This window comes from Moorena sp. SIO3E8 (assembly GCF_010692445.1).
Lineage (GTDB): Bacteria > Cyanobacteriota > Cyanobacteriia > Cyanobacteriales > Coleofasciculaceae > Moorena > Moorena bouillonii.
Genome location: NZ_JAAHHM010000059.1, coordinates 1 through 43,141, shown reverse-complemented (window position 1 = coordinate 43,141; position 43,141 = coordinate 1). Strand labels below are relative to the sequence as shown.

The 43,141-nt window shown below is 42.7% G+C and carries 43 protein-coding genes, 1 tRNA gene and 4 pseudogenes; 28 read left to right on the top strand and 20 right to left on the bottom strand.

All coding sequences use genetic code 11. The annotated features are described in order from the left end of the window. A pseudogene (locus F6K46_RS22615) lies at positions 1-164 on the top strand (IS4 family transposase); the annotation flags it as partial. Between the two features lie 462 nt (positions 165-626). On the opposite strand, the pseudogene F6K46_RS22610 reads toward F6K46_RS22615, so the two are convergent. The 3 genes and pseudogenes from F6K46_RS22610 to F6K46_RS22600 all read right to left on the bottom strand — a co-directional run. Further along, positions 627-1,628: pseudogene (locus tag F6K46_RS22610) on the bottom strand (CHAT domain-containing protein); the annotation flags it as partial. A 330-nt stretch (positions 1,629-1,958) separates the two neighbouring features. Next, on the bottom strand, positions 1,959-2,945 hold the full coding sequence (locus F6K46_RS22605) for a DUF1822 family protein (protein ID WP_293061277.1): 987 nt from the start codon (positions 2,943-2,945) through the stop codon (positions 1,959-1,961). Further along, positions 2,942-3,817, bottom strand: a complete 876-nt coding sequence (locus tag F6K46_RS22600; protein ID WP_081431229.1) for a hypothetical protein — start codon at positions 3,815-3,817, stop codon at positions 2,942-2,944. Before F6K46_RS22600 ends, F6K46_RS22605 begins: the two co-directional genes overlap by 4 nt. Positions 3,818-4,912: 1,095 nt before the next feature. Here F6K46_RS22600 and F6K46_RS22595 point away from each other — a divergent pair. Next, positions 4,913-5,275: a response regulator gene (locus F6K46_RS22595; protein ID WP_075900480.1), complete on the top strand. Its 363-nt coding sequence runs from the start codon at positions 4,913-4,915 to the stop codon at positions 5,273-5,275. A 107-nt stretch (positions 5,276-5,382) separates the two neighbouring features. Here the strand turns inward: F6K46_RS22595 and F6K46_RS22590 are convergent, their stop codons facing one another. After that, complete coding sequence (locus F6K46_RS22590; RefSeq protein WP_293061273.1) at positions 5,383-6,711, bottom strand: response regulator; 1,329 nt, start codon at positions 6,709-6,711, stop codon at positions 5,383-5,385. 139 nt (positions 6,712-6,850) lie between these two features. On the opposite strand from F6K46_RS22590, the gene F6K46_RS22585 reads away from it, so the two are divergent. The 7 genes from F6K46_RS22585 (at position 6,851) to F6K46_RS22555 (ending at position 17,085) form a co-directional block, all read left to right on the top strand. Continuing rightward, the gene (locus tag F6K46_RS22585) at positions 6,851-7,795 is read left to right on the top strand and encodes a chemotaxis protein CheW (RefSeq protein WP_081431228.1); all 945 of its coding nucleotides are present in this window, start codon (positions 6,851-6,853) and stop codon (positions 7,793-7,795) included. A gap of 23 nt (positions 7,796-7,818) precedes the next feature. Beyond that, positions 7,819-10,923, top strand: coding sequence for a GAF domain-containing protein (locus F6K46_RS22580; RefSeq protein ID WP_293061271.1), 3,105 nt, complete (start codon positions 7,819-7,821; stop codon positions 10,921-10,923). Positions 10,924-10,981: 58 nt separating this feature from the next. Further along, positions 10,982-11,122 (top strand): hypothetical protein, encoded by a 141-nt coding sequence (locus F6K46_RS22575; protein WP_293061269.1) that lies wholly within the window; start codon positions 10,982-10,984, stop codon positions 11,120-11,122. A 4-nt stretch (positions 11,123-11,126) separates the two neighbouring features. Continuing rightward, positions 11,127-15,251: a response regulator gene (locus tag F6K46_RS22570; RefSeq protein ID WP_293061267.1), complete on the top strand. Its 4,125-nt coding sequence runs from the start codon at positions 11,127-11,129 to the stop codon at positions 15,249-15,251. Positions 15,252-15,255: 4 nt separating this feature from the next. Beyond that, positions 15,256-15,804 (top strand): hypothetical protein, encoded by a 549-nt coding sequence (locus F6K46_RS22565; RefSeq protein WP_293061265.1) that lies wholly within the window; start codon positions 15,256-15,258, stop codon positions 15,802-15,804. A gap of 266 nt (positions 15,805-16,070) precedes the next feature. Next, positions 16,071-16,247 carry a hypothetical protein gene (locus tag F6K46_RS22560; protein WP_293061263.1) on the top strand — a complete coding sequence of 59 codons (177 nt, stop codon included), beginning with the start codon at positions 16,071-16,073 and terminating at the stop codon, positions 16,245-16,247. Between the two features lie 4 nt (positions 16,248-16,251). Next, the gene (locus F6K46_RS22555; RefSeq protein ID WP_293061285.1) at positions 16,252-17,085 is read left to right on the top strand and encodes an Rpn family recombination-promoting nuclease/putative transposase; all 834 of its coding nucleotides are present in this window, start codon (positions 16,252-16,254) and stop codon (positions 17,083-17,085) included. Positions 17,086-17,298: 213 nt separating this feature from the next. Here the strand turns inward: F6K46_RS22555 and F6K46_RS22550 are convergent, their stop codons facing one another. The 3 genes from F6K46_RS22550 to F6K46_RS22540 all read right to left on the bottom strand — a co-directional run bounded on the left by F6K46_RS22550 (position 17,299) and on the right by F6K46_RS22540 (position 18,505). Further along, positions 17,299-17,556 carry a type II toxin-antitoxin system YafQ family toxin gene (locus F6K46_RS22550; RefSeq protein ID WP_143727647.1) on the bottom strand — a complete coding sequence of 86 codons (258 nt, stop codon included), beginning with the start codon at positions 17,554-17,556 and terminating at the stop codon, positions 17,299-17,301. Positions 17,557-17,673: 117 nt separating this feature from the next. After that, positions 17,674-17,874 (bottom strand): hypothetical protein, encoded by a 201-nt coding sequence (locus F6K46_RS22545; RefSeq protein WP_293061260.1) that lies wholly within the window; start codon positions 17,872-17,874, stop codon positions 17,674-17,676. A gap of 376 nt (positions 17,875-18,250) precedes the next feature. Continuing rightward, on the bottom strand, positions 18,251-18,505 hold the full coding sequence (locus F6K46_RS22540) for a hypothetical protein (RefSeq protein ID WP_293047262.1): 255 nt from the start codon (positions 18,503-18,505) through the stop codon (positions 18,251-18,253). A gap of 269 nt (positions 18,506-18,774) precedes the next feature. On the opposite strand from F6K46_RS22540, the gene F6K46_RS22535 reads away from it, so the two are divergent. The 4 genes from F6K46_RS22535 (at position 18,775) to F6K46_RS22520 (ending at position 22,402) form a co-directional block, all read left to right on the top strand. Next, entirely contained in the window at positions 18,775-19,599 is an 825-nt protein-coding gene (locus F6K46_RS22535) for an alpha/beta fold hydrolase (protein ID WP_229415337.1), read from the top strand. A 101-nt stretch (positions 19,600-19,700) separates the two neighbouring features. After that, positions 19,701-21,278 carry a tetratricopeptide repeat protein gene (locus F6K46_RS22530; RefSeq protein WP_229415338.1) on the top strand — a complete coding sequence of 526 codons (1,578 nt, stop codon included), beginning with the start codon at positions 19,701-19,703 and terminating at the stop codon, positions 21,276-21,278. Positions 21,279-21,432: 154 nt separating this feature from the next. Further along, entirely contained in the window at positions 21,433-21,972 is a 540-nt protein-coding gene (locus F6K46_RS22525; RefSeq protein ID WP_075900430.1) for a cold shock domain-containing protein, read from the top strand. 52 nt (positions 21,973-22,024) lie between these two features. Beyond that, a complete protein-coding gene (locus F6K46_RS22520) occupies positions 22,025-22,402 on the top strand; it encodes a DUF433 domain-containing protein (protein WP_075900432.1) in 378 nt (125 codons plus the stop codon). 360 nt (positions 22,403-22,762) lie between these two features. Here the strand turns inward: F6K46_RS22520 and F6K46_RS22515 are convergent, their stop codons facing one another. Both F6K46_RS22515 and F6K46_RS22510 read right to left on the bottom strand, forming a co-directional pair. After that, complete coding sequence (locus F6K46_RS22515) at positions 22,763-25,171, bottom strand: ATP-binding cassette domain-containing protein (RefSeq protein WP_293061283.1); 2,409 nt, start codon at positions 25,169-25,171, stop codon at positions 22,763-22,765. Between the two features lie 39 nt (positions 25,172-25,210). Next, positions 25,211-25,408: a hypothetical protein gene (locus F6K46_RS22510; RefSeq protein ID WP_293061256.1), complete on the bottom strand. Its 198-nt coding sequence runs from the start codon at positions 25,406-25,408 to the stop codon at positions 25,211-25,213. A 1,182-nt stretch (positions 25,409-26,590) separates the two neighbouring features. Here F6K46_RS22510 and F6K46_RS22505 point away from each other — a divergent pair. The 8 genes and pseudogenes from F6K46_RS22505 to F6K46_RS22480 all read left to right on the top strand — a co-directional run bounded on the left by F6K46_RS22505 (position 26,591) and on the right by F6K46_RS22480 (position 30,674). Beyond that, entirely contained in the window at positions 26,591-27,346 is a 756-nt protein-coding gene (locus F6K46_RS22505; RefSeq protein ID WP_366510747.1) for an AMP-binding protein, read from the top strand. Between the two features lie 582 nt (positions 27,347-27,928). Next, positions 27,929-28,249 carry a transposase gene (locus tag F6K46_RS40225; RefSeq protein ID WP_075900438.1) on the top strand — a complete coding sequence of 107 codons (321 nt, stop codon included), beginning with the start codon at positions 27,929-27,931 and terminating at the stop codon, positions 28,247-28,249. A 115-nt stretch (positions 28,250-28,364) separates the two neighbouring features. After that, entirely contained in the window at positions 28,365-28,586 is a 222-nt protein-coding gene (locus tag F6K46_RS40220; protein ID WP_366510746.1) for a hypothetical protein, read from the top strand. A gap of 238 nt (positions 28,587-28,824) precedes the next feature. Next, positions 28,825-29,013 carry a hypothetical protein gene (locus F6K46_RS22495; RefSeq protein ID WP_293061252.1) on the top strand — a complete coding sequence of 63 codons (189 nt, stop codon included), beginning with the start codon at positions 28,825-28,827 and terminating at the stop codon, positions 29,011-29,013. Positions 29,014-29,036: 23 nt separating this feature from the next. After that, positions 29,037-29,129: pseudogene (locus tag F6K46_RS40215) on the top strand (SWIM zinc finger family protein); the annotation flags it as partial. A gap of 12 nt (positions 29,130-29,141) precedes the next feature. Beyond that, on the top strand, positions 29,142-29,516 hold the full coding sequence (locus F6K46_RS22490) for a hypothetical protein (protein WP_293061250.1): 375 nt from the start codon (positions 29,142-29,144) through the stop codon (positions 29,514-29,516). A gap of 21 nt (positions 29,517-29,537) precedes the next feature. Further along, a complete protein-coding gene (locus F6K46_RS22485; RefSeq protein ID WP_293061248.1) occupies positions 29,538-30,086 on the top strand; it encodes a hypothetical protein in 549 nt (182 codons plus the stop codon). A gap of 345 nt (positions 30,087-30,431) precedes the next feature. Further along, entirely contained in the window at positions 30,432-30,674 is a 243-nt protein-coding gene (locus tag F6K46_RS22480; protein WP_198954079.1) for a hypothetical protein, read from the top strand. Between the two features lie 72 nt (positions 30,675-30,746). Here F6K46_RS22480 and F6K46_RS22475 read toward each other — a convergent pair whose 3' ends face one another. Together F6K46_RS22475 and F6K46_RS22470 are read right to left on the bottom strand one after the other, a co-directional pair. Beyond that, entirely contained in the window at positions 30,747-31,163 is a 417-nt protein-coding gene (locus tag F6K46_RS22475) for an anti-sigma regulatory factor (protein WP_075900440.1), read from the bottom strand. Between the two features lie 3 nt (positions 31,164-31,166). Beyond that, positions 31,167-32,861 (bottom strand): SpoIIE family protein phosphatase, encoded by a 1,695-nt coding sequence (locus F6K46_RS22470; protein ID WP_293061245.1) that lies wholly within the window; start codon positions 32,859-32,861, stop codon positions 31,167-31,169. A gap of 96 nt (positions 32,862-32,957) precedes the next feature. Between F6K46_RS22470 and F6K46_RS22465 the strand changes: the two genes are divergently transcribed. Together F6K46_RS22465 and F6K46_RS22460 are read left to right on the top strand one after the other, a co-directional pair. Further along, positions 32,958-34,550 (top strand): Na+/H+ antiporter, encoded by a 1,593-nt coding sequence (locus tag F6K46_RS22465; RefSeq protein ID WP_293061243.1) that lies wholly within the window; start codon positions 32,958-32,960, stop codon positions 34,548-34,550. A gap of 303 nt (positions 34,551-34,853) precedes the next feature. Further along, positions 34,854-35,147, top strand: a complete 294-nt coding sequence (locus F6K46_RS22460; RefSeq protein ID WP_293061241.1) for a Dabb family protein — start codon at positions 34,854-34,856, stop codon at positions 35,145-35,147. Here F6K46_RS22460 and F6K46_RS22455 read toward each other — a convergent pair. Together F6K46_RS22455 and F6K46_RS22450 are read right to left on the bottom strand one after the other, a co-directional pair. Beyond that, positions 35,122-35,298, bottom strand: coding sequence for a hypothetical protein (locus F6K46_RS22455; RefSeq protein WP_293061239.1), 177 nt, complete (start codon positions 35,296-35,298; stop codon positions 35,122-35,124). The two genes, F6K46_RS22460 and F6K46_RS22455, sit on opposite strands and share 26 nt — an antisense overlap. A 118-nt stretch (positions 35,299-35,416) precedes the next feature. Then, positions 35,417-35,581, bottom strand: coding sequence for a ribbon-helix-helix protein, CopG family (locus F6K46_RS22450; RefSeq protein WP_293061237.1), 165 nt, complete (start codon positions 35,579-35,581; stop codon positions 35,417-35,419). Between the two features lie 421 nt (positions 35,582-36,002). Here F6K46_RS22450 and F6K46_RS22445 point away from each other — a divergent pair. Further along, positions 36,003-36,075: transfer RNA gene (locus F6K46_RS22445), tRNA-Thr, on the top strand. 210 nt (positions 36,076-36,285) lie between these two features. Here F6K46_RS22445 and F6K46_RS22440 read toward each other — a convergent pair. The 3 genes from F6K46_RS22440 to F6K46_RS22430 all read right to left on the bottom strand — a co-directional run bounded on the left by F6K46_RS22440 (position 36,286) and on the right by F6K46_RS22430 (position 38,149). Next, positions 36,286-37,017, bottom strand: coding sequence for a molybdenum cofactor guanylyltransferase (locus F6K46_RS22440; protein WP_366510745.1), 732 nt, complete (start codon positions 37,015-37,017; stop codon positions 36,286-36,288). Then, positions 36,971-37,435, bottom strand: coding sequence for a pentapeptide repeat-containing protein (locus tag F6K46_RS22435; protein WP_293061232.1), 465 nt, complete (start codon positions 37,433-37,435; stop codon positions 36,971-36,973). Before F6K46_RS22435 ends, F6K46_RS22440 begins: the two co-directional genes overlap by 47 nt. A 522-nt stretch (positions 37,436-37,957) precedes the next feature. Continuing rightward, positions 37,958-38,149 carry a hypothetical protein gene (locus tag F6K46_RS22430; RefSeq protein WP_293061230.1) on the bottom strand — a complete coding sequence of 64 codons (192 nt, stop codon included), beginning with the start codon at positions 38,147-38,149 and terminating at the stop codon, positions 37,958-37,960. 175 nt (positions 38,150-38,324) lie between these two features. Here F6K46_RS22430 and F6K46_RS22425 point away from each other — a divergent pair, with 175 nt between their 5' ends. Genes F6K46_RS22425 through F6K46_RS22415 form a run of 3 tightly spaced genes read left to right on the top strand, consistent with a single transcriptional unit; the run spans position 38,325 to position 38,974 of the window. After that, on the top strand, positions 38,325-38,495 hold the full coding sequence (locus F6K46_RS22425) for a hypothetical protein (protein WP_293061227.1): 171 nt from the start codon (positions 38,325-38,327) through the stop codon (positions 38,493-38,495). A 52-nt stretch (positions 38,496-38,547) separates the two neighbouring features. After that, the gene (locus tag F6K46_RS22420) at positions 38,548-38,691 is read left to right on the top strand and encodes a hypothetical protein (RefSeq protein ID WP_293061225.1); all 144 of its coding nucleotides are present in this window, start codon (positions 38,548-38,550) and stop codon (positions 38,689-38,691) included. A 46-nt stretch (positions 38,692-38,737) separates the two neighbouring features. Further along, the gene (locus tag F6K46_RS22415; RefSeq protein WP_293061223.1) at positions 38,738-38,974 is read left to right on the top strand and encodes a hypothetical protein; all 237 of its coding nucleotides are present in this window, start codon (positions 38,738-38,740) and stop codon (positions 38,972-38,974) included. Here the strand turns inward: F6K46_RS22415 and F6K46_RS22410 are convergent. From F6K46_RS22410 to F6K46_RS22395, 4 genes and pseudogenes are all read right to left on the bottom strand, one after another. After that, positions 38,887-40,608, bottom strand: a complete 1,722-nt coding sequence (locus tag F6K46_RS22410; protein WP_293061221.1) for a tetratricopeptide repeat protein — start codon at positions 40,606-40,608, stop codon at positions 38,887-38,889. The genes F6K46_RS22415 and F6K46_RS22410 overlap by 88 nt on opposite strands. Before the next feature lie 123 nt (positions 40,609-40,731). Further along, positions 40,732-41,520 carry a hypothetical protein gene (locus F6K46_RS22405; protein ID WP_293061219.1) on the bottom strand — a complete coding sequence of 263 codons (789 nt, stop codon included), beginning with the start codon at positions 41,518-41,520 and terminating at the stop codon, positions 40,732-40,734. Between the two features lie 457 nt (positions 41,521-41,977). Further along, positions 41,978-42,175 (bottom strand): annotated as a pseudogene (locus tag F6K46_RS22400) (transposase); the annotation flags it as partial. Positions 42,176-42,218: 43 nt separating this feature from the next. Next, on the bottom strand, positions 42,219-42,689 hold the full coding sequence (locus F6K46_RS22395) for a hypothetical protein (protein WP_293117356.1): 471 nt from the start codon (positions 42,687-42,689) through the stop codon (positions 42,219-42,221). 345 nt (positions 42,690-43,034) lie between these two features. On the opposite strand from F6K46_RS22395, the gene F6K46_RS22390 reads away from it, so the two are divergent. Beyond that, positions 43,035-43,141 (top strand): helix-turn-helix domain-containing protein (locus F6K46_RS22390; protein WP_293061279.1); only part of this gene is annotated, 107 nt, incomplete at its 3' end.

The following is a 43,141-nucleotide window of genomic DNA, read 5'->3' as shown; positions in this document are numbered from 1 at the left end:
GGAGACATAGCAGTTTTTACATTGGTTTATATGGTCAAACCTGGGTAAAGTTTAAGGATTGTTGTCTAGAATTAGTAACCGAATTAATGAGACTCAATCCTAATAAACGAAAGTATTATCAACGAGGTATAAGGGCTAGGTTGCTTATAGAATCTGCATTTTAGCTTATTTCGTCGCCCCCTCAGCCTTGGATCTACTTTACGGCGAATCGGCACCCAAGATGTGCTACCACTGTAAACCCATGTTCCTGAAGGAATTTTATCAACATCAACATAAGCAAAACACGGAATAGGTTGGGTTCCATTCTGTTTATGGTTTGAGGCTTGGTCAGGACAAGGCTTTGATTGTGTCGTTAGTATTTCCTTTGATTTTAACCATAACCCAATCCCAAGACAAATTGCTACTATACCTAGTAAGGTTACTACTAACTTAATTGGTAAATTTTTAGGTGAGATAGAAGGTGGCTCAGATTGTGGCTCAGATCGTTGCTCAGATCGTTCCTCAGATGGTGGTTTATAAAGCTTTTGCCAAGTTAGTGGCTGCTCTAATGCGGATTCCCTAATACAAAGGGTTGGCAACCACATAGCACCTGGATACTGTAAATTAAAATGTTCCAGGTGTTTTCGTGCTGTATGAACCGAAGCAAAAAGAGATTTTTGACTGGTAAACTCCTGGAAAAAATACTGTAAGAAAGCGATCGCTACTGGATCGGGGACAGGTTCTCGCATCACAATAGTACGAGGAAGGTTTAACTTCCCTAATTGGTTAGCTAACCCCAAACCATCACAGGAATTAAAAATAGCTAGCTGTAATCCTTTATCTATGGATGCTTTTAGGGAATTTTTGAAATCCTCAATACTTAAACTATCTTGGTCATTCAGCTCAATCCAACCAATTTTGCCATCTTGATCTGAGCCACTGTGACCGGTAAAAATAAAGATATGGTAGCCTTCTGTTTCCCAAAGGGCATCACATAACTCCCTGATACTAGGCTGCATCAGATAGATTACCTCTGCTCCTTTTTCTTCTAATTCCTGGATTACCTTAAGATCAGCATTAGTGTTGATATTGTCACTCCTACCCACAACCAGCAAAATTCTGACTTTGGAGCAGGCTTGAGCAGGAATGATTTTATCCTTAGGGCGACCTCTGACCCTTAAGGCAATTTCCACCGGTGAGAAGTGATCTTCAAATAACTGCCACTCTTGCCAAGGAAAGTAGCCCAATTTAATGTCTTGAGAATCCAATAGTACTCTGGTTTCTTCTTCAGCAAGCTTAAATTGACTTCCTATAGAAATTAAGTTATCCCGGATTTGCTGCCAGTCACTATCGCCAGCATTGAGCCATTCATTCAAGTATAATTTCACATCCTGAGTGGTGTTAGTGGGAGAAGAAACTCTCACACCTTTGGGTTTGATGCGAAACCCAGTTTGGTCAGGATTAATCGGTGAGCGTACTTGTTCCACTTCTCGATAATCTGACCGCCATTTGCTGAAGGAGTTATTTAACTTTGGTGGGAGGGGAGGTAGAAAGCCATTAAAGCTGTCAAATTCCCTAGGAATTGACGTGACTGTGGTATGGAATCCACCTTCGGCACTTCCCACTAGTTGGAGCTTGACTATAATCATTGTTTTGGTGTTGAACTTGGCTTCAGCTGTAAGCATATGCCCTACGCGCACGCGTGCGCGTTCAGCGGTCAGCGGTCAGCGGTCAGTGGTCAGCAGTCAGCTGATGTAACAGAGATTAAGCCAATGCTTACCTGTTTTATTCAAAAGATGTAACTCAGCATTATTCCAATGCTTACCTGTTTTATTTAAAAGCACCATCTGTAGCACCATCTGTAGCGCTAATCGCTGATAGCACCTCAAGTAGCGTGCGCGTAGCGCTAATCGCTGATAGCTGATAGCACCATCTGTAGCACCATCTGTAGCGCTAATCGCTGATAGCTGATAGCTTACCTAAATTATAAATTTTTCCGTGATACTTAGATCTCCCAATTTTAATCTGACACTGAATCGTTCCTGTGGTTGGCAACTGAAATCAATATGGATCTTGTCGTTAGTTTTTCCAGCTTGAGTTTTCATACAAGAATTGCCCGATTCATCAAGTAAATTAACCTGCAAATCTGGTGGTAAATAACTTGCATCCCCCGCAGGATATAGGCGCATAAAAATATCGATATCTTCAGTATCAGGAGGTTGGAAATTCACTTGCAGCAGCAGGACTACTCCTTGACCAGCTAAGTCCATTAGCTTGGCTCGCATCGTTGATCTGTCATTACCCCTTAAAGCCTCTATCCTCGGTTCTTGCATGGAGCGCCGCTTGAGACCTAACTCAGATCCTCTGAAGGCAGTAACCGTTTTGAAACTAGACCTGTACCTATACGGAGGTAAAAGTGATGCTGGTGGTTGCCAATCTGCCTGAAATATTTCTTCAAACCATTGGCTTATCCTCACCGATTTCTTAATCCAATCAATCTTGTCAATTAGTGTATCGAGAGATTCAAGCTGTTCTAGGGGTAAAGGGTCTAGGGATTTAGCGATCGCATGATACGGAGCAAATCCCAATAACTCTACCTGGTCTAATTGCTCACTGAACTGCACTGCCACATAGCCAATCCGGTCTTCGGTCACTTCTAGTGGCACATTCAAGGTTGACTGACCTGGTAGCACTGGACGACATTCCAATTTACCAATGTTGGGCAAAACCAAATCAGCTACATCAAACAATGCTCTCAAACCCGGATTCCAACAATCACTTTGAGCAAGATTACTGGGAATATTGAGCCATTTAAGATAGTTGTTAATAGCATAAACTGCTAAAGTATTTAAATAGACGTGTTTTCCCTTGCGAGGGGTGGTTTGTTCAGCAGCAAACTGTGCTGCATAACTATGAGCGTATGGGCTAAGAGAAACCTTAATGTTAGTTGATTCTGTAATAGTCATGGTTGATGTCCAAACGTTTTACCAATATCTTGCAGTTTCGGCAGGCATTTTTTCTTCCAGTGAGAGTAGAGAGTTTGTTGGTTAGCCTTAAATTCTCTAGCAATGTCAGCAATTCTCTGGGGTGGTTCTTGTACTAGCAACCGGATTGCTAATAGCTGACAATGACATTCGGGATAGTTGCGGGGATGACAACCGATTAGTTTCCCATCTGGATCGTTTTTAATTTCTGCGAGAATCCCTTGACTTAGACGCTGGCGTTCAGCTGTCTGGATTGCTTCAATGTAATCATCCAGTTTACTCAAGCAAGGTTTAGGGTCTGGCAATCGGTCTTCTAGAGTCCTTGAATCCTCCTCACTGTTACCGATCGGTTGATTAGTGCTAATCTTTGGATAGTTACTATCTGAAATATATAAATCTCGGATGCGCCAGCGTAAATATCCGTTGATCCAGGTTACTAAGCTTTTTTCAACGGAGGTTGAACTTGGCTCAAACTGGTACAGATTGCGGATGACCCATTCCCAGGTTCGATTTAACGCCTCTAGATAGTCTACGTGGGAAGATTTGTAAATGCCAGGTAGATTTTGAACAACGATCAGGAAACGATTCAAGGCTTTCTGCCGCTCAGGACTTGGGTCCCGGTAGCGGGATACTTCTTCAATTAGGTTTCTTAGGGTTTCATCCACAGGAGTCTTTTTCCCCAGCTGCCCTGCCTTTGGCTGCCATAGTTGAGCAACACCAATGCAGCGATCGCAAACCAGGATACGAGAGTCTACATGGGTGAATTTTAACTGACTTTTAACTAACCAATTAAACTCCCAGTAGCTGCTATGACTGCTTATCGGCTGGATGCGCCCTGATACATAAACCACCATTGTTAATCCTCTCAATTGCTGACCCGCAGTTGTTCTAGCAAGCCTAGATCAATCAGAGGCTGGCTTTGGCTCATTGACCAGTGGGCAAGTGGGTAATGGTGCTTCACTATCATGACTAGTACTGTTTTTAACTTTCTATGTACTTATCAGCCCTAGCTGATCATTTTATGAATCCGATTTTTGGAACCCGAGCTGGTTGACTAAAAAAACTCTCCTGTGTGTTACTGCTATGTAAACAGCCCAAGAAGGCTTCTTGAATCAGGCTTTTCAAGGTTAGGCTAAGTTTGTGATAATATTGTGAGTTTTATAGTGTGAAGTTTCTATTAATATTTAATAGTCACGCTTCACAGATTATAGTTTTGTAATTATAATTACCTGATTTGAACATAAGCTACTAATCTAAAAAGCATTTTATTTTACTTTGAACAAAGTAAAATAAAAAAAGGTTAATATAATCAATTTTTACATTGTTTTTATTTATATCGATAATATACAATTGCAATATTCAACAGCTTCTCCTCCCATTGCAGCTTATCGTTTCAGGAGTTATTATTTCCAACTATATTATTAGTTGTAATAACATAGGAAAACTTTTATTTAATAAAATACTTTTTTGCTATATCTATACATTTTAGATAAATAGTTTTTTAAGTCTTTAAAATTATTGATTGCTGACCTTTAAAAATCTCTTAATTTACTCCTGTGTTCCCGATTCCTTATTTCCTACTCCGAAGCTCCGAAGCTACCCTGGTAAGCATATGCGCTACAGATGGTGCTGCTTGAGGTGCCGTCAGCCGTCAGCCGTCAGCCTTGAGCTGATAGCACCATCTGTAGCGTGGCACAGGCTTCAAGGCTGGGACGTAGCGCATAGGCTGATACGCGACACGCTGATAGCTTACCTTTGAAGCTCCGAAGCTCCGAAGCTCCGAAGCTCCCCTGCTCTGGTCACCAGGGATATGATCTAATGCCCTTTGTTAGATCAGCTGAGTTGACCCTGATTTCACTAACTATAGCGCCAGGTAAACCCTGATCTGATTCAGTAATTCTACCCTTGCCATTAAGAAACTTTCTGTATAAGGTGCTATTCTATAAGATATGAAAACTGTTTTGGTGGTAGAAGATAGCGTAACAGAAAGACAGTACCTAACTCGCTGTTTGCAACAAGCGGGTTTGGGGGTTACTGGCGTGGCTAGCGTTGAGGAGGCTCGGGAAAAATTATCTCATCATACGCCGGATTTAGTGGTTTTAGATGTAATTTTGCCTGGTCAAAGTGGTTTTGAGTTTTGTAGAGCCCTGAAAGTGAATCCTCACACTAGCGAGATTCCTGTGGTGATTTGCTCCACCAAAGGTACTGAGGTGGACAAAATTTGGGGAAAGATGCTGGGGGCTGATGCCTACTTAGCTAAACCAGTGAATCCAGAAGAACTGCTGTGTACCCTAGAGGATCTTATTCAATAGTTATTGTTTGTGGACGGTTAACCGTTGACTGTTAACCGAAAACCATTGTAAAATCCTTGATTTCCCCCACCTCTAGACTCTTGCTTCACGTCCAGAGTCTCGCCTTTTTAAACTGGATTGGTCTTGGTGGGCGACGTTTTATGATACTTGCGCACCGTTGCCACTACTTTTTGATGGTCGATTGGTTTGCTCAGGAAATCAGTAGCCCCAACGATTCTGGCTCTCACCCGGTCTACAATACCATCTTTAGCCGTCAGAATAATCACTGGTGTATTGGCAAACATTGACACCCGGCGGATCTGGGCGCACATTTCGTAGCCATTAACAATCGGCATCACCAAATCCAAGAATATTAAATCTGGCTTATGTTTGAGTAACAACGGTAGAGCTTTGATAGAGTCTTGGATTCCTAGAAATCGATAACCTGCTGATTGAATCACGTCCTTCATAATTTTACAGGTTTGGGGGTGATCATCAATACAGACTATTAATCCCTGATCAGACTTCTTCTGGGATTTTTGGGTTTGGGATTTTTGGGTTTGGGATTTTTGGGTTTGGGATTTTTGGGTACTAATGCCTGCCTTGGCGGGGATATCCACAAAGTTGGGAGCGCTCAAGTCAGGTAATTCTACTAGTTCAATCAGTTGTTTCTTAATATAAGGGTTTAGCGATCGCGTCAGCAGTAACACATCTCGTTTGAGCAGAGCTGCTATATCTCGCAGGGTGCGCTTACCGTTGATTAGGTTTACCAGATTTTTGTAGGTCGCCACTGAGGTTTGCTGTTCCAAAGCCGACTTTTGCAACAGCACCGGTGCTAAGTCAGGAGAAATATCCTCCAAACCCATTTCTGACCACTGCTGCCAGACCTGTTGAGCTTGCTTGATAGTTGCTTCTACCTCTAACATCCAGGTTTGTGGCAAAATCCCCTGCATAGAGGGACGTACTCCTAACTGGGCATTGAGCAAGAAATTGTCAGGCTTGTTGACCCTAGTTTCCATGGTGTTTGACGACACAGAACCATTACTGGGTTGAATTAGGGTTTGCTCCCGAGAAACTAAGGTTAGGCTCTGGAGGATATCAAATAATATTTCTGCCACAATGCCTTGAATTACAACTACAGTCTGTTGGGGGTTGATCATTCGCTTCCGTGCTAACAGCACCATCAACTGGTAGTCCCAACAGGACCCTGGCTCTATCTTTTTGAGGGCAATCCGATTAGGATTAATCTCAGGACAATGATAGATTATCTGCCGACGCCAACGCCTAGTGGGATGAACACTGCCAGATGCCCATACCAAACGGCCATAACTCAAGTAGAAGCTCCATTGCTGAGCAGTTGACACCTTCAGATCCAGCCGGCCAGTAAATTTTTCCTGACCGTAGCGTACTAGCTTAGCACTCAAGCTATTAGAGGTAGATTCAACCCTGGTTTTCATTGGTCCATAAATTCACGCAATTATAAAAACGTGAGCAGTCACTCTAACCAAAATTAAAAATTATTACAAATAAAGCTATTAAATACCTTGGAATTTATTTATCATAAATGTTTGATCATTTGGATAGTAACTTGTTGTGATGAGCAAAGAGCAGATTTCCAAGATCAGCAAAATTTTACAATTAGCTAAACAGGGAAACCCAAACGTCATCGCCGCCATGCTGAATCACAAACTTCAGCACGAAGGTATTATAGCTAAAGTTAAACTTCACGATAGCTGTTTATTGGTTTTACTCGAAGCAGACCCCGCTCCTAAACCAGGAGCCGTGGTAAGATTTATCTACCACACAATCAGCAAGTTAAAACCAAACTCAATTGATACCGTCAAAATTTTGGGCCGTAGCCTAACCGAGAAACAACCAGCATGGCGTAAACAAATTACACTAGAAAGCATTCCGGTGGTGCTTGACTTATCTACTTGGCTAGAGTCAGGCTCAACGGTAAGAACTAATCAAGTCGATTATTCTGTCTCCTGGCAGAAAAATGAACATAATTTCCAGGGTAATCAAGCTCAATTACCTCTCCCTACCTCCGTTAAGGTCAGTGTTGATGCCCAACTTCCCCCCCAGGAGAAATTTTTGCGCTTCCAAGTAGGGTCTGGTAATGGGGCGTTGTTACAGGTAAACTACATCCAAGCAATTCTGAATGTCTCGGTTGCTGAAATTTTGCCAATCCCCCATACTGCCGATAGTGTGATTGGGATTTACAACTGGCGTGGTGAAATGCTGTGGTTGTTAGATCTAAACTCTCTGCTAGGATTTCCTGGTGTTTGGCAACCCAAGGACATGCCGAGGACAAAAATCATGGTAATCGTACTTCAAGTAAACAGCAAACTGCTGGGACTGGTGGTTTCACAAGTGGAAGAAATAGAACAGCACCATTGGCAAAACTTACAACCCCCCGATCGATTATTGCCCCTCAGATTTGGACAATTTGTCAAAGCCTATCTTCCTGAAGCCAGTAGTATTATCTTAGATGCCCAACGAATTGTTCAAGCAGCACTTGATATAAAGTATGAAGTATAATTAAAATTTACGACTCTAGACAGATGTCAGAATCACAATGGGATGATAATGATTCAGAACTGCTATTAGAAAATCACAATCTCCTCAAGGAGGATACTCCGCAATTCTTTAACTCTGCTCGCCCCAACCTAGAGGGATTTAAGGTTAACCTAGACAGGCTAAAAACTGATCTAGAGCAACGCCGAAGGGTAGATAAATCAGACCTGAAAAAAAATTTGGAGCAATTTGAATCCTTTGGTCAGGAGGTTGAGCAGTTTACGGTAGGGGTGAATCTGGAAATTCAGCAATTGAAGCTTAGCTACGAAGAGGCACTCCAACAACAGTTCCAAGCCCAGCATGAAAAATTGTTAGAGCTTAGCAGATTAATGAGTGAAGCTGGGGACTGGGAAACCTTACTAAATAATACAGTCAATGGGGTTCAACATCTAAGCCAAGCCGAGCGGGTATTAATTTATCGCTTCAATTCTGCTCGCACCGGAATAGTTTTGGCAGAAGCAGTAGAACGGGGTTGGACTCCTGCGGTCGGGGAAACCCTAAATGCTACTGCTTTTGGGGCTGACTTGTCCACAGAGTATTTCCAGCAGTCAAGGGTAATTATCGATCAGGTCAACAATGATTCGGTCACCCCCTACCAACTCCAGCTGCTGGATAAATTTCAAGTTAAATCCAGTCTCAGCTTATGCTTGCCGGTATCGGGGAAAGCTTGGGGTTTGTTGGTCCTGCAGCAATGCCAGGCACAGACAAACCAAGACAGGTCGGTTCCATCCTGGACTCCACAACAGATTAATTCCTTTCATACTATTGCCACAGAACTATCCCTTCACCTAGCTAACCACGAGTTACGCACTCAGTTGCAACAGCAGCAGGCGCGGGAAGTAACTGTGGCGAAAGTCATTAACAAAGTCCGCCGTTCTCTGGATATCAAGACTATTTTCCAGACCACCACTCAAGAAGTGCGACAGCTGCTCAACACTGACCGAACCGTTATCTATCGCTTTAATCCCGATTGGAGTGGTGAATTTTTAGCAGAGTCTGTGGCTGGAGGCTGGATTTCTCTGCTTCAGAGCCAGACTAATAACCCCACCCTCAGGGCTGATATCAGCGAATGCAGCATCCAACAATTGGCTAATCAACCAATTAACCAGGTCGATACTTATCTTCAAGAAACCCAGGGGGGTTCCTATAGTAGGGGGGAAACCTACCGGGTGGTGGAGGATATCTACAATCAGGAGTTCACTCCTTGTTATCTGGAAGTGCTAGAAAGTTATCAAGCAAGAGCTTATGTGATTGTAGCTATTTACCAGAATGAAAAACTCTGGGGATTATTGGCTAGCTATCAAAACTCTGATCTCAGGCAATGGCAGGAGTCAGAGGTTAGCTGGATGCTTGATATTGCAGCTGAGTTAGGAGTAGCATTGCAACACGCTGAGCTACTGGAGGCACAACAGTTAAAGTCTGAGGAAATACGTCAAGCAGCAGAACGGGAACGAGTTCTGACTAAGGTGACGGATAAAATTCAACAATCCCAAGACTTGCGCACTATTTTTAATGTTACTACCAACGAAGTTCGTACACTCTTAGGGGTTGACCGTGTTACCATATATCGCTTCAATTCTGATTGGAGTGGCTCCTTTGTGGCTGAGTCTGTGGCTAGTGGCTGGACATCCTTAATCCAGGAACAGACTAATAATCCCCTGATCAACAAAAATATTAGTGAATGTATCGTTAAAACGGTGGCTGGAAATACCCCTGAGCAGTTTAGCCAGGAAGCTCCAACCATCCGAGATAGCTATCTACAAAGCATCCAAGGCAATCTCTCTAGGGAAGAGAAACCCTTCTGGGTGGTTAGTGATATCTACGAAGGGGATTTTTCAAGTTGTTATATCGAGCAGCTAGAGCGATATCAGGCCAGAGCCTATACTATTGTGCCGATTTTCCAAGGGGATACACTGTGGGGTTTACTGGCTGCTTATCAAAATTCTGAAGCTAGGGATTGGCAAACGGAAGAGATTAATTGGATGCTTCAGATTGCCGCTCAGATGAGTGTACCGTTGCAGCGAGCTGAGTATTTGGAACAATTGCGATCGCAATCCCAAAAACTAGCAGAATTAGCATCACAGGAAAAGGAGGCTAGGGAATTATTCCAACAGCGTGCTATTGATTTGCTCACAGCTGTTCGACCTGCTCTAGACGGTGACTTGACCGTTAGAGCTCCGATTACCAATGATGAACTTGGGACTATTGCAGATGCTTACAACAACACCATTCACAGTTTACGGCAAATTGTGATCGAGGTACTCTCAGCTTCTGTGAAAGTCGCTGAAACTGCTACAGAGAGTGAAGCAGCAATTACTAAACTTTCTGAAGAAGCCCAGCATCAGTGTCAGGAGTTGACCCAAGCCATGGATCAAATCCAGAACATGGTTAACTCTACCCAAGCTGTAACCACTAGCGCCCAATCCATCGACCGAGCTGTGCAAGAGGCAAACCAAAAAGTAGCATCGGGGGAGACAGCTATGAACCGCACGGTGGAGGGAATTCTAGGAATTCGGGACAGTGTGGAGGAAGCCAGCCATCAAATTAGACAGTTAAGTCAATACTCCCAAAATGTTGACCGGGTATTGAATTTGATTAGTGATTTTGCTACCCAAACCCAGCTACTCTCCCTTAATGCTGCTATCGAAGCCACCCGAGCTGGGGAGTATGGTAAAGGTTTTGCGGTGGTAGCTGATGAGGTGCGCTCCTTAGCTCGACAGTCGGCCAAGGCAACTACGGAAATTTCTAATTTAGTTGCTGAAATCCGCACTCAGACTAGAGAGGTGATTAAAGTGACCGAAGTCGCGATCGCTCAGGTTAATACTGGCACAGAATTGGTAGAAGAAAGCAAGGGCAATCTAAATGCGATCGCATCAGCTACTGCTGAGATTAGCCAGTTAGTTGCAGGGATTACCCAGGTAACCCTAGCCCAACTCGAACAATCACAATCGGTTACCCAAACCATGAAAGAAGTTGCGGCCATATCCACCAATACCTCTGAAGACTCTGCCCAGCTTTGGGAGTCCTTCAAGGAATCCCTCACCACCATCGAAAAGCTACAGGCAGCTGTTGAGCAGTTTACTGTTAACTAGTTATAGTGCTACGGGTAGGGAGTGTGGGGCGGGGGCGCGGGGCGTGGGCGCGGGGAGGTTGGGGAGCAACTGGCGCTTTGAGATTGGTTTTAGGGGTTATTATTCGCTTTATTTATATAGCGTTGATTATACTGATCAGGTAAAGTCAAGTTTCTTATCCCTACTCCCTACTCCCTACTCCCTACTCCCTACTCCCTAAAAAAATGTCAACTATTGATCCAGAAACCTATCAATACTTTCTTGGGGAAGCCCAGGACTTGCTGCAAGTTATTGAACAACATTTGCTGGCTTTGACACCGAACAAGCCAAAAAACCAACTTTATGACTTAATGCGAGCCACTCATACCCTGAAAGGCGCAGCTGCTAATGTCCGGCAAGAAACCATAAAAAGTGTAGCACATTATCTCGAAGATGTCTTCCGGGCAATGTTAGCCCCTGAGGCAACCATTGATACAGAACTAGAAACACTACTGTTTGAGGGATATCAGTGCCTCAGGATGGCACTGACTGCTGAAATGACTGGGGAGTTGAGCAAGAATACTGAGATTATCAACCGAGCTGCAGGGGTGTTTGCTAAACTGCAAGCTAAATTAGGAGATTGCTTTGACTATCAAGCCTCTCTACCCACATCAGCAGAACTTGGGTTTGATATTGTCCAATCTATCTTTGAAGTAGGAGTCAAGCAACGAATCGATCACCTAGCTTCGTTGTTACAGGTTGACAGGTTGGATGTTGAAAGTTCTCAAGGGTTACAGGTTGGCAGGTTGGATGTTGAAAGTTCTCAAGGGTTACAGGTTGACAGGTTGAATGTTGAAAGTTTTCCAGACAACCTTCAACCTTCAACCAACACTAACCTTCAACCTTCAACCAACACTAACCTTGAACCTTCAACCAACACTAACCTTGAACCTTCAACCAACACTAACCTTCAACCTGCTAACCTTCAACCTTGGCCTATTGGCCACGCTACGCGAACAACCCCTGATTATGACAAGGCTACGCTGATAGAGATTGCTGAGACCTTGCGAGAACAAGCTGAAATATTTGTAGGGTTAGGGGAATCCTTGAACTTACCAGGGTTTAAAGCAATTGCCGAAAACACCCTCAAAGCCCTTGACGCTAACCCTGAACAGGTGATGGCAATTGCCAAGATTGCCTTAACGAATTTCCAGGAAGCTCATACCGCTGTCTTAGCAGGCGATCGCACTCGTGGAGGAAACCCCAGCCTCGCCCTTCAACAATTAGCTGGGTCAGAAGAAGAGTTACAGGTTGAAGGTTCACAATCGTTGAAGGTTGAAGGTTCACAATCGTTGAAGGTTGAAGGTTCACAATCGTTGAAGGTTGAAGGTTCACAATCGTTGAAGGTTGAAGGTTCACAATCGTTGAAGGTTGAAGGTTGGAACGTTGAAGGTTGTCTGGAAAACCTTGAACCTTGGCCAAAAGGCCACGCTACGCGAACAACCCAAACTAACCTTCAACCTGCTAACCTTCAACCTGCTAACCTTCAACCTGCTAACCTTGAACCTTGGCCAAAAGGCCACGCTACGCGAACAACCCAAACTAACCTTCAACCTTCAACCAACAATAACCTTCAACCTTCAACCAACAATAACCTTCAACCTTCAACCAACAATAACCTTCAACCTTCAACCAACAATAACTTTCAACCTTCAACAAATATTGATGAATTACTTGAGGAAACTTTTGGTAATATTTCTCTTGCACAAGAGCAAGCGAATCAAGTCTTTCCTGAAGAGGAATCTGTTGAGCGAGATAGTATACTTCCAGATAGTATATTTCCAGATACTATATTTCTGGATGAATCTTCAGAAACCGTAGCAACAGACAATCTTAACCAAGCTCAGACTGACCCTCAGCAAGAGTCGGAGTTAGCGGTTAACCCTGAATCAGGAAAAGAAGTCAAGCAAATATCAATGTCTCTTCCCGATCGGGAGTCTGCAGAGGCTGATGTGCCTTCATTAGCAGAGGGCTCGATCAAGACATCAGCCACAGTGCGTGTTGATTTAGACAGTCTTAAACACCTATCTCACCTAGTTGGGGAACTACTGATTAACCAAAACCAGTTAGGATGGCAGGATGAAAACTGTCAAGGGGTAGTTGAAAAACTTTCCAATTGGCTCAAGCAACATCGCCACACCCTTACTCAACTGCGCACTCAGCTCAAGAAGCATTCCTCTAATCAGCAAATTTCTAAGCTGTGGGATGCGGCTTGGGAAGAAACCCTGCAACTGACTCAAGCTACAGAAGACCTGAGCCTATTAGCTACTACCGCTGCTGCTAGTGTGGAACGAGAACAGCGTCTATCAACTCAGCTGAGGGATACTCTTCAATCGGCTCAGACTATACCTCTGGAACATCTGCTTAAGTCCTTTCCTTCCATGGTGCAGCAGTTGTCTAATGTCCATCACAAGTCAGCAGAATTCACCCTCAGTGTGACTAATGTCCTAGTTGATAAAACCATTGCTGATCATCTCTATGATGCTTTACTGCATCTAGTCCGCAATGGTTTCGACCATGGTATTGAATCCTCGGAGGTTCGCCAACAAAGGGGTAAATCCGCCATCGGTAAGATTGAAATTCGTGCTTTCTATCAAGGAAATCGCACCATCATTGAAGTTACAGATGATGGTCAGGGACTGGACTTAGAAAAGATTTATAATCGTGCCGTGGAAACAAACCTGCTCAGTATTGAGCAATTGGAAGCCCTCGGCCAATCACCAGAGCCAAATCAGCTATTAGACTTACTGTGTCAGCCAGGATTTTCCACTGTTTCTCAAATTAACGAGCTTTCTGGACGAGGTATTGGCCTAGATGTGGTGCGCTCCCAACTGCAACGGATTAACGGTAGGGTAAAGGTTCGCTCCCAGCCGGGTCTTGGCACGACCTTTTCTTTGCAGATCCAAGAAGCCCTCAGAAATGCCAGGGTGTTAGTGGTTCAAGCTAATCAGGGGGTCTATGGGTTTGTGGCTAATGACGTTGAACAGATAGTGTTGCCAGCATCTGAGCAAATCCAGATGGTAAGTGATCAAAAAATCCTGAATTGGCATCACAGGGGGAATGAGTATAGCACCCCCATTTACCAACTTTCATCCTTACTGGAAGACTCATCCCAACAGGTATCGACACTACCCGCTTGGAATCCCTTGCTCACTAAACCCCAAGAGATGAATCCTGTCCTATTGATGGGTACCGCTGAAGGATGGGTGGGGCTGGAAGTGGAACAAGTACTCGAAGAGCAAGAACTGGTGATCAAGCAGCTGCCTAATGCGATCGCATATCCTCCCTATGTTTATGGTTGCAGTATTTTGGCCGATGGTCGTTTGACTCTCGTAATTGACGGTACAGGGTTACTTAACTATGTACAGCAGCTCCCTCAATCTCAGCCATCCTTGTCGAAGGTTGAAAGTTCTCCGGAGTTGAAAGTTAACAGGTTGAATGTTGTTCGCGAACCGTGGCCTATTGGCCAAGGTTTTCCAGAGTTGAAGGTTAACAGGTTGAATGTTGAAAGTTCTCCAGACAAGCTTAAAGCTGATCATAGACAACCTGATCATGGACAACCTGCAACCAACAATAACCTTCAACCTGCCAACCTTCAACCTGATCATAGACAACCTGCCAACCTTCAACCTTCAACCAACACTAACCTTGGCCAAAAGGCCACGCTTCGCGAACAACCTGCCAACCTTCAACCTTCAACCAACACTAACCTTGGCCAAAAGGCCACGCTTCGCGAACAACCTGCCAACCTTCAACCTGCCAACCTTCAACCTGCCAACCTTCAACCTGCCAACCTTCAACCTGCCAACCTTCAACCTTCAACCAACACTAACCTTCAACCTGCCAACCTTCAACCAGCTAACCTTCATGGTAACCTTTCTAAAACCTTTTTAGTGGTCGATGATTCCATTACTGAGCGACAAAATTTAAGCCTAATTCTCGAACGGAATGGTAACCAGGTAGTGCAAGCTAAAGATGGTTTAGAGGCGATAGAACTATTGCGCAAAAGTCATGGTGTTGATCTGATCATCTGTGATTTAGAAATGCCACGGTTAAACGGTCTTGAGCTTTTGAGTCTTAGTCATCAAGAGCCAGCTTTAGCTGATATTCCTATTATTATGCTCACCTCCCGTAGTCAAAAAAAATACAAACAACTTGCTACCGAACTTGGGGCTATGGCTTATTTAACTAAACCGTATTTAGATGAAGAGATTTTAGCAACAATTAATAACGTGTTAAGGATGAAGGATGAATTATATATAGCAAAGGGAACAGAGAACAGGGAACAGGGAATCGGGAATCGGGAGTAAGGAGATGAAAAAAGTCCGAGTTATTGTCTTTAAAATCGCTAAATATTGGTTAGCGTTACCAATGACAGTCGTCTTAAACGTTAGGGATTTTCCCACCAACATTAGGGAGAGTAACCGAGATAACAAATTAATTCATCTAGACAATCGAACCTTGACGCTGCTGCCTTTAAAACCAATACTGGTCAAACCTAGTAAAGCTAAGCTAAGCCTAGATCAAAGTTTAGATAAAACCGCTGCTGTCACAAAATATCCTATTGATTTATCCAGTGTTGGCGATTTTTTGATCATCGTTAAAACTCCTAGGGGAGAAGCCTGCGCCATACCGGTTGATAGGCTACCGACTATGATCGATTTACCCTTATCAACGATTCGGAAATTGCCAGACTCTTACAGTCAAAGCTATCTCCTTGGTATGGCAAATTATGTCGCTGTATCGCAATGGCCAAAAGGCCACGCTACGCGAACGGAAGCAGAAAAATTAACGATTTTTTTGCTAGATTTAGAACGAGCATTGAGTGTAGCAATAGGTTATAGAGCAGGAATTAGAGAGTAGGAATTAGAGAGTAGGGAATAGGGAATAGGGAATAGGGAATTGGTAATAAGGAGACAAAATCTCTGTACATCATAGCTATGATAAACACTATAGGTTGGTTTTAATAACTATCAGGTACACAGGATTTTTTTTACTATTCTGTTTTCCGTATTACCTGCTGCCTGCTCCCTGCTCCCTGCTCCCTAAAACCCATAATTTTGTACCTCATGGGTATAATAATTGCTATAATTAGGGGTAGGGTTGGCAAATAATTAAAGAAAGGTAATTTGATCACGAATAATGTCCCTTTTCCCACCCTACTACAAGAGCGATCGCACTGTCTTTATGCAGCGATCCCTATTCCCTATTCCCTATTCCCTGTTCCCTGTTCCCTGTTCCCTGTTCCCTACTCCCTACTCCCTACTCCCTGTTCCCTGTTCCCTGTTCCCTGTTCCCTTTGGTAAAGTAATGACATTTATCAGCCCTAAAACCGACTTTGCCTTCAAAAAAATCTTTGGCTCCCAGGAAAGTAAACCGATTCTGATTAGCTTTCTCAATGCTCTTGTCTACCACAATCAACCTCTGATACAAGATTTGGAAATTATTGACCCTTATCAGTCTTCTCCTCTGCCAATCCTCAAAGACTCTTTTCTCGATGTGAAGGCCAAACTGAGGGATGGTTCTTTGGTGATTATTGAAATGCAGGTTTTGCAGGTAGAATCCTTTGCTAGAAGAGTTTTATACAATGCTACTAAAGCTTACTCTCTACAGTTAGGTAAAGGAGAAGGCTATCGTTATCTCAAGCCAGTGATTGCTCTGACGATTACCGATTTTGTGATGTTTCCTGAGCATAATCAGATAATTTCTAATTTCAAGTTACGAGAAGAAACTACCAACATCAACTACATCGAAAATCACTTGCAGTTAGTGTTTGTGGAGCTACCGAAGTTTGAGAAGCACTTGGAAGAGTTAGAGCAACTGGATGAGTTGTGGATGTATTTTTTAAAAAATGCGCCTTCCTTAGAGACGGTGCCACCGAAAATGGCGCAACTACCAGAGTTTCAACAGGCATTTGGTATCGCTTCTCAGGCAAATTTAACTAGGAAGGAGTTGGAGGAACTAGGAAAAAGAGAGATGTTTATTCATGACCAACAAGGGCTAGCGATTTTTGCTGAGAAACAAGGTAAGAAACAAGCTAAGGAAGAAATAGCACGCCAACTTTTGCCTCTGTTAGATAATGAAACGATTAGCCAGACTACTGGCTTACCTGTAGAGGAAATTGAGAAGCTGCGAGAAGGTTGAGGGTAAGCATTCAGGGGTAGGGTGGGCAAATAATGAAAGTTTGACCAAGTGATCAGTTTTTATGTCAATTTGCCCACCAGACAAGAGCGATCGCACTAAAAATCCTAGTCAGGTAGGGTGGGCAAATTATGAAAGTTTGACCAAAGGATAAGTTATCCTGTGGATTTGCCCACCAGACAATATCAGCGTAAGCACTTCCGGATTCATGATCATTTAGAATAAATCTGCATGGGAACCGGAACGAACCAGAAAAAGATGGGTTCCTGAGATTTTGTAGATTAAAATCCAGTCTGGTTCAATATGACAATCTCGATATCCACTCCAATTTCCTGTTAAGGCATGATCTTTGTATTTGGGTTCTAGTTCTTTTCTCTCTAGTAAGTTATCAATTGAGGTGCGACCCGTGGCGAATTTAATTCGCCAACGGAAAGCGCACCTGAACGGTTTTAAGCTTTTCCATATTTTTGCCACGCTTCTGTAGCCGTTTGACGTCTTTCTTAAAGCGGTTTTCAAAAACCGGTGATAGCATTAAATTCCTAGTTCATTGTAAAGAGATTCTTTATTGGCACAAACGGTCAAGTTTTTTTGTTATTCAATATTTATAATCGCTTGTTGCGTCTCTTCATTGAAGTCGTTAAGTGTATAATTTTCTTCTTCAATGCGTTTCTCTCTTTCAGCTTGCTGCAAAAATTCAGCAAGGTGTTTTTGTAAATAAATGGCTAGGGCGTTTTGTTGTTCTTCCGAAAGCTGTGCGATCTGCTCAAAGGTTTCTTGGATTAATTTAGTCATGGATTGTTTTTGTGAAACCGTATTGATTGAATTGTAGCACTCTCAAGAGTGGGTAAAGAGCGATCGCACTAAAAATCGTAGTCAGGTAGGGTGGGCAAATTATGGAAGTTTGGCAATTTGATCACGAATCATTTCCATTTGCCCACCCTACTGTAGCTACATTCTTAATTCTACATTCTTAATTCTACATTCTTAATTCTACATTCTAACCTTCAACCATCTAACCTTAAACCTGCTAACCAAAAAAAATAGCCGCAGAACTATGTTCCACGGCTAGGAATTGTTACTTATGTCTCAACTTTGTAAACCCATTCGGACGTGATCCGATGTGATTGGCCTTTGGCCAGGGGGGGAAACCCCCCCAAAATTTAAGCCCTTAACCCAGCATTAAGTATTTTGTCATTACCGTGATGAATTCGCCAGGAATTTCAGTTGGTTGAAGGGGGCTCCACTCGTCAACTTGGGCGTAACCTCGTGCATAAAGGGTATGGATGGTGTTGGTTATTGCCCGGCGGGAGCCCTTCAGAATGTGCTTAATCGGGTATTTTTTTTTGGAAGGTTCCTGAGGAGTATTACTAGGAGTAATCTCCTCAGGATTGTTTTCTGGGTTAGGGCGGAAGTTGTCAGACATAGTAAAAAAAACGTTTTAAGGTTTACAACTATAATCATAACGATAATATTTTATTTTATCAAGGAATTTTATATTTTTTTAAGAGGTTTATTGATATAATATGTACGTTTATGGGATAAAGTATTTTTTTTGTAAAAAGGTAATTTTAAATTCTAAATTCTAAATTCTAAATTTCCGACTCCCTGGATTTTTTTTGTTAGACTAAATTGAGATTGGGTTTCATGCATCTACATATGGTTAAAGCTATATAGATAACTGGAGGGTAATCGGTGAGTGATTCAACGGGCTTAATCGAAATCTCAAGCCATCAGGACTTAGTGCCCAGTGCCGATGTGGTGTTTGTTCACGGGCTGGGAGGGGATGCGATAAGCACGTGGCATCCCCAGGGAAAACGGGATAATGATGACTACTGGCTAGGTTGGTTAGGAAAAGATAATTTATGCGTTAACATCTGGTCCTTTGGGTATAGCGCTGAAGCCACAAACTGGAAAAACCACAGCAGTATGCCCCTTTTCGATCAAGCTAGTAATTTATTAGATTGGTTAGATATCCACGAGCTCGGCCAACGTCCATTAATCTTGATTGCTCACAGTATGGGCGGGCTTTTAGTCAAAAAAATGCTCAACAGTGCCTTGACCTTTCAAAAGCAAGCTATTCTTGAGCAGACGAAAGGGATTGTATTTCTGGCTACTCCCCACACTGGGGCTCATCTCGCTAATTTAATTGATAATATTAGCGTTCTGACACAAACCACCGTAAGTGTAAAGGAACTCAAAGCTCATTCCCCTCAGTTACGGGAATTAAATGAATGGTATCGAGAAAATGTCCGGAGTTTAGGCATTGCCACAAAGGTCTACTATGAAACTCAGCCTGTCAAAGGGATTTTGGTGGTAGACCCAGATAGTGCCAACCCCGGCATTGAAAAAGTGAAGCCGGTTGCCATACCAAAGAATCACATTGACCTATGTAAACCAGAGTCTCAAAACAGTCTGCTCTATCTTGGTGTCAAGAGATTTATCAAGGAGTGCCTCAACACTCCTGGTTGGCTGGATAACATTAATAGAATAGAGGTAAAAAAAAATGGGACAAATTAAATTCCCCCACTAACATTACTAATCGTGGTACTCCTAACTTTGTCGGTAGGGACCCTCAACTTGAGCAGCTCCATCGGGAATTTCAACAGACCGATCAATTAGTGATTTGTGCCATTGCCGGAATGGGTGGTGTGGGCAAAACCGAATTAGCTCTACAATATGCTCTGAGATATCAGCATAACTACCCTGGGGGTTTGTGCTGGCTGCCAGTGCGGGGGGCAGATCTCGGAACTCAACTTATTAGTTTTGGGCGTACGGAATTAGGATTAACCATTCCAGATGACCTAGAGTTCAACGAGCAGGTAAGATACTGCTGGGGGCATTGGCCAGAAGGAACAGTATTGATTGTGCTGGATGATGTAGTAGACTATCAAGCCATTCATCCCTATTTGCCTCCAGCCCAATCCCGCTTTAAAGTACTGATCACCAGCCGTCAGCGTCCAGGGAATTCTTACCGACGAATTGACCTGGATGTAATATCCCGAGATTCAGCCTTAGAATTATTGCGTCAGCTTGTTGGCAAAGAGCGCATTGAGCAAGAACTAAACGAAGCAGAAGCCTTATGTGAATGGTTGGGTTATCTACCTTTGGGTTTGCAGTTAGTAGGAGGATATTTAGATCTACATCCGAGGTTAACTATCGCTAAAGTTCAAGAACGTTTAAAGAAGCAAAAATTAGCAGCCCAGGCATTACTTGATCAAAAACAAGGGCAAATCACAGACCAGTTGGGTGTAGTAGCAGCATTTGAGTTATCTTGGAACGATTTGCCACTACAAGCCCAGCAGTTAGGATGTCGTCTGAGTCTGTTTGCTCAAGCTCCTTTTGATTGGTCACTGGTAGAGTCTTGTGTTAGAGAAACTGAAGATGAGGATGACTGGGAAGAAGAACAAGAAGAATTGGAAGAATTACGCGTTCGCGTAGCGTGGCCTACGGCCAATCGCTTTCTGGTCAATCGTAATCTGTTGCAACTCAGTGAACAGCAAACCTATCGGCTCCATCAACTAATTCGAGAATTTTTCCAGACCAAGCTGGCTCAATTACCAGAGGCCGATAGCTACAAGCGAAGCTTTTGTCAGGTAATGGCGGCTGTGGCAGAAGAAATTCCCAAAACACCAACTCGCGATCAGATTGCAGCAGTTACCCCCGCCATCCCTCATTTAGCCGAAGCTGCCACAGTTCTAACTGACTGGCTCAGGGATGAAGATTTAATCTGGCCCTTTGTTGGCTTAGGAAGATTCTATTACGGTCAAGGTACCTATGACCAGGCTGAACCCTTGTATCAGCAATGTTTAGAGATAACTAGAAGCCGCCTGGGTGAGAACCATCCCTATGTAGCCAACAGTCTCAACGACCTGGCAAATGTCTACTCGTATCAGGGGCGCTACGATCAGGCAAAACCCCTTTATCAACAGGCATTGAACCTGTTGAAGCAGCGGCTGGGTGAGGAGCATCCCGATGTGGCCACCAGTCTCAACAACCTAGCAGCACTCTACCATTCTCAGGGGCGGTACGATCTGGCAAAACCCCTCTATGTCCAAGCATTGGTGATTGCCGAACTGAAGTTAGGGTCAAATCATCCTAAAACTTTAACCTACCGTAAGAATCTGGAAAGGTTGCGCTATCCTTGGAGGGTGATACGTAAAGCCTATTTTCGGTTAAAGTCCTGGTTTGCTGACTAGACCTCGGAGCATTAGGAATAGATGTTGCATTGCTGAGGGGCGGGATGAATATCAGTAGAGCGGGCATCCTGCCCGCCCGGAAATCTAAGGAACGGGCAAGTGAATTGAATTTGGGAAAACTAAAATATGATGAACATGCTCATGAGACTGTTGTATGAAACCTGTTCTACATCAAGGAAAACTGATAACCTGGAAAGACGATAGAGGCTTTGGTTTCATCAAGCCGAATGATGGTGGTAAAGACGTTTTCTTACATATCAGTGCTTTGAAAGGAGCAAGTCGTCGCCCAAAGGTTGGAGATAGGATTTTATACGAGCAAGTTACTGAACTCGATGGCAAAATACGCGCTGCCAGAGCATCCATTCAAGGTGTTGCACCTCGACCTTTCCCAACTAAAAGAAAACCGAGGAAAAGAAATTTACTCGAAACCGTTCTTGGTGTCGTAATTCTAGCTGCTATGGCATTGTTTACAATCCAGTTCAGTCGTAGTCGTTCTCCCTCATCAATCACATCAAGTACGAAGCCAGGATGTATGATAAAAGGCAATATTTCTGTCACAACAGGCAAAAAGTTGTATCATCTTCCAGCCATGGAAGATTATGAATCGACAGTTATCGATCTATCCAAGGGAGAAAGGTGGTTTTGCACGGAGTCAGAAGCGATCGCAAATGGTTGGCGTAAAGCACCAAGGTAACCACAGCCGCCCAACACTTAAAATATAGATATCAATTAAGAAAGCGATATATATGGCTCCAGTTTCTAATAGCAAGACAGCTATAATAATCCGCACAGAATGGGGATTAACCATTGCCGGAACACGTATCACTCTCTACGATGTGATGGATTATGTCACGGCTCAGTATCCACCCAAGTGTATTGCGGATGTTCTTAACCTAAGTAAAGAACAAGTAAGCGCTGCTCTATCATATATTGAAGAAAATCGTACCCAAGTCGAAGCAGAGTATCAAACTATTTTGCAAGAGGAACAGGAAAACCGACAGTATTGGGAACAGCGGAATCGAGAACACTTTGCTCGCATTGCAACAATGCCCCCTAAACCCGATCGAGAAGCGTTGTGGGCAAAACTCCAGCAACAGAAAGCAAGACACGCACAGAAAGCATGATTTTCTTGATTGATCACAATCTTGAGAGACATGCAGCCCGAATAATCAATATCAGTAGAGTGGGCAGTGCATCAGACTAATTCAAAAGCTGATAATCCTAAAATTAAGCACTGCCCACCGACAGTAAATTAACTATAAAATTAATCCTCTGGTGGGCAGTGCATCAGACTAATTCAAAAGCTGACAATCGTTAAAGTAAGCACTGCCCACCCTACATCTTTCTACTGCCCACCCTACATCTCTGTGGTGGGCAGTGCATAAAACCAATTGAAAAGCTGACAATCCTAAAAGTAAGCACTGCCCACCCTACATCTCCTACCGATTCCCGATTCCCGATTCCCGATTCCCGATTCCCGACTTCTAGAAAATATCCTTCTGCTTCTGTAATTTAAAAGCGATTATTAAATAAACCGCTATGTGTAAGCACAGTAGTAGCCAATTAAGAATCAAATTTTGCCAGGTGGCATCATAAACTGGTGTTGCTTCAAAGGGAGGAGGAGGAAGCTTTAATCCAAACCTGGAAGACTGTTCTGGTACCATGCTATTCACATTTACCAGGGCACCATAAGCTCCCATTGACCAACGACTTACCATCAGCCAAGATAGTGTACTGGCTAATCCTTTTAGTTTAAAAATAACTCCAGAAAAAATAATCTGGGGTAGCAAAATTAATGGTATAGTATTATTGGCTTCACTTTCATTTTTAACCAATGTCGATACCATCAGACCTAAACTGGTAGCAGCGATAATCGTTAAAAAAGTAGTGATTCCCAAGCCAATTTTCCAATCCAGTAGTTCAGAGGTAGGTGACTTAAACCCATAGAGCACAATAGTAACAATCAAGATAGTTTGTAAAATAGCTAAGCCAGAACGAATCAATACTTTGGAACCTAGATAGGGAAATAACCCTAAATTAACCAGTCGCTCTCTGGCATAAATACTGGACTCTTTCACAATTTCTTGGAGTGAACTAGATAGTCCTACCCAAAGGGCAGCACAGGTAAAAATAAACAGTACCTGTAGCGCTAGAGGTGCTTGGGTGATTTCTGGAGAATTCAGTTGAGCTAAAGGGTCTTGCCCTGACAAGGTCAGAATAATCAAGCTAATCCCAATCGGAGCAGTTAGTAAGGCTAGGGCAAGACTTCGCATATCCCGCACTACTAGTTTTAAATAGCGCTGACTGAGCAACAGCAGTTGCTTGAGTTGCTTGAAAACAGGAATACCAGCACTTTTGCTAGGGATTGACGTCGATAGCAACCTTTGACCAGGACTGAGGTGGGCTGAAATGTAAGTCTTGTAAGCAGGTGAGCTGAGAAACCTGTTATTCCAGTTTTCACTATTCTGCTCAAGTTCCTCCGGTGTTTCCCCTTGCTCTAGCTTCAGGTAAATATCAGGGAAGTATCTTAAGTCTGGAGATGGCATCTTAAAAAAGTCCATCGCTTCTGTGGGAGGACCAAAGTAACACAACCGTCCACCCCGACCCATAAAGGCAATGCGATCGCATACGTCAATATTCGCAGTAGCATGAGTCACTAGCACCACAGTTCGTCCCTGATTCGCTAATTCTCGCAATAGCTGCATCATTTCCTTATCCAGTCCTGGATCTAGACCAGAAGTAGGCTCATCGAGAAAGAACAGTTTTGGATCAGCCAATAATTCCACAGCAATGCTAACTCGTTTCCGTTGTCCCCCACTCAGATTACCCACAACAGTGTTTCTCACAAAATCCAGTTTCACTTGTGACAAGGTTTGCTTCACTACCTGTTTCACATCAGTATCTGGTGGTAATCGTAATTGACAGGCATAGGTTAGTACTTCTTTTACGGTTAAATCCCGATGCACAATATCATCTTGAGGAACATAGCCAATTTGTGACCGGTACTGATTAAAATGCTGTCGTAAATCTTGGCCATTAATAAATACAGTACCATTAGTAATTGGTGCAATTCCTAATAGCGTTTTCAGTAACGTAGATTTCCCAGTGCCACTACCTCCTACCAACGCCACTAACTGACCTGGTTCAATGGGCATAGAAACCTGATTCAGGATAGTGCGTTTTTTGCCTAATTTATTGTTAACCTGGCGCAGCAATTTATCAGCATCAATCCGAATTTGATTCCCTTGGTCAACTAATTCTAAAGTATCCTGCCTCAACAGTAATATAAACGGACCAATCCGAATCGTATCACCATCCTTAAGTAAGACAGGTTTATGGATTAACTTGTCATTAATAAAGGTACCATTTCTGCTATAATTATTAATCTGATAATTGCCTTCGGAAATCTTGATAAGGGTAGCGTGAAGGGTGGAAACCGTCGGTGCATCTAATGGCCAAGAGTCGGAAAGTTCAGGATTAGGAGAACGACCCAATTGCAGTGGCCACTTTTGGACACTTGCCAAAGAAAGCTGCCGTTTATTTGGCGTCACCCTTGCTTGACTATGGTCAGGATTAAAGTAACTGAGGCGAATGTAATCCCGAGGATTTTGTCCAATAGTCAACTCCGCACCATGTTTGAGAAGATACCCATCAGTGATGCGAGTGTGGTTAACAAATAGTCCATTAGTACTGGGATTTGCCCCATCACCATCAAAGATGCGATAATCCTCTCCCTCTTGAAGCAGAAAAGCATGGCGTTGGGAGACAATAGTCCAGCCTTTTTCAGGAATATCGAAATCTGACCAAGTGCGATCGCGTCCTAATCGATAAAATCCTTTCTCAAGAGAAAAACGAAGTACTTGACCTTGATTGTTTAGCTCTAGATAGCTCATTGTCATAGTTAGGAATTTTTTGATAATGTTTCCCTTTTATTATTTTAAATAAAATGATTTTGAGTCTAAATGAGCTAAGTTGGTCTCTAGTTTCAACCTGTTGATGACTAATAATGCAATTTTGATATAGCAATTCTCCCATGATATAGCAAAGGGAACAGGGAATAGCGGATCTGGGAACAGGGAACAGGGAGCAGGGAGCAGGGAGCAGGGAGCAGGGAACAAACATTCTCTCAATTCCTACACGGATTGCTATACTACATATGGCAATACAAAATGTGGGTTTGGTTCAAAAGGGGGTTTCTATCCCCATGACTTATAGCGTTTCTAGGACTCATGAGGTACAGCATTCTTTGACGTTGATTCCCTTTTAGGTGCGCTTGACCTATTAAGAATTAAATTCGCTTGATTGTCGCACCTCTTAATGCAGCGCATCGCTATTCTATATTCTCTATTCCCCTCTTGGGAGGGGTTAGGGGTGGGTTCCTGTTCCCTGTTCCCAGATCCGCTGTTCCCTAAAATCTAGAAATTGTTTACCTCACAAGTCGTAAAATTGCTATATCCATTTAACCTCTATTTTGTCAAGTATTATTTATAACAATAGGGACTATTAACCTGGGTATTATAGAAAATAATTTGATTTAAACGCTTTGCAAAAAAAGACTATGATTTGGTCAGCAGTGCCCATACCAGCAGTTTGCCCTGAGCGCCAAACTTGTCTATGAAGATTTTTGATATAGCAATCGTAAATCAGTTGTAAAATCTTAAAAATCTGAAATCTTTGCAGGGCTTGGGTTAGAGCATAGGTTCGGCTACTATAGCGTTTCTAGGACTCATGAGGTACACAAGATTGTTTCACTCTTGACTCTTGGCTCTTTCCTAATCCCTGCTCCCTGCTCCCTGCTCCCTGCTCCCTAAAACCTAGATATTTGTACCTCACCAGTTATATAATTGCTATATATTTGACAAATCAGATCGGATTTCTATAGAATCGCTTCATGGAATTTACATAAATCCTCGTAATATGGTATTACTAGGGTTGATTAGTATGGCTTGCTCTGAACCTTCCAATAGAAGGTTAACGGTTACCAGATTTTTATAAAATTACTTTAAAATTAGGGATAGTTTTTGACATGAGTACTTAGAAAACACAATTGATCGACATTCGCTTAACCGAACAGCAAGCCTACTGGCAAAAGCGACTAAGTGGCGAACTACCTGTTTTACAATAATTTTTAAGTGAGCCGCAATTGCCAGTTGATACAGTTATCATATCCAGGGAAGCTTTCCAACTAGAGCAACAGCTCTATATAGAGCGAACTAAATTTTGTAGCTGTGAAAATATCACTCTATTTACCGCGATTATAGCTATATTTAAAATTATTTTACTGCGTTAGACGGGGCAGAAAGATATCATTGTTGGTTCTCTATCTACAAATTCTGGGGCATTTCCAGACTTTGCTTGAGGGCGTCGTTGCTAATCCAGACCAGTGTATCTCCACTTTACCACTTTTGAGTGCAGCTCAAGAGCAGCAGCTACTGGTGAAGTGGAATGATACCCAGGTAGAATACCCTCTGGATAAATGTATCCATCAACTATTTGAGGAGCAGGTAGAGAAAACCCCAGAGGTGGTAGCAGCAGTTTTTGAAGGAGAGCAGCTAACCTATTGGGAGCTAAACCAACGAGCTAATCAACTGGCTCACTATCTGGGCTCGCTGGGGGTAGGAGCAGATACGCTAGTGGGTATTTGTGTGGAGCGGTCTCTGGAGATGCTCGTGGGATTGCTGGGTATTCTCAAAGCTGGTGGCGCTTATGTGCCCTTAGATCCAACCTATCCCCAAGAACGTTTAGCTTTCATGTTATCCGATGCTCAAGTGTCGCTGCTGGTAACTCAAGAAAAATTGGTGACTCAATTGCCACAGCATGGGGCAGATGTGGTTAGCTTGGATAGAGATTGGACGGTAATCTCCAGCCAAAGTGAAGAAAATCAAAATCCCGTTAGCGATGCCACAGCCGAAAACTTGGCTTATGCGATCTACACATCCGGTTCCACAGGCAAGCCTAAAGGGGTGCTGGTAACTCATCAAAACCTAGTTCACTCAACTCAGGCTCGTATTGAGTATTACTCCGAACCCCTAACTAGTTATCTGTTGTTGTCTTCCGATACTTTTTAGCTACCAAAATCTACAAAACGAAGAGCTTGGCTCACGCTTTGCAAGCTGGCATTTGCAGCCAGGGGGTATCTCCCAAGGCTAAACCCAGACTACGCCCGGCTTAGCGCATAAATGAAACTCCACTCTGGACAATTAACGTAACTACCAAAACCTTGGTTATCGGCTTTAATTTAAGTTACAAAGTATCTTTAATGGAATTAAATCTATGCTTAAAGTCTAACTCATCTTTGTAGATATTGCAATGTTTTTGTAGAAAATAACCAACAGCAGCTAGCCTTCGCTTTTGATAGTTCAGTAGCAGGTATCTTTTGGACTTTGTGTGAAGGGGGAACCCTAGTACTCTCATAAGGGTAGGTTTTTTACAAAGACCTCAGGTGTGGGGTGTGGGGTGACCGGGTGTGGGGTGTGGGGGATAAGACAATATACTTAATTTGTCGTTAACAATCATCATTGTCTTGATGCAAAGCGCGAGTGGGGGAAACCACGAACCTATCCCACTATTATACCTGATAGAGTGAAAATTCAGTGATAACGAAAACTTGAACCGGTAAATGCCAGGAAGATTTGAAGGATTAAGTGACTATGAATGGGAACTGTTTAAAAATCTCGAGCCGACGTGAACCACAAAAGCGAGGTAGAGGTATGCCCCATGTGCCATTCCGTTACGTGTTAAACACATTGCTGTACATTTTAATCACAGGATGTCGCTGGTGTGATGTACCAACAGGACAACAGTGGGCATCAAAAAGTTCAGCACATCGATGGTTGAAACGATGGCTTGAAAATGGAACTCTCGAAAAAATACAAGATAGAGTGTTAGCGTACGCGCACAACCAAGGTCTAATTAACTGGGATTATGGAGCCGTAGACGGCTCTTTTTCCCCCTGGCAAGGGAGGAGGTGAAGGAGTAGCCTATGGATATTTTGGCAAGGGAGTGCTGATACACACCATCACAGAGGGTAATGGCATGCCTTAGGCCAATTGCACCACACCAGCCAATGGAAGTGAAAGGGAACAGGTGATACCGTTACTCGATAGCATCAGGGTTCTTACGGGCAAACGGGGGCGTCCGAAGAAAAGATTCCGAGTGTTAGCAGCAGACAAGGGTTACGACTGTAAGCAGAAACGTTCACTACTGAGAAAAAGAGGTATTAGACCACAGTTGCCAAAAAGAGTTTACCAGTCATTGAAGCATCGAGGTAGACCCATAAAAGAGGACACCCCACGGTATCAACTTTAACGTTGCTTTGCTTGGTATCAAAGAAAATATCGACGTAGGGTTGTTCGTTGGGAACGCGGCTTGTGTTGTGTTCGATGCTTTTCTTACCTTAGCCACCATTCATATGTGGATTACTAAAATTCTATTAGTGGGATAGGTTCTACTGATTTGATCTAGTCAAAAGAGGCATTTACTTCTATTGTGCTTCCATCCTGCCATCGCTGTTAGATCAAAAGCATACATACCAGGGTACAGAGCAATGTCTATTCCACAAATCAGCCAGGAAATTATTCGTTCTTATGCCAGTAGTAAATCTTGGCAAAGAGGACAAGCTTATTATCACGATGGCCATGTGAGAAGAGTAGTTCAACGGGGGAAATTAATTACAGCAGAAGTTGAAGGTAGTGATATTCGCCCTTATCAAGAGGTGCGACCCGTGGCGAATTAAATTCGCCAACGGAAAGCGCACCTATTAATATTGGTTTTGAGGAAGAGGATTTAGACACCGGTTATTGTAGTTGTCCTTACGATCATGGAGGATACTGCAAACATATTGTAGCAACATTATTAGTATGCTTGTACCAACCAGAACTAATTGAACAGCGTCCTAGTTTAGAGGAAATTTTAGACCGCCTTAATGAGGTTCAGACACAAACTTTAATTCAAGATTTAGTAGCCAATAACCCTCAATTACTGGATGATATTGAGTATTTTGCTGACCAGGTTGCGCCCCTATATGTGACTACATCATCCCCAGAAACCCTCCCCCAACGGCAAATTACTGTAGATGCTCATAGGATTAAAGCGAAAGTTAGATATAGTCTCAGAGATGCAGTGCGTTATATTGAAGAGGGTTGGGACGAAGAGATCGGTACAGAAGAGATTTCCAGTTTAATTGAAGATGCTCAAATGTATACTCAACGGGGAGATACCTGGAATGCGTTCGCGTAGCGTGGCCGAAAGGCCATCGCTATGCTAACTGCTATTACCGAGTCTTGCATCGAAAACTGGAATTTAGTAGATGAGTATGGTATCGAAAATGATGAGATTGCTTGTGAATTAAATACTGTTTGGTGCGAAACAATTCTCAGTACAGATATAGCTAAAGCGGAAAAAGTAGACTTAGATATAAATTTTGAATTTTGGCAAAACGAGTGGGGTAGCTATTTTGACATGGCCAGAGCTGCTTTACACCAAGGTTGGGACTATCCACCATTACAACAGATACTTCAAGGCAATATTACTTCAACTAGTTTATGGGAAGGATTTCCACCAGATTACGCTGAGGATTTAGCCTTAATTAGACTACAAATTTTAGAACGACAACAACGCCACGAAGAATATCTCTATTTAGCTCAAGCAACAGGGCTTTTAACCAAGTATTTGATCATGTTAGTTCGTTTAGAACGGCTTGACCTCGCCATGGAAGCTGCACGGTCACAAATGACTACAATGGAACAAGCGTTAGCCCTTGCTACTGTCTTAGTTGAGGAACAAAATGCTCAAATAGAGGCTTTATAAATTGCTGGTATTGGCTTAAGCTTACCTGGCAGTTGTCAATATAGATTAAGTATTTTTACAAGTGAAATTGCCTTAGAAGTAGGGGATGATGTTTTAGCAACAAAAGCCAAAGTTGCAGCCTTTAAAACACAACCAAATTTTGCAGATTATCGTAAAATAGAAAAATTAGCAGGAGATACTTGGTCAACGATTAAGGAAGAATTACTAGAAGCTTTAGCAACTTATGATAGCTGGGGTGAAGAAAAAGTAAAAGTTGATATTTACCTCTATGAAAAATTAGTTGATCAAGCCATCGCTACTCTATATAATAGTTATTATCATTCCCATGAAATAACTCAAAGGGTTATGGATGCAGCCATAGAAATCAATCCTGATTGGGTAATTCGTAATGCTTGTCGTCGCGCCGAGTCAATTATGGATGCAGGGAAAGCAAAATACTATGATGAAGCAGTAGAATGGCTGAAAAAAGCCCGTGATGCTTATCTTGCTTCGGATAAAGAACAAGAATGGTCAGATTATCGTAATAAATTAATCACTATTCATGGCCGAAAGCGCAAACTAATGGGCTTAATTAAATCAGAAATTTAACTTAATTATTAACTTAATTAACAATTGCATTTTCAATTTAGCAACGCCAAAAATACTTTTCCCGCTACTGGGCTACTGGGCTAAGCTGACTTGCAACTCCAAACAATTCCGACCATTGACCTGTAAGTTATACTCTACCCGATCCATTAGTCGATGGATAATCAGCCAGCCATAGCCATTTTCCTGTAAATCACCTGGATCCGGTGCTTCATAAAAGGATGGGTCAAATCCTTGACCATAGTCCCAAATCTCCAGAGCAATATCCCGTTCTTTGAGTTCTAGGCGAATCAAGACCGGTAAATTGGGTTGATCCCGATGAGCATGACGAACTACGTTAGAGTAAGCTTCCACTAACACCAATCGCAAACGATTGGATAGACTAGGCCAATCAACACGATTTCCGAGTTCAACCTGCAAAATCCCTAGAAACCAGTTTTCGACAATGCTCAAAAACTTCAGGTCACTCGGTATCTGTAGTTCTGTTTTCATCCACTACAATATCTCCAGAGATACTAGGGTTTGGTCGTCTTCCTGAATCGGATTGGTACGCTCTCGAATCCGAGCTAAGAAATTACTAAGGTCAAACGGAGCAGGTTCCTGAAGCAGAAGCTGCCAAAGACCGGATGACTCAAGCCTAGAACTGGTGCTGGTTGACCCATCGGATGAAGAACCTGTCACTGGATTCACTGGATTCAGGGTTGCTTCCGTAATTCCATCACTTGTTAGTAGCAGGATGCTACCTGAATTTAATCTTAAATGTCCTGATTCCGCCTGCCAAATTGGCAAAATTCCTAAGGGAATACCCCTAGCCTGAAGGTAAGTCGGCTCTGGAGTTTTTGACTCTGAGTGTTGTTGGACTACTTGGTGATCAGACCAAACCATAGGATAGGTATGACCAGCATTAGCGTAAACCAACTGTTGCTTGTCAGGGGTATAACGAGCCAAGACCAGGGTAATAAAACAGTTGGTATGATAGAGGTCATCTGACATGATGTGGTTAAGATTTTGGATCACTGTTTTTGGGTCTGGGGATGTTTCTTGAGCAAGTTCCCGTCGTAACATCGACATGGCACTGGTCATAAATAAGGCAGCAGGTACGCCTTTACCGGACACATCTCCAACTGCTAGCCATATATCTCCTTGGGGATGAACATAGACTTCAAAAAAATCCCCACCAACCTGTCGCGCTGGGGTGCAGTGAGCTTGCACTCTCACCTGTTCCATCTCTGGCCAACTCTGACGCAGCAAATTATTCTGAATCTGGCGAGCTACATCTAGTTCATCCCGCATCTGCTGAGCCTGTAACTGGGTGCGTTGGAGTAGTTTTGCCTGAGAAATCGCTAACGCTGCTTGTTTAGCAACGGCTTCTATCAGCTGGATATCTTCTTTATTCCAAGACCCTTCACTCCCTTGCTGGTAGAGACACAACACCCCTAAAATCTGTTGTTGGTCCGGTAGGGGAACGATCAAATGCACCGAATTCTGACCATCCCTTGTTTCTTGCCACAACTTAGTCTCAGGTTTCTCTAATACCTGTTGTATCATCAAATCAGCATTAGGGATATGAGGTGTATTGCCATCCCCAGAAACCTTGTAGGTGAAACATTCTGGTGTGAGTTGGTTGAACTCTACCGGTCGCAGGATACAACCGGTAGCATCAAAGGCTTGACCCATGGTGGTCACTACCTTTTGCAGTAGACTACTATAATCTAGGGATTCTCGAATTGCCGTTGTCACCATATTGAACAATTCTTCCCGTCGTAATGCCCGAGAAAGTTCCCTGGTTCTTTTTTTTAGGACTTGGTAAGTTTCAGCAGCTTGTCGCACCACTGCTTTTAGTTCCTCACCCTGCCAAGGCTTTGTGATGTACTTATAGACCTGACCTGAGTTAATTGCTGCCACCAAATCTTCTATATCTGTGTAGGCAGTCAACAGGATGCGAATTGTATCTGGAAAACGCTCTACTGTCCTGCTTAAGAATTCTGTTCCATTCATTCCCCCTAGGCGCTGATCTGAGATAATAATCGCCATCTCTCCTTCGGTGTCCAAAATATCTAAGGCGGTTATGGCATCATTAGCTCTGAAAACTTGAAATTTTCGGCGGAAGGTTCTGTAAAGTAGATCTAAGTTGTCAGACTCATCGTCTACTACCATCAATTTGAGTTTGTCTTGATTTCCCTGACTCATCACTAATTTTGCTTGGTAAGGGGAAAACCGAAAACTCCTGTGATTTTATCCACGGGCAGGAGGCTTTCCCCTTTGAGTTTAGCTTGGAGTTTCTGTATGTCCCTAGAGTCCACTGTTGGCGAAGTCGTCATTAAGCAAAACCTTGAACAGTTTCTCCTAGTACTGTCGGTGTCTTTGAGTGTGGCAACCCTATCTAGGATTTTTTCCTGGTTCCGTAAAATTCCTTACACCCTATTACTGGTAATTGTCGGGTTAGGGTTGGCTTTTGTGGATGTCCGACTGGTTAACTTATCACCAGAACTGATTCTGGAAATTTTCCTACCCCCCCTACTCTTTGAAGCCGCTTGGAATATCCGCTGGCGGGACTTACGACGGGATTTGGTACCGGTGAGTCTATTTGCGATCGCTGGGGTAATTATTTCCGTAGTTGGCATTGCCTTTGCTATCAATCAGCTGACAGGACTACCCCTGACCATTGCTTTATTGGTTGGAGCCAGTCTTTCTGCCACTGACCCAGTTTCGGTTATTGCCCTATTTCGGGAATTGGGTGCGGATAAACGGCTGAAAACTCTGATGGAGGGGGAAAGCCTATTTAATGATGGGGTAGCAGTGGTTGCTTTTAGTTTATTAGTCGGACTACCCCTAGGACTAGAAGAATTTTCCATTGCCACTAGTGTTGCCCGTTTCTTAGGGTTTGTGGGGATTGGGATTGGCATCGGTTGCATCATTGGTTTTGGGATTTCCTACGCCACCCAACGCTTTGATTTACCCCTGGTGGAGCAATCCCTGACCTTGGTTTCTGCTTATGGCACTTATTTAATTGTGGAGGAACTAGGGGGATCCGGTGTGATTGGGGTAGTCACCGTTGGGGTGATCTTGGGCAATTTTGGCTCCCGCATTGGTATGAACCCCCGTACCCGGTTGATTGTCTCTGAGTTTTGGGACTTTTTAGCCTTTTTTGTGAACTCGATTGTCTTTCTACTGATTGGTGACCAAATTAAAATAGCTAGTTTAGGGCAAAATATCAAATTAATTGCGGTTACTATCTTGGCTGTACTACTCACCAGAGCGATCGCAATTTATGGTTTGGGCGCATTCAGCAATATCTTGGCCAACTCTCAAATTGGTTGGCGGGAACAAACCGTCCTATGGTGGGGTGGCTTGCGAGGTTCGGTTTCCATTGCTCTGGCCTTAAGTGTGCCAGTTGTGTTAGAAGGACGACAAGATATTATCGAAACTGTGTTTGGCGTGGTACTGTTTACCCTGCTAGTCCAGGGGTTAACCACTCGATGGTTTCTCGAAAAGTTAAATTTAATTGGTGACCAACCCCTACGTCAGCAATATTCTGAAGTCCTTGCCCGTCGCATCGCCCTGAATCGGGTCAGAAATTATCTTGAGGAGGGCTTAAAGACCACAGAAATAGATTCAGACCTGTGGCGCTATCAAACCAAACTTATCGATACCCAACTGACAACGATTAACGATGAAATTAAGGAGTTACGGAGTAACCACCCTGAACTCGAAACTGTTGAGCTTGAGCAACTTCAAGAAACCATGTTAGATATTGAAGCTGATACCTACGCCGAATTTATTCGTTCTGGACGGCTCAATGAAAACCTTTCACCGATTATGCAGCAGGTACTGATTGAGGCAGATCAGAAAACCATTGATATTGAGAATGTGACCTAATTGTGGAATGATTAGGTTCTGAAATCGGTGTTTAATCTGAACATTTACTAATGTGATGAATCTTGTAATTCTCTACTGGGTGCTAATTGGGTTAATGCTTGTGGGAGTCTTGGGAGTTTCTCTATCGGAGTGAGTGGACTTTAGCGTCACGAACCAACCTAGCTTTAAAAGCAAGTGTGGGTATTATAGTAGGGTCGCTAATTGGCAATTTAATTGAAGGCTTGCTGGCTCTGAGTACAGTAATTGTTTTTGTGTTTACCACCTGGCCTGTGGTAATGGTAATTTAGGAACTTTTAAGTAAAGATGATCGAGCATATTGTTTTGTTCAAGTGGAAAGAAGACGCTTCACCGGATGCGATCGCATTGGCTATCAATGGACTCCTGGCTCTGAAAGACCAAATTCCTGAGATTCTAGAACTGTCCTGTGGAGAGAACTTTTCGCAGAGGTCTCAGGGATTTCAGCATGCTTTGAGAGTGCAACTGGTCAATCGCGACGCTCTGAGTACCTATACTGATCACCCAGCCCACCAGGAAGTAGTCCAGAACTATATCAAACCTATCCAAGGAGACGTCATCGCAGTGGATTACGAAGTTTAGTAGTCTCAAGGATATAGGATAGGAACTGAGGGGGTGAAAGTGTGGGGTGTGGGGTGTGGGGTGTGGGGTGTGGGGTGTGGGGTAGCTGTACACATAAATCCAGAAGCGATGCAGCAAGGGAACAGGGGGAAATCCCCATGAGCAAGTGCATTAAGACAATGATTGCCTTAGTTCCAAAAAAAAGTTTTTCCTACACCCTACACCCTACACCCTACACCCTACACCCTACACCCCACACCCTACACCCCACACTGTTACCCCTTCTCTCATTAGTCCTTGGGTGGTATGTCTCCTGCCTGCTCAGCTTTTTTTATTGCTCGTTTAAGAATTAGTACTGCCATTTGGGACAAGGAGCGCTCTTCGGCATCTGCCAATCGTTGAAGCGCTTCTTTGTCTTTTTCTTCCATATAGAGAGTTACGGTTACTTTAGCCATATCATTAATAATAATTTTTACTCTGGGTTTTTACCCAAATAAACATAAATTAACACAAATAAAAAGAAACTATATGTTATTCCATAAATTGTAATAGAAAGCTTTCTGCACACCCAATCGATAGGTAGCTTTCTCCCTAACCAAGAGCGCAAGTTAACTAGGGTCGGGTCTGGGGAGCTATCAGTCCCGTGCTGTAACGGTTGGGGTCAGCGTTGGTAGGATATGACTAGGACCTTCAAAAAATATTGCTACAGATCACCCGATCACCAGCGTGATTATGGAGTGTGGCGTTTAGGGTCTGGGGTGATGTTTAGCTTTAACTAGATCCTTAGTCACTAGTCGTGTTATACTTAACCCGTTGCCTACTATTATAATTAGTGTTATACTGGTTGTTGTGTTAGGTGTTATACTAAAAAAGATTGCTGGTGTAGCTCAGTTGGTAGAGCAGCTGATTTGTAATCAGCCGGTCGCGGGTTCGAATCCTGTCACCAGCTTATAAAAAAAATAGTTATAGCGTTTATTGCATGTATGAGGTACACTTCTCAACCTCAAAGTCCCCCTTTTTAAGGGGGATTTAGGGGGATCCCTTCTTGATGCAGTCGCTCATGGGGGGAACCCCCAAGACCGCGCTGCATCGCTTTGTACCTCATGGGAAAGAGAATTGCTATCAAACAACTAGGAACTTCCAGTTTTATCCGCACCCCTTAATTCTGTATTTCCAACTGTTCTAGGTCAGCAGGGGTATTGCAGTTAAAAAATGGCCTAGTGTCACTGACTAGCAACTCCTGTACTGGATGCTGGGCCAACCAACGCTGAAATGACCGTCCCCCTTGATTGATAAACTCAGTGAGACTCGGTAGACACTCGCGTCGGTAAAAGCCGCACAGGGGTTCCCAGCCCTTGGGATTTCGTGGCAATAGTGCGTTCGCGTAGCGTGACCTTTGGTCAATCGCATTTTCCCGAGTCTGCTCCAACTGCTTGAGCCAACCTTGCACAACCTCTGCTCTTAATTGGGGTAAATCACAAGCCAGTAACAGTACCCAATCTGTTTCAACATGAGCTAATCCTTGAGCAAATCCTACCAAAGGACCATGAGGTGTGGTCTCTGCTGGTAACGGAACTTCCTGAATGACACGACAAGTCTCAGGTAAGATATCCACGTATCGTTCTGGCCAGGGAGTGACGATATAGACTTGACCAGAGACTTGACCAGAGACTTGAGCAATACAGCTGAGGGCAACATCACACACTCTGCGCAATAACGGGACACCCTCAACCAGAATCAAGGCTTTATCCCTACCCATACGAGAGCTTAGCCCTCCTGCAAGGACAATCCCTGAGAGGGCTAAGTCGTAATTAGTATTTGGTATAGCGCTGCCCATGGCTTGGTCAGGAACAGACAAGAATTCCAGAACGTAGACTCGGAGACTCCTCAAAAAAGATTGCCCCTCGTCCCTTTAGGTCATCCTTGATATCCTTAGAAATTCCGAAGTTATCTCCAAACTGAGTACTGTCTACTCGACTACCAATCAGGTTGGCATTACTCAAGTTGGCACCACCTAGGTTAGCATGACTGAGGTCAGCACGACTGAGGTAACTACCCATCAAGTTGGCATTACTCAGGTTGGCATCACTGAGATCCGCACATCTGAGGTAGGCACGACTCAAATCAGCTCCGTTGAGCAGGGCACCGTTAAGATTGGCATCACTTAGGTCAGCACCCCTGAGGTCAGCACCCCTTAAGTCAGCACCCCTGAGGTCAGCACCCCTTAAGTTGGCATCCTTCAGGTCAATTCTAAGTGAATTGTCAGTTGGCTCTAGAGAAACACCCTTCATTAGTTCAAGGAATTCCATTTACTACTCGAAATACACTCTGAAATACAGTAATACAACTATGAAATACCCACCACTGTGATCGCATCAACGGCTTTGGTTGATCAATCAGATTTATTGCCGAATTAAATTAACTCAAATTTTAATTAAAAACCAGCCTATCTTTTCAAAATTGCTAATTTTTACGACATATTGCTGATTTTTTAGACTATATGTCGTAGATTTAAATTTTAACTATTTAGTTTAGTGTTAACTAATTACTGGTTAACTATTTAGTGATTAACTAGTTACACTATCTTTTCTAGCCCTATCTGGTTTCACCAATTACCATAATATAAAGATTTAATTAATAAATTATTAAAATTAAGTATTTTGTGAAACCGCTAATATAGCAATCATAATCGATTTGTGAAAAATCCTGTGACTAAGACGGTAAATCTGTTATCTAATATACCTCTTGGCAAAGTATTTAGGTAAGCCGTCAGCTGTCAGCTGTTAGCTGTCAGCTTAAAACAAGCTATTCGGCTGACGAGTTCAACGGACTCAAAGCCAAAGACTATGAATTCCTCCCTTGGGCATTCGCGTAGCGTGGCCGTTCGCGTAGCGTGGCCTAAAGGCCAAAAGGCCAGGGAACTGAGATGTAAGCATATGTGTTACGCGCACGCTACACCGAACAGCTTGGCACAGACTTCGACGCTGATAGCTGATAGCTGATAGCTGACGATAGGTTTTCACACTTCGTTACACAGTTAATGAAAAATTGATACAAAAATGGTATTTGATGACCATAATTAATTACAATTAATTCAGTAGCGGAAAATATTAGGTTTAAACCTATTTAACTCTGTTGCTTTTAACCCCGCAGGGTTGTTGCTTTTACGGTAATTGCCTGTCCGCTAAGGTGACAACCTTGTGGAATGCTGATAGTGCTCATCAATTAAAGGAGGAGAACTATATGCGCGGTTGTTCCATGCTTCTAGCTCTTCTAGTGTTTGGTGGATTGTTGTATTTTATCGTCAATTCTGGTACGTTTGAAGGCTTGATGGACACCATAACACCCTCGGAACGGCAATTGGAATAAGCGATAGAGCTGGGCGCGGGGCGGGGGCGCGGGGAGATGGGGAGATGGGGAGATGGGGAGATGGGGAGATAGGGAGATAGGGAGATGGGGAGATGGGGAGCAAGAGTATAGTTTAATATTGGTATTAGCAATTCTTCCTCTACACCCATTGTTAGAGTTGTTAATTGGTAATAGGGATTTGATAATGGCGATGTAATTGTGGTGTTTCACAGGAGCAATAGTCTTTTCCTCAATTAGACCTCTTGCAAAAGTGTTTTTCTAATAGTGTTTGCGTCAATTCTTGTCCACTGTTCCCTGTTCCCTGTTCCCTGTTCCCGACTTCTGCAAGAAGTCTATTGATAGCAGTCGAAGTAAAGGTTAAGACACGTTTTTATTCCCGATTCCCTATTCCCTACTTCCGACTCCCGACTTCCGACTCCCGACTCCCGACTCCCGACTCCCGACTCCCGACTCCCGACTTGATATCAATCAACCCCTGAAATCGCTGATCTGAGCGAATGCTGTCAAAATCTGAGTCAGTTTTTGCCATCTCTCGATATTCTTCAGGATTGAGATTAATGGCCTGTTTCAAGTTTTCAAGGGCTAAGCCTACATTTCCTTGTAAAGCATAAAAGCAAGCTTTGTTGTACCAAGCTTGGCCGTCATTGGGTTTAATTTTAATAGCTTTATCAAAGGAATTAATCGCTGCTTTATTTTCTCCTAATTCTAATAGGGCAACTCCTCGGTTGTTCCAAGCTTCTTGGAGATCGGGTTTAATTTTCACAGCTTGGTTATAGGAATTAATCGCTGCTTGTTTTTGTCCTAATTTCCATAAGGCAACCCCCCGGTTGTTCCAAGCTTCGTAGTCATCTCGTTTAATTATCAAAGCTTGTTCAAAGAAATCAATCGCTGCTTTATTTCGTCCTAATTCCAATAGATCTCCCCCCCGTTTGTTACAATATTTATGGTCATTTAATTTACTTGTTAAAGCTTGGTCAAATGATTCACTTCCTGATTTATTTGCTTCTAAAACTAATAATTTTTTAACCCACCGTTTATAGCCAGCTAGGTAGTTATCCAGTTTAAATTTTAAAGCTTGATCATAGGATTCAATCGCTTCTTCATTTCGTCCTAAATCCGATAGGGCAAGCCCCCGGTTGTACCAAGCTTCGTGGTAATCCGGTTTAATTTTCAAAGCTTGGTCAAAGGAATCAATCCCTGTTTCCAAACGTCCTAATATCGATAGGGCAACCCCCCGGCTGTACCAAGCTTGGTGATCATCCGGTTTAATTTCCAAAGCTTTGTCAAAGTTAGCGATCGCGTCTTGATACTCTTGGGCAGCAACCAGTAGCATTCCTAGTTCAACTAGTAAATCGGCTTGCTCTTCAGGAGTGTGATGCTCTGCTTCCAGGCGTTCTTGAATAGCGATAATTTGTTTACTTCGTTCTTCAGGATTCAAAGACTGATGCTGAAACTCTTCTTGCTGACAATCCTCTGATTTGCTAGGAAAGTCAAACAGACCAGAACGCCAGTCAAAAAAGTCGGGAGCACGGTGGATAAAGTAATTCAGCACAAATGGCCGTAATAGAAATACAAAACAAATCTTAAAATCATCTCGAAACCGTTCTCTGTGTTGGTTGAGATGATTTAAAATATGAGGAACCCCTTTCCAACTATAGGAATAAATTGCTTCGCTATCCCATCCCTGCTGACGTTTCGTCTCTTCATACTTATAAAACGAATATTCTAGACCTTGGATGAATAAAAAATTGATCTGCTTGCGGTCGGGGATATCCTGAACAATGCCGTATAAATTATCAATCGGTTCCTCGAAGCGCAACATCTCTATTGTTTTCTGAGATAAATCCTGCTTAACCTGCTTAACCAACTTCTCTGCTTCTACGGGAGAACAACGGACAAATAATAATCCGAAACCTCTGCGCCTTCGGAGGGCACGGAGTAAGTCTTGGTATTGTTCTTCTGGACTCGCTGGCGGTAAATCCTCGTCCGCATCTGTAAAGTTGACCATTAGTTGTAAGGAAGCAGGGAGTAGGGAGCAGGGAGTAGGGAGTAGGGGGAAGAGTGTGGGGAGGTGGGGAGATAGGGATATAGGGAGATAGGGAGATGAACCCACCTACCTTTTGGCTACCTTACGGCTGTGAGTCTAGTTGAGCATAGGCGTCTTTAAATTCTCGAATCCCTTTAATCAGGGGATGAACATCGTACCAACACTGTCTTTCTCCTTCATCTTTGAATTTTAATTATAGAATATAGCTTTAAATCTATCATCTATGAATGTATCATCTAAAGCTAAAAAATCGGGTATGTTTTTATCTATATCTAGTAATAGTTTTCTTATAGGTCGGGTTAATTTTAATTTTAAACTCCTCGTAAAGTTTATAAAGTCCCTTTCATCCATTCTTTGATAACTAGTGTCAAAGTTAATCCTATCATTCATAGCTTTATAAAATAAAGGGTTAAAAGAAGCAATGCCTGCTGCAGGAATTAATATGACTCTTGAGCTTAAACTAGTAAACTTTAGTCCAAATTTTTTAAAATTTGAGATTTTCATATATGAATCTCCAAGACCATTTTCTTCAATAGCTACTTTTTTAAGAGCGCAAGCAGCCCAAATAAGTGCTGTTTTTACCATTGAAATATCATCTTCTAAATAAATACGTAGAATCGCTATTAAACAACAAATATTTAAATCCTTTTGATTAGCCTCATAAGAACTAAGCCAAATGCTTGCTCGATAAGCACTAATATATTCACCTCGTTTTAGTCGAGCTTTATAGTATAACAAATGTGCTAAAACTAATTTATCTAAAACTATTCTGAAAATAGTTGATTTATCTTTAGGGTTAATATTACTAATATTTTCTAGCTCATATATGGCTGTATTAGTGTATATATCGCCAAATATTTTCAAGGTTTGCGTTAATTCTCCTCCTTCAATAAATTTTTTTATCCTTATTAAGCTTTGAACAATTGTCAATAAATTAGGTTGTGGGATGTTTGTACCAATTGAACTAAATTCAGTCATTATAGTTAAAATAAATTATATTATATTTAGTTATAATTTGTTACAATTTATACTGAAATTTTTATTTAGAGACTGTTTATAAAACAAATATTAAAGATAAAAGGTTTGTTCTAAACGTCGCAGCATCAAACGAACCATTGCTGCATAAATCATGGCTTCACTCATTGTCTTGATGCAGTCGCTCATGGTTTGAATTTACCGTTAAGACAGTTGAGCCTTAATCAATAAGTTTTACCCCTTTTCTGCATAACCTACCAACCATAAAGGCTCAACGTAATCAGGTTTTGTCTCCGGGGGAAACCACGGCAGTCGCTCATGGGGGAAACCCCCAAGACCGCGCAGGGCTGTTTCATTTTCAATTTTTAGGTTAGCTGAAGCTCCCGAGTGGCAGCGGTTTCGCCCCTGTTTTTCTATTATTAAACCCAATAGTATAAAAAAAGGCGATTTGCTTACTCGAAACTGTCTGCCAAGGGGGTAAATCGTGAGGTATAGCTCGCCAGGAACATCCTTCTCGTAACAAGTATAAAATACCATTGACTACTTCTCTTAAATCTACGTTCGCTTTTGGTCCTCTTGGTAATGGTTTAGGCAATAAAGGTTCAATTATTTTCCATTCACTATCACTTAAGTCGGAGGGATAAGGTTTCCGCTTCATTTATGCATAATTTGAGAATAGTTAGTTAATCTTACATTAGCAATTAATTTAAGTAAGCTTTTTTTATACTTTCTTTATAAACAGTCTCTAATAGCAAATTCCGCACATGACCGCCACTCATAAGACACAAGCGCTCTAAGGCTTCTGGACTTTCAAATATGTCAGTTTCTAGGGAGCGAGTGGGAGCAAATTGACCGACTCGCTTGCTAATCACTTCTTTAACTTTATTGAATCCAGGCTGATAGAGGTTACCCTCTTTAGTTCGCACCATAATCATCGGTAACACCTGGGCATCACCATAGATGTCTCGCAAATCATTAGTTCGCTTGGAGTAAAGCATTGAAATCGGAACTGTGTAGACAATATGGCACTTTAATCCTTTTAATTGTTCATTACGGTCTAAAAAAATTTCTTCATGATTAGTTTGGTTACTCTCTTGGATAACTGGCACAATCCGGTCTAAATTATCCGCAATCACTGCTAATTTAGCTTTCCGGCCAAAGAAGCCCCACACTCAATGCGCAGCATGAGTGCTTAAAGTTACCGTAAGATAGTGGAGCTTTTATGGTTAGTCGGTTATGCGCAAAAGGGTTAAATATGCATGTAATAAAGCTCGACTATCTAAGGTTTCGTCTCCAGGGATGAATTTTGCACAGGATCTCTCGGAACAGGGAAGCGAGCTATCAAGCTCCTAATTAATTAGGATTGAGTCATCCCGCGCCGCTTTTCCTCTTGTATCAACTGTCTTTTTTCAAAATCGGTAATCCTGATTATTATTTTTTTATATTTAATTTTGGATTACTATTTGTAGATACATTTGCTATAATCATAGTAGGTCAATAAGCCAAAGAGCAAGTCAATGATAATCGCGTACCAATACCGGTTAAAACCAACAAAAGAGCAAAAGGCGAAGATAGACAATTGGCTGTCTATGCTGTGTGCTCAATATAATTATTTGTTGGCCGA

What these genes read in the sequence shown, in the direction of transcription:
- F6K46_RS22605 (WP_293061277.1), bottom strand. Translation starts at nt 2,945, where the DNA reads ATGACTATTACAGAATCAACTAACATTAAGGTTTCTCTTAGCCCATAC.
- F6K46_RS22600 (WP_081431229.1), bottom strand. Translation starts at nt 3,817, where the DNA reads ATGGTGGTTTATGTATCAGGGCGCATCCAGCCGATAAGCAGTCATAGC.
- F6K46_RS22595 (WP_075900480.1), top strand. Translation starts at nt 4,913, where the DNA reads ATGAAAACTGTTTTGGTGGTAGAAGATAGCGTAACAGAAAGACAGTAC.
- F6K46_RS22590 (WP_293061273.1), bottom strand. Translation starts at nt 6,711, where the DNA reads ATGAAAACCAGGGTTGAATCTACCTCTAATAGCTTGAGTGCTAAGCTA.
- F6K46_RS22585 (WP_081431228.1), top strand. Translation starts at nt 6,851, where the DNA reads ATGAGCAAAGAGCAGATTTCCAAGATCAGCAAAATTTTACAATTAGCT.
- F6K46_RS22580 (WP_293061271.1), top strand. Translation starts at nt 7,819, where the DNA reads ATGTCAGAATCACAATGGGATGATAATGATTCAGAACTGCTATTAGAA.
- F6K46_RS22570 (WP_293061267.1), top strand. Translation starts at nt 11,127, where the DNA reads ATGTCAACTATTGATCCAGAAACCTATCAATACTTTCTTGGGGAAGCC.
- F6K46_RS22565 (WP_293061265.1), top strand. Translation starts at nt 15,256, where the DNA reads ATGAAAAAAGTCCGAGTTATTGTCTTTAAAATCGCTAAATATTGGTTA.
- F6K46_RS22555 (WP_293061285.1), top strand. Translation starts at nt 16,252, where the DNA reads ATGACATTTATCAGCCCTAAAACCGACTTTGCCTTCAAAAAAATCTTT.
- F6K46_RS22545 (WP_293061260.1), bottom strand. Translation starts at nt 17,874, where the DNA reads ATGACTAAATTAATCCAAGAAACCTTTGAGCAGATCGCACAGCTTTCG.
- F6K46_RS22540 (WP_293047262.1), bottom strand. Translation starts at nt 18,505, where the DNA reads ATGTCTGACAACTTCCGCCCTAACCCAGAAAACAATCCTGAGGAGATT.
- F6K46_RS22525 (WP_075900430.1), top strand. Translation starts at nt 21,433, where the DNA reads ATGAAACCTGTTCTACATCAAGGAAAACTGATAACCTGGAAAGACGAT.
- F6K46_RS22520 (WP_075900432.1), top strand. Translation starts at nt 22,025, where the DNA reads ATGGCTCCAGTTTCTAATAGCAAGACAGCTATAATAATCCGCACAGAA.
- F6K46_RS22515 (WP_293061283.1), bottom strand. Translation starts at nt 25,171, where the DNA reads ATGAGCTATCTAGAGCTAAACAATCAAGGTCAAGTACTTCGTTTTTCT.
- F6K46_RS40225 (WP_075900438.1), top strand. Translation starts at nt 27,929, where the DNA reads ATGAATGGGAACTGTTTAAAAATCTCGAGCCGACGTGAACCACAAAAG.
- F6K46_RS22495 (WP_293061252.1), top strand. Translation starts at nt 28,825, where the DNA reads ATGTCTATTCCACAAATCAGCCAGGAAATTATTCGTTCTTATGCCAGT.
- F6K46_RS22485 (WP_293061248.1), top strand. Translation starts at nt 29,538, where the DNA reads ATGCTAACTGCTATTACCGAGTCTTGCATCGAAAACTGGAATTTAGTA.
- F6K46_RS22480 (WP_198954079.1), top strand. Translation starts at nt 30,432, where the DNA reads ATGGATGCAGCCATAGAAATCAATCCTGATTGGGTAATTCGTAATGCT.
- F6K46_RS22475 (WP_075900440.1), bottom strand. Translation starts at nt 31,163, where the DNA reads ATGAAAACAGAACTACAGATACCGAGTGACCTGAAGTTTTTGAGCATT.
- F6K46_RS22470 (WP_293061245.1), bottom strand. Translation starts at nt 32,861, where the DNA reads ATGAGTCAGGGAAATCAAGACAAACTCAAATTGATGGTAGTAGACGAT.
- F6K46_RS22465 (WP_293061243.1), top strand. Translation starts at nt 32,958, where the DNA reads ATGTCCCTAGAGTCCACTGTTGGCGAAGTCGTCATTAAGCAAAACCTT.
- F6K46_RS22460 (WP_293061241.1), top strand. Translation starts at nt 34,854, where the DNA reads ATGATCGAGCATATTGTTTTGTTCAAGTGGAAAGAAGACGCTTCACCG.
- F6K46_RS22455 (WP_293061239.1), bottom strand. Translation starts at nt 35,298, where the DNA reads ATGCACTTGCTCATGGGGATTTCCCCCTGTTCCCTTGCTGCATCGCTT.
- F6K46_RS22450 (WP_293061237.1), bottom strand. Translation starts at nt 35,581, where the DNA reads ATGGCTAAAGTAACCGTAACTCTCTATATGGAAGAAAAAGACAAAGAA.
- F6K46_RS22435 (WP_293061232.1), bottom strand. Translation starts at nt 37,435, where the DNA reads ATGGAATTCCTTGAACTAATGAAGGGTGTTTCTCTAGAGCCAACTGAC.
- F6K46_RS22420 (WP_293061225.1), top strand. Translation starts at nt 38,548, where the DNA reads ATGGGGAGATGGGGAGATAGGGAGATAGGGAGATGGGGAGATGGGGAG.
- F6K46_RS22405 (WP_293061219.1), bottom strand. Translation starts at nt 41,520, where the DNA reads ATGACTGAATTTAGTTCAATTGGTACAAACATCCCACAACCTAATTTA.